Annotated in this window: 59 protein-coding genes, 1 tRNA gene and 1 pseudogene (1 of these 61 cut by a window edge); 43 read left to right on the forward strand and 18 right to left on the reverse strand. The window is 62.1% G+C overall.

Going from position 1 to position 52427, the window contains the following annotated elements; genetic code table 11:
• Window positions 1-30: the final stretch of a hypothetical protein gene (locus tag AC07VI_RS14900; RefSeq protein ID WP_492993159.1), read on the forward strand. 144 nt of this gene lie to the left of the window's left edge; 30 of the gene's 174 nt are visible here — the last part of the coding sequence; its start codon lies off the left edge, out of view; the stop codon is at window positions 28-30.
• Window positions 31-353: 323 nt separating this feature from the next.
• Entirely contained in the window at window positions 354-878 is a 525-nt protein-coding gene (locus AC07VI_RS14905) for an FxDxF family PEP-CTERM protein (RefSeq protein ID WP_492993157.1), read from the forward strand.
• A gap of 677 nt (window positions 879-1555) precedes the next feature.
• Here the strand turns inward: AC07VI_RS14905 and AC07VI_RS14910 are convergent.
• From AC07VI_RS14910 to AC07VI_RS14920, 3 genes are read right to left on the reverse strand one after another with little or no spacing between them, the layout of a single operon-like run.
• Window positions 1556-1771 carry a hypothetical protein gene (locus AC07VI_RS14910; RefSeq protein WP_492993155.1) on the reverse strand — a complete coding sequence of 72 codons (216 nt, stop codon included), beginning with the start codon at window positions 1769-1771 and terminating at the stop codon, window positions 1556-1558.
• Window positions 1768-2832: a phage portal protein gene (locus AC07VI_RS14915; protein WP_492993153.1), complete on the reverse strand. Its 1065-nt coding sequence runs from the start codon at window positions 2830-2832 to the stop codon at window positions 1768-1770. Before AC07VI_RS14915 ends, AC07VI_RS14910 begins: the two co-directional genes overlap by 4 nt.
• Window positions 2829-4628 carry a terminase ATPase subunit family protein gene (locus AC07VI_RS14920; RefSeq protein WP_492993151.1) on the reverse strand — a complete coding sequence of 600 codons (1800 nt, stop codon included), beginning with the start codon at window positions 4626-4628 and terminating at the stop codon, window positions 2829-2831. The genes AC07VI_RS14915 and AC07VI_RS14920 overlap by 4 nt, the downstream gene beginning before the upstream one ends.
• 136 nt (window positions 4629-4764) lie before the next feature.
• Between AC07VI_RS14920 and AC07VI_RS14925 the strand changes: the two genes are divergently transcribed.
• From AC07VI_RS14925 to AC07VI_RS15040, 24 genes are all read left to right on the forward strand, one after another.
• Window positions 4765-5550, forward strand: coding sequence for a GPO family capsid scaffolding protein (locus AC07VI_RS14925; RefSeq protein ID WP_492993149.1), 786 nt, complete (start codon window positions 4765-4767; stop codon window positions 5548-5550).
• A gap of 49 nt (window positions 5551-5599) precedes the next feature.
• Window positions 5600-6619, forward strand: a complete 1020-nt coding sequence (locus AC07VI_RS14930) for a phage major capsid protein, P2 family (protein WP_492993147.1) — start codon at window positions 5600-5602, stop codon at window positions 6617-6619.
• Window positions 6619-7335, forward strand: coding sequence for a phage terminase small subunit (gene gpM, locus AC07VI_RS14935; protein WP_492993145.1), 717 nt, complete (start codon window positions 6619-6621; stop codon window positions 7333-7335). The genes AC07VI_RS14930 and gpM overlap by 1 nt, the downstream gene beginning before the upstream one ends.
• 108 nt (window positions 7336-7443) lie before the next feature.
• Entirely contained in the window at window positions 7444-7947 is a 504-nt protein-coding gene (locus tag AC07VI_RS14940; RefSeq protein WP_492993143.1) for a head completion/stabilization protein, read from the forward strand.
• A complete protein-coding gene (locus tag AC07VI_RS14945) occupies window positions 7947-8156 on the forward strand; it encodes a tail protein X (RefSeq protein ID WP_492993141.1) in 210 nt (69 codons plus the stop codon). The genes AC07VI_RS14940 and AC07VI_RS14945 overlap by 1 nt, the downstream gene beginning before the upstream one ends.
• Window positions 8157-8221: 65 nt before the next feature.
• Window positions 8222-8593 carry a hypothetical protein gene (locus AC07VI_RS14950; RefSeq protein ID WP_492993139.1) on the forward strand — a complete coding sequence of 124 codons (372 nt, stop codon included), beginning with the start codon at window positions 8222-8224 and terminating at the stop codon, window positions 8591-8593.
• Window positions 8593-9153: a glycoside hydrolase family 108 protein gene (locus AC07VI_RS14955; protein WP_492993137.1), complete on the forward strand. Its 561-nt coding sequence runs from the start codon at window positions 8593-8595 to the stop codon at window positions 9151-9153. Before AC07VI_RS14950 ends, AC07VI_RS14955 begins: the two co-directional genes overlap by 1 nt.
• Complete coding sequence (locus tag AC07VI_RS14960) at window positions 9150-9662, forward strand: lysis system i-spanin subunit Rz (RefSeq protein WP_492993135.1); 513 nt, start codon at window positions 9150-9152, stop codon at window positions 9660-9662. Before AC07VI_RS14955 ends, AC07VI_RS14960 begins: the two co-directional genes overlap by 4 nt.
• Window positions 9646-10134, forward strand: coding sequence for a phage tail protein (locus AC07VI_RS14965; RefSeq protein ID WP_492993133.1), 489 nt, complete (start codon window positions 9646-9648; stop codon window positions 10132-10134). Before AC07VI_RS14960 ends, AC07VI_RS14965 begins: the two co-directional genes overlap by 17 nt.
• Window positions 10131-10598 carry a phage virion morphogenesis protein gene (locus tag AC07VI_RS14970; protein ID WP_492993131.1) on the forward strand — a complete coding sequence of 156 codons (468 nt, stop codon included), beginning with the start codon at window positions 10131-10133 and terminating at the stop codon, window positions 10596-10598. Before AC07VI_RS14965 ends, AC07VI_RS14970 begins: the two co-directional genes overlap by 4 nt.
• 127 nt (window positions 10599-10725) lie before the next feature.
• Window positions 10726-11517 (forward strand): hypothetical protein, encoded by a 792-nt coding sequence (locus AC07VI_RS14975; RefSeq protein WP_492993129.1) that lies wholly within the window; start codon window positions 10726-10728, stop codon window positions 11515-11517.
• Window positions 11518-11613: 96 nt separating this feature from the next.
• Window positions 11614-12285 (forward strand): phage baseplate assembly protein V, encoded by a 672-nt coding sequence (locus tag AC07VI_RS14980; RefSeq protein WP_494808805.1) that lies wholly within the window; start codon window positions 11614-11616, stop codon window positions 12283-12285.
• Window positions 12282-12626 (forward strand): GPW/gp25 family protein, encoded by a 345-nt coding sequence (locus AC07VI_RS14985; RefSeq protein WP_492993125.1) that lies wholly within the window; start codon window positions 12282-12284, stop codon window positions 12624-12626. The genes AC07VI_RS14980 and AC07VI_RS14985 overlap by 4 nt, the downstream gene beginning before the upstream one ends.
• Complete coding sequence (locus AC07VI_RS14990; RefSeq protein ID WP_492993123.1) at window positions 12623-13534, forward strand: baseplate assembly protein; 912 nt, start codon at window positions 12623-12625, stop codon at window positions 13532-13534. Before AC07VI_RS14985 ends, AC07VI_RS14990 begins: the two co-directional genes overlap by 4 nt.
• A complete protein-coding gene (locus AC07VI_RS14995) occupies window positions 13527-14147 on the forward strand; it encodes a phage tail protein I (protein WP_492993121.1) in 621 nt (206 codons plus the stop codon). Before AC07VI_RS14990 ends, AC07VI_RS14995 begins: the two co-directional genes overlap by 8 nt.
• Complete coding sequence (locus AC07VI_RS15000) at window positions 14144-15403, forward strand: phage tail protein (protein WP_494808806.1); 1260 nt, start codon at window positions 14144-14146, stop codon at window positions 15401-15403. Before AC07VI_RS14995 ends, AC07VI_RS15000 begins: the two co-directional genes overlap by 4 nt.
• 14 nt (window positions 15404-15417) lie before the next feature.
• Window positions 15418-15963 carry a hypothetical protein gene (locus AC07VI_RS15005; protein WP_492993117.1) on the forward strand — a complete coding sequence of 182 codons (546 nt, stop codon included), beginning with the start codon at window positions 15418-15420 and terminating at the stop codon, window positions 15961-15963.
• A 33-nt stretch (window positions 15964-15996) separates the two neighbouring features.
• Window positions 15997-17172 carry a phage tail sheath protein gene (locus AC07VI_RS15010; protein ID WP_492993115.1) on the forward strand — a complete coding sequence of 392 codons (1176 nt, stop codon included), beginning with the start codon at window positions 15997-15999 and terminating at the stop codon, window positions 17170-17172.
• A 57-nt stretch (window positions 17173-17229) separates the two neighbouring features.
• Window positions 17230-17739, forward strand: coding sequence for a phage major tail tube protein (locus AC07VI_RS15015; RefSeq protein WP_070308512.1), 510 nt, complete (start codon window positions 17230-17232; stop codon window positions 17737-17739).
• Window positions 17740-17776: 37 nt separating this feature from the next.
• Entirely contained in the window at window positions 17777-18085 is a 309-nt protein-coding gene (locus tag AC07VI_RS15020) for a phage tail assembly protein (RefSeq protein ID WP_099375095.1), read from the forward strand.
• A gap of 8 nt (window positions 18086-18093) precedes the next feature.
• Window positions 18094-18207, forward strand: a complete 114-nt coding sequence (locus tag AC07VI_RS15025; RefSeq protein WP_071650284.1) for a GpE family phage tail protein — start codon at window positions 18094-18096, stop codon at window positions 18205-18207.
• Complete coding sequence (locus AC07VI_RS15030) at window positions 18208-21111, forward strand: phage tail tape measure protein (RefSeq protein ID WP_492993112.1); 2904 nt, start codon at window positions 18208-18210, stop codon at window positions 21109-21111.
• A 15-nt stretch (window positions 21112-21126) separates the two neighbouring features.
• Window positions 21127-21735 carry a phage tail protein gene (locus AC07VI_RS15035; protein WP_046682352.1) on the forward strand — a complete coding sequence of 203 codons (609 nt, stop codon included), beginning with the start codon at window positions 21127-21129 and terminating at the stop codon, window positions 21733-21735.
• Complete coding sequence (locus tag AC07VI_RS15040; protein WP_492993110.1) at window positions 21732-23084, forward strand: phage late control D family protein; 1353 nt, start codon at window positions 21732-21734, stop codon at window positions 23082-23084. The genes AC07VI_RS15035 and AC07VI_RS15040 overlap by 4 nt, the downstream gene beginning before the upstream one ends.
• Window positions 23085-23105: 21 nt before the next feature.
• On the opposite strand, the gene AC07VI_RS15045 is transcribed toward AC07VI_RS15040, so the two are convergent.
• The 5 genes from AC07VI_RS15045 to AC07VI_RS15065 form a co-directional block, all read right to left on the reverse strand.
• Complete coding sequence (locus AC07VI_RS15045) at window positions 23106-23519, reverse strand: hypothetical protein (RefSeq protein ID WP_492993108.1); 414 nt, start codon at window positions 23517-23519, stop codon at window positions 23106-23108.
• A 228-nt stretch (window positions 23520-23747) separates the two neighbouring features.
• Entirely contained in the window at window positions 23748-24170 is a 423-nt protein-coding gene (locus AC07VI_RS15050) for a hypothetical protein (protein WP_492993106.1), read from the reverse strand.
• Between the two features lie 546 nt (window positions 24171-24716).
• Window positions 24717-25121: an energy transducer TonB gene (locus AC07VI_RS15055; RefSeq protein WP_492993105.1), complete on the reverse strand. Its 405-nt coding sequence runs from the start codon at window positions 25119-25121 to the stop codon at window positions 24717-24719.
• Between the two features lie 423 nt (window positions 25122-25544).
• Window positions 25545-26021 carry a GNAT family N-acetyltransferase gene (locus tag AC07VI_RS15060; RefSeq protein ID WP_099420233.1) on the reverse strand — a complete coding sequence of 159 codons (477 nt, stop codon included), beginning with the start codon at window positions 26019-26021 and terminating at the stop codon, window positions 25545-25547.
• Window positions 26022-26409: 388 nt separating this feature from the next.
• Complete coding sequence (locus AC07VI_RS15065; protein WP_034745827.1) at window positions 26410-26847, reverse strand: helix-turn-helix domain-containing protein; 438 nt, start codon at window positions 26845-26847, stop codon at window positions 26410-26412.
• Between the two features lie 312 nt (window positions 26848-27159).
• On the opposite strand from AC07VI_RS15065, the gene AC07VI_RS15070 reads away from it, so the two are divergent.
• From AC07VI_RS15070 to AC07VI_RS15130, 13 genes are all read left to right on the forward strand, one after another.
• A complete protein-coding gene (locus AC07VI_RS15070) occupies window positions 27160-27357 on the forward strand; it encodes a hypothetical protein (protein WP_099420234.1) in 198 nt (65 codons plus the stop codon).
• Window positions 27358-27587: 230 nt separating this feature from the next.
• A complete protein-coding gene (locus AC07VI_RS15075) occupies window positions 27588-27851 on the forward strand; it encodes an Ogr/Delta-like zinc finger protein (RefSeq protein ID WP_102292449.1) in 264 nt (87 codons plus the stop codon).
• Between the two features lie 120 nt (window positions 27852-27971).
• The gene (locus AC07VI_RS15080) at window positions 27972-28373 is read left to right on the forward strand and encodes a hypothetical protein (protein ID WP_492993101.1); all 402 of its coding nucleotides are present in this window, start codon (window positions 27972-27974) and stop codon (window positions 28371-28373) included.
• 101 nt (window positions 28374-28474) lie between these two features.
• Window positions 28475-28828, forward strand: a complete 354-nt coding sequence (locus AC07VI_RS15085; protein WP_034745810.1) for a hypothetical protein — start codon at window positions 28475-28477, stop codon at window positions 28826-28828.
• Entirely contained in the window at window positions 28818-30653 is a 1836-nt protein-coding gene (locus tag AC07VI_RS15090) for a replication endonuclease (RefSeq protein ID WP_492993099.1), read from the forward strand. Before AC07VI_RS15085 ends, AC07VI_RS15090 begins: the two co-directional genes overlap by 11 nt.
• On the forward strand, window positions 30650-30802 hold the full coding sequence (locus AC07VI_RS15095; protein WP_492993097.1) for a hypothetical protein: 153 nt from the start codon (window positions 30650-30652) through the stop codon (window positions 30800-30802). The genes AC07VI_RS15090 and AC07VI_RS15095 overlap by 4 nt, the downstream gene beginning before the upstream one ends.
• Window positions 30796-31026, forward strand: coding sequence for a hypothetical protein (locus AC07VI_RS15100; protein ID WP_492993095.1), 231 nt, complete (start codon window positions 30796-30798; stop codon window positions 31024-31026). The genes AC07VI_RS15095 and AC07VI_RS15100 overlap by 7 nt, the downstream gene beginning before the upstream one ends.
• Window positions 31023-31316, forward strand: a complete 294-nt coding sequence (locus AC07VI_RS15105; protein WP_492993093.1) for a hypothetical protein — start codon at window positions 31023-31025, stop codon at window positions 31314-31316. The genes AC07VI_RS15100 and AC07VI_RS15105 overlap by 4 nt, the downstream gene beginning before the upstream one ends.
• Window positions 31317-31319: 3 nt before the next feature.
• Complete coding sequence (locus AC07VI_RS15110; protein WP_492993091.1) at window positions 31320-31529, forward strand: hypothetical protein; 210 nt, start codon at window positions 31320-31322, stop codon at window positions 31527-31529.
• Window positions 31530-31563: 34 nt separating this feature from the next.
• Entirely contained in the window at window positions 31564-31833 is a 270-nt protein-coding gene (locus tag AC07VI_RS15115) for a hypothetical protein (RefSeq protein ID WP_492993089.1), read from the forward strand.
• The gene (locus AC07VI_RS15120) at window positions 31826-32077 is read left to right on the forward strand and encodes a DUF4224 domain-containing protein (RefSeq protein WP_492993087.1); all 252 of its coding nucleotides are present in this window, start codon (window positions 31826-31828) and stop codon (window positions 32075-32077) included. The genes AC07VI_RS15115 and AC07VI_RS15120 overlap by 8 nt, the downstream gene beginning before the upstream one ends.
• Window positions 32078-32129: 52 nt before the next feature.
• Window positions 32130-33149, forward strand: coding sequence for a tyrosine-type recombinase/integrase (locus tag AC07VI_RS15125; protein WP_328571150.1), 1020 nt, complete (start codon window positions 32130-32132; stop codon window positions 33147-33149).
• A 286-nt stretch (window positions 33150-33435) separates the two neighbouring features.
• Window positions 33436-34128, forward strand: coding sequence for a hypothetical protein (locus tag AC07VI_RS15130; RefSeq protein ID WP_492993085.1), 693 nt, complete (start codon window positions 33436-33438; stop codon window positions 34126-34128).
• A gap of 142 nt (window positions 34129-34270) precedes the next feature.
• Here AC07VI_RS15130 and AC07VI_RS15135 read toward each other — a convergent pair.
• The 5 genes from AC07VI_RS15135 to AC07VI_RS15155 all read right to left on the reverse strand — a co-directional run bounded on the left by AC07VI_RS15135 (window position 34271) and on the right by AC07VI_RS15155 (window position 39939).
• A tRNA-Ser gene (locus AC07VI_RS15135) sits at window positions 34271-34360 on the reverse strand.
• A 118-nt stretch (window positions 34361-34478) separates the two neighbouring features.
• On the reverse strand, window positions 34479-36524 hold the full coding sequence (locus AC07VI_RS15140; protein ID WP_086145843.1) for a putative bifunctional diguanylate cyclase/phosphodiesterase: 2046 nt from the start codon (window positions 36522-36524) through the stop codon (window positions 34479-34481).
• A gap of 1 nt (window position 36525) precedes the next feature.
• On the reverse strand, window positions 36526-37710 hold the full coding sequence (locus tag AC07VI_RS15145; RefSeq protein ID WP_086145844.1) for an EAL and HDOD domain-containing protein: 1185 nt from the start codon (window positions 37708-37710) through the stop codon (window positions 36526-36528).
• A gap of 220 nt (window positions 37711-37930) precedes the next feature.
• Window positions 37931-38557: a response regulator transcription factor gene (locus AC07VI_RS15150; RefSeq protein WP_086145845.1), complete on the reverse strand. Its 627-nt coding sequence runs from the start codon at window positions 38555-38557 to the stop codon at window positions 37931-37933.
• Between the two features lie 11 nt (window positions 38558-38568).
• The gene (locus tag AC07VI_RS15155; protein WP_086145846.1) at window positions 38569-39939 is read right to left on the reverse strand and encodes a cache domain-containing protein; all 1371 of its coding nucleotides are present in this window, start codon (window positions 39937-39939) and stop codon (window positions 38569-38571) included.
• 242 nt (window positions 39940-40181) lie between these two features.
• Here AC07VI_RS15155 and AC07VI_RS15160 point away from each other — a divergent pair, with 242 nt between their 5' ends.
• From AC07VI_RS15160 to AC07VI_RS15175, 4 genes are all read left to right on the forward strand, one after another.
• On the forward strand, window positions 40182-42242 hold the full coding sequence (locus AC07VI_RS15160; protein WP_492993081.1) for a carbon starvation CstA family protein: 2061 nt from the start codon (window positions 40182-40184) through the stop codon (window positions 42240-42242).
• Window positions 42242-42442: a YbdD/YjiX family protein gene (locus tag AC07VI_RS15165; protein ID WP_492996274.1), complete on the forward strand. Its 201-nt coding sequence runs from the start codon at window positions 42242-42244 to the stop codon at window positions 42440-42442. Before AC07VI_RS15160 ends, AC07VI_RS15165 begins: the two co-directional genes overlap by 1 nt.
• Before the next feature lie 302 nt (window positions 42443-42744).
• Window positions 42745-45636 (forward strand): hybrid sensor histidine kinase/response regulator, encoded by a 2892-nt coding sequence (locus AC07VI_RS15170; protein ID WP_492993079.1) that lies wholly within the window; start codon window positions 42745-42747, stop codon window positions 45634-45636.
• Window position 45637: 1 nt separating this feature from the next.
• On the forward strand, window positions 45638-47797 hold the full coding sequence (locus AC07VI_RS15175; RefSeq protein WP_086148466.1) for a putative bifunctional diguanylate cyclase/phosphodiesterase: 2160 nt from the start codon (window positions 45638-45640) through the stop codon (window positions 47795-47797).
• On the opposite strand, the gene AC07VI_RS15180 is transcribed toward AC07VI_RS15175, so the two are convergent.
• The 5 genes and pseudogenes from AC07VI_RS15180 to AC07VI_RS15200 all read right to left on the reverse strand — a co-directional run.
• Window positions 47766-48914: an esterase-like activity of phytase family protein gene (locus AC07VI_RS15180; RefSeq protein WP_086148465.1), complete on the reverse strand. Its 1149-nt coding sequence runs from the start codon at window positions 48912-48914 to the stop codon at window positions 47766-47768. The genes AC07VI_RS15175 and AC07VI_RS15180 overlap by 32 nt on opposite strands.
• Before the next feature lie 127 nt (window positions 48915-49041).
• Window positions 49042-50262, reverse strand: a complete 1221-nt coding sequence (locus AC07VI_RS15185) for a CaiB/BaiF CoA transferase family protein (protein WP_099420920.1) — start codon at window positions 50260-50262, stop codon at window positions 49042-49044.
• 7 nt (window positions 50263-50269) lie between these two features.
• Complete coding sequence (gene recR, locus AC07VI_RS15190) at window positions 50270-50860, reverse strand: recombination mediator RecR (RefSeq protein WP_070291397.1); 591 nt, start codon at window positions 50858-50860, stop codon at window positions 50270-50272.
• Window positions 50861-50907: 47 nt separating this feature from the next.
• Window positions 50908-51234, reverse strand: a complete 327-nt coding sequence (locus AC07VI_RS15195) for a YbaB/EbfC family nucleoid-associated protein (RefSeq protein ID WP_034759121.1) — start codon at window positions 51232-51234, stop codon at window positions 50908-50910.
• Between the two features lie 40 nt (window positions 51235-51274).
• Window positions 51275-52427: pseudogene (locus AC07VI_RS15200) on the reverse strand (DNA polymerase III subunit gamma/tau); the annotation flags it as partial.

Raw genomic sequence — 52427 nt, forward strand, 5'->3', positions numbered from 1 at the left:
TCCCCAACCGCCGACTCGGAAAGAGACTGACATACATTAATTAGCGTTTCGCAATCTAGCATGCAATAAACCGAAACGGCATGGCCATTGCATACTTCCTTTCCAAACAGCAATTAGGTGCCTATGCAACAGTATTTCCATCACAAAAAAATATTCTTTTTTTTGTGCAATATCGATAATTCGTGTTTTTATTTTGGCAACCATCCGAAATTTATGCCCGTATAGTAGTAACGGGCTATTTAAGTGAAAGTAACGATATAAAAATACAACATTGATAACTGTTAGTATTGGTGATAATTTGTCATCGCAGTACGCTTTTTCTGAAATTTAATCGTTTTTCAGGGGAGATCAACATGAAACTAAGGTCACTTATCGCAGCGGCAGTACTGAGTGCTGCTTCCATCGGTAGCGCCAGCGCCACCGCCTATACTGTCAACCTCACCAACACCTCGGGCAACCTGTGGACCAGCGGTTTCAACGCCGTGCCCAGCCCGCTCGGCGACTTCACGGATACCTTCACGTTCACCCCAACTGCGACCTTCGGCTCGACCGCACAGGCCTTCCTTGCCAACCTGTCCGTCACGGGCTCGGACAGTTCGTCCATCCACTTCACCAGCGCCAACCTGAACGGCATTGGGCTGACCGGATTTGGCGGCCCAACCGTCTTTGGCTATGCTCAGGGGGAAGTACTCGCACCGACGAGCATCCTGTTCAATGGCCCGCTGGTCCTGACCGTGATGGGCAACACCAAGGGCGGCAGCTATGGCGGCGTCTTCAACCTGAACCTGGCGCCCGTTCCTGAACCGGAAACCTATGGCATGCTGCTGGCAGGCCTGGGCATACTCGGCTTCCTGGCGCGGCGCCGGAACCAATCTTGACTGCAATACCCAAAAGACGCTACGGCGTCTTTTTTGTTCATATCTACCAAATTCGTTGCCAAGTTACTGGATTTACCTCGAGCACCAATACAGAAAATTAAAAAAAGCCCCAAAGTTGGAGGAACTTTGGAGCTTTAACGTAATGTTACTTACGGGCTATTATTACTTTATAGATCACACAATGGATGATGTCAAGAAAGTACATATTATCAGCAATTATCAATTAAAATAGTTGCACAATACACACTTGCAAGAATGGACGGGAGAAACCTCCCTCGCAGCTTTGATCAATACATGGGCCAGAACCGCATCAGCGCGCGGCACAGCGCGAAAACAACGCTGCTCTCACGGCGCAAACACCACCCGCACGAAAAACCGCTCAAAGTGCGTCAAAATGCGTCAAAACGCACGCCCCCTCTTTGCCCCACCGCGCCAGTCCTCATGCGCCTTCGGCCATGGCGCACATTTGAGTCAAAAGAGCCCTATATAGCGGGCAGGTGTGGAGGGGGGACAACTGCGCGCGCCGGGCCGAGACGGGCCTTTTTCTTGCATCCATAGCAACATCAATCATCAGGACGTGAAAAAGCCGCCTCATGGGCGGCTTGTGCGGTGGCTGGGGCGCTTCGGTGCGACTGGGCTGTCACGGCCCCGCCCTGCCGACTATCGCGGCGTGGCAGTCATCCTGGGCGGCCGGCGCGGGCCTTGGCGGCTTGCTCCTTCTCGTAGTCGTCGCGGCAATCGACGTTGCAGAACGGCAGGCCGGGCGCCAGCGCCTCGTCGCAGTAGTGGCAAGCGCCGTGCGCCACCAGGGCGGGCCGGCCGCGCACGGCGGCCAGGCCGCGCGCCACTTCGGCGAAGATGATCTTGTCGGTGTTGTCGATGTGGTCACTCATTGCGCAGTCTCCTTGCCCAGGCCCAGGTCATACGGGGCGAACTTCACCACTTCCACGCCGGCCCACTCGTTGATCGCCATGAACTGCGCCTGCAGCGGCACCAGTTCATTGCGCGCGAACACGCGCGCGGCCGGCTCGACGGCGCCGAAGCCGCCGGCATTGTTCGGCAGGATGCCCATCAGTTGCGGCGGCACGCGGTGCGCGGCCAGCTGGTCGTCGCGCGTGACGCTCTTGATGTTGAAAAACTCGTCCTTGGCGGCCACGTCCGACACCGGCAGAATCTGGATGCCGTCCTTCTTGCCGTTCGGCGCATACATGAACAGGTTGCGGAAGTTGCCCGGTCCCTTGCTGTCGCGCATGGCCTGGCGCAGGTTGTCCACGTCCTGGGTGTTGGCGGCGGCATCCGTCATGTAGAACACGAAACCGGCGTGCGAACCGTTCTTGTAATACTTGCGGCGGAACAAGGTGGCCGCCTCGTTGAGCCAGGCTGATTGCAGCGCGCTCAGGTACTGCGGCACGCCATACAGCTCCTGGTTCACGTCCGGTTCCATCAGGTGGAACACGCGGCCCTTGTCGAACTGATGCACGGCCTGGTAGCCGTTCACGAAATAATAGGTATCCAGATCGACGCCGCGCCGCATGTACTTGGCCAGCGCATGCTGGTACGCCAGCGCCTTGCCGCTGCGGCTGGGCCGGTCTTCCAGGTAGGCATTGCCGAACGTCAGGAAGTCGAGCGCCATGCGCTTGAAGGCGTCGCGCGACAAATATTTGCTGGGAATCAGGGTGGACGCCAGCACGTTGGCCTTGAAGTGGATGGCGCTGCTGTGGTGCACGCCGGCGTTGAAGGACTTGGCCAGGCCGGCCAGGTTGACGGGCGGCTCGTACCAGTGGCCGTTCTTCCAGCATTCGAAACAGTCGAGAATGTCGGCGTGCTCGAGCACGGGCGTCGGGTCGCCGAAGGAAAACGCCTCGATGCCGGCGGCGGCCGGCGCCATGGCCGCTGTTGATGGCGCGCCCTGGGCCTGCTGGCCGCGCGCGCGCAAGTGTCGTGCTTTGCTCAAGAATAAATCTCCATGAAAGAGTGGTGGTTGTCGGTGGTGCCTTCGAAGGGTTCGTGGTCGAGGGCGTGCATGCAGGCCCACGCCAGGTCGGCGTGGCCGGTTTCGTCGCTGCGCCCGGCGACATAGGTCACGTGCCGCCCGCTGGGGGTGAGGGTCTTGTGGATGGCCATGAAGGACTGCGCGATGTCGGTCCAGCCGGCGTCAAACTCCAGCCGGCCCTTGCTGATGATGTTTTTCGCCTTCAAGACCATGCGCGTTTTGACTTCAGGCGAGTAGTTCAGGGCCGTGACGGCCGGGAAGAAGCCGCGCACGATCGGCAGCACGCCGATGCCCATGCCAGTCGTGTCGATGCCGATGTATTCGACGTTGTAGCGCTGGGTCATCTGGCGGATGGCGTCGGCGTGATCCTCGAAGCTCTGCCCGCGCCACTGGTGGCGCTCCAGGATGCGGAACTTGCCGCCTGCCGTCATGGGCGGCGCCAGCACCACGCAGCCGGCGCTGTCGCCGTTCAAGGCCGGGTCGTAGCCGATCCACACGGGCCGGTTGCCGAACGGGCGCAGGCCCAGCAAGGGCTTGTAGTCGTCCCATTCGACCCAGGAATCGACCATGCAGCGCTGCAGCTCGGCCAGCGGGAAGACCGAGGCCGAGTCGTCGATAAAGTTGCACATCAGCAGATTGTCGAACTGGTCGGGGCTGTATTCGAAGTTGCGCAGCTCGTCGATGTCGAACAGGTTGCAGCCGCCGCGCTCGGCGTCCAGGATGGTGACGATCTGGCGCCAGATCTTGTCCTCGCCCGTGTAGCCCGACGACAGGCGGCCATGGCTCACGTCGATGTTCACCTGGTCCGCCTTGGCGCGGCGCTTGTTGAACAGCTCGCCCGTCCAGAACGGGTAGGCCTGGTGCGTGGTCGAGGATGGCGTGGAAAAATACGTCTTGCGCCATTTCTTGTGAATGGCCATGCCCGAGGCCACCTTGTTCAACTCCTGGAAATTCTGCGTCCAGAAAAATTCGTCAAAGTAGAAATTGCCGTGGTAGCCCTGCGCCGTGCGCGCGTTGGTGCCCAGGAAGTACAGGTGCGCGCCGTTCGGCAGCACGATGGGGTCGCCCGTCAGCTCGATGCCGGCCGCCTCGCGCGCGAATTGCACGATGTATTGCTTGAAGACGTGTGCCTGGCTCTTGGAAGCGGACAGGAAGATCTGATTGCGGCCCGTCGCCATGGCGTCGGCCAGCGCCTCGCGCGCGAAATACCAGGTGGCGCCGATCTGCCTGGACTTGAGGATGGCGCGCGTGCGCTGATCGCCGTTGCGATACCAAACTTTCTGGTAATCGAACAACGAATCCTGGAAGGCGTCGAGCAGCTGAATGCGCTGTTCGTCGCTGAAATCGTTACGCGTCGGCTTCTTCTTCGGCCCGGCATTGCGGTTCGCCAGCTTGGGATTGAGATCGACCTCGTTGCCGCCCGGTTGCTCATAGCGGCGCACGCGCGCCATCTGCACGATGGTGCGGGCGAGTAAATCGATTTCCTTGTAGTCGCTGCCGCTCTTGACCTCTTTTTCGATCAGTTTTACGAGGCGCAGCTCGGCCGACGCCTCGACGTGCTCGATGGCCTGCGCCTTGTCCCATTCATCGCGCAGCTTCCAGCTATTGATGGTGCTGCGCTTGATCCCCAGGTGGCGGGCGATGGACGAAATGCGCCAGCCCTTCCAGTACAGGGCGCGCGCGGCGCGGCGCGGCTCGGACTCGGGCACGGCCAGTTCGGCGATTTTTTCTTCAGGGGTTTGATGGATTCCTAACATGCCGCCAGCGTAGGCCGCGCGCGCGCGGAGCGGGGAAAGGCAAAAGTCGCTATGGCCCATAGCAACCCGCAGCGCATTGAATCGCAGCGCCAAGACGTTGACCATGGCGTTATCCGATCAACCGAGAACGCCCACCATGTCCAAATCGAAATTCTTCCGCGTCGCCACCGAAGGCGCCACCACGGACGGCCGCAACATCGACCGCGCCACCATCGAGCAGATCGCCGCCACCTACAACCCGAAAACCTACGGCGCGCGCATCTGGCTCGAGCACATTCGCGGCATCCTGCCCGACAGCCAGTTCAAGGCCTACGGCGACGTGATCGCGGTGAAAGCCGAGGAAGTGGACACCGACAGCGGCAAGAAACTGGCCCTGTTTGCGCAAATCGAACCCACGCCGGAACTGGTGGCCATCAACAAGGCGAAACAGAAGCTGTACACCAGCCTGGAAATCCAGCCCGACTTTGCCGACTCCTCGCAGCCCTACCTGGTCGGCCTGGGGGTCACCGACAGCCCGGCCAGCCTGGGCACCGATGCGCTGAAATTCTCCGCCGTCCGCAAGCAGCAAAGCACCAACCTGTTTACGTCGGCCGTCGAGGTCGAGCTGGAATTCGAAGAGCAGGGCATCAGGCTGGCCGATGCCGTGAAAAACCTGCTGTCGCGCTTTTCGAATAAATCCGGCGCCGACGCGGCGCAGTTCGCCGACATCAGCGAAGCCGTGCAGGCGCTGGCCGGCCACGTCGTCACCGCCAACGACAACTATGCGTGCGCCATGGTCCGTCTGGAAAAAACCGAAACGGCCTTGAAGGCCACGCAGGACGAGCTGGCCGCCTTCAAGGCGCAGATGGATGAAGCGCCCGGCAACGGCCCGCGCCGCCCGGCCGCCACCGGCAACGACGGCGCCGTGCAGACCGAGTTTTAAGCGCCCGCGCCATCCACCAACACCCCATTCAACAACGGAGCACCGAACCATGAAAAAGCAAACGCGCCAGGTCTTTGGCCAATATGAAACCCGCCTGGGCCAGCTGAACGACACGGACAACGTGGCCAAGACCTTCAGCGTCACGCCCAGCGTGCAGCAAAAGCTGGAAAACAAAATGCAGGAATCGAGCGAGTTTCTGTCGAAGGTGAACATCATCGGCGTGGGCGAGCAGGAAGGCGAAAAGCTGGGCTTGGGCGTGTCCGGCCCGATTGCCAGCCGCACCAACACCAAGGACAAGGAACGCGAAACGCGCGACCTGTCCACCATGGACAGCACCAAGTACCGCTGCGAGCAGACCAACTTCGACACGCATTTGAGCTATGCCAAGCTGGACGCCTGGGCCAAGTTCGCCGACTTCCAGTCGCGCGTGGCCAATGCCATCCTGACGCGTCAGGCGTTAGATCGCATCGTCATCGGTTTCAATGGCGTGAAAGTCATGGCCACCACCGACCTGGCCGCCAATCCGCTGCTGCAGGACGTGAACAAGGGCTGGCTGCAGCACCTGCGCGAACAGGCGCCCGAGCGCGTGCTGGGCCTGGTGGCCGCCGGCATGCCGGGCAAGGTCGTCATCGGCGACGTGGACGGCGCCGACTATGCCAACCTGGACGCGGCCGTCACCGATGCCGTCAACCTGCTCGATCCCTGGTATCAGGAAGACACGGGCCTGGTGGCCATCGTCGGCCGCAAGCTGCTGAACGATAAATACTTCCCGCTGGTGAACACCAAGCAGGCGCCCACGGAAACCCTGGCGGCCGACATCATCATCAGCCAGAAACGCATCGGCGGCTTGCCGGCGGCGCGCGTGCCCTACTTCCCGGACAACGCCATCCTGATTACCCGCTTCGACAATCTGTCAATCTACTTCCAGGACGGCGCGCGCCGCCGCCGCGTGGTGGACGAACCCAAGCGCGACCGCATCGAAAATTACGAGTCGTCGAACGACGCCTACGTGATCGAAGACCTGGGCCTGGCCGCGCTGGTGGAAAACATCGAGCTGAAAGACAAGTGATGGCGAACCAGTCCCCCGCCCTGCGCCACCGGGCGCGCATGCTGGCCGAGCGCACGGCCGGCGCCGCCGCGCCGCAGGGCGTCACCACCGGCACGGCCTACGAGCTGATGCTCTACAAGCTGGCCGACGACCGGCGCCGCCTGAAATCCATCCAGTCGGTGGAACGCAAGATCGAGGTCAAGGCCACCTTGCTGCCGGATTATGCGCAATGGATCGACGGCGTGCTGGCCGGCGGCAAGGGCGCCCAGGATGACGTGTTCGCCACCCTGCTGGTGTGGCACATCGACACGGGCGAGTATGACCGCGCGCTGGTCATGGCCGAATACGCTTTGGCGCACAAGTTCACCCTGCCCGACACCTACAGCCGCGACATCGCCACCCTGATGCTGGACGAATTTGCCGAAGGCTACCTGCACGGCAAGCTGGCCGCCGATCCGCAGCACGCCGCGCAGGTGCTGGGCACGGTCGAACGGCTGACGGCCGCCAGCGACGCCCCGGACCAGGCGCGCGCCAAGCTGCACAAGGCCATCGGCCTGGCCTTGATCGCCGTGCTGGATCAGGCCGACGAAACGGACATCGCCCCGGCGCTGGTGGCGCAGGCGGAAAACGCCATGGCTCAGTTGAAGCGCGCCCGCGCGCTGTCGGAATCGTGCGGCGTCAAGAAGGATATGGAAAAGCTGGAACGGCGCCTCAAGCGCGCGGCCGGTTCCACGTAAAGAGCATCCCCCGCAGCACGGCGGCACGGGGGGATTCTGGCTAACGCATTGGCAACAATCTTGGCCTGATGAACCCCGTCCACCGCCCTATTATTGAAAGCGCCCCGTATGTCCTTCATGGCCCTGCCCCCGTCAACCCAGCCCAGCGCCGCCCCCGCGCCGCCGGCGCCTGCCGCCGGCGTCATCGAGAACGACGGCTGGTTTCCCGACATCCTGCTTACCGACATGCGCGACGTCATGCGCCTGGACGGCACCGTCACCGACGCGCGCCTGGTGCAAGCCGTGGTCGATGCCATCCTGCAGGTCAACCGCGAGCTGGCAGAGTGGCAAGGCAAGCAGGCCGCTGCCGGCATGGCCGCCCTGGTGGACGTGCCGGCCACGCGCATCAACCGCGAATCGCGCCTGCTGGCGCAGTATCGGCGCGCCGTCTACAGCACGGCGAAAGCCGATCTGATCGAGCGTTACCGCGACTACGACAGCACGGCCACGTCCGTGAGCGACAAGAAAAGCATGGAATGGCTGGACGACGCCCCAGGCGCCCAGCGGCGCAACGCGCAATGGGCCATCGCCGATATGGTCGGCCGCACGCACCTGACCGTGGAATTGATCTGATGCAGGTGCGCACGCAGCAGCACGACACGGTAGACGCCCTGGTGTGGCGCTACCTGGGCGACGGCGCGGGATACGTCGAGCAGGCCTTGGCCCTGAATCCGGCGCTGGCGCGCCACGGCGCCGTGCTGCCCGCCGGCCTGGTCGTCACCTTGCCCGAGCCGGCGCCCAGCACGGGCCAGGTGGCGGACATCGTGCAGCTATGGGATTAACGCAGCAATCCACCATTTTTACTCTCATGAAAAATCTATCTACCCTCTCACCGGAGAATCAAGCAATGTCCGCAGAATCGTTTGGTGGTTTCGCCACCCTGGTCAAACTGTACGGCTTCAAGGCGGCGCTGGGCATGGTCGGCGCGGCCATGCTGTACATCGTGCTGCCGCCCTTGAACAGCGACGGCACCTTCAACAAGGGCGAATTCGTCGCCCGCCTGGCTTGCGCGGGCGTGTTCTCGTGCCTGCTGGGCGGCACCGTGTATCAGCTGCTGTGCGCCCAACTCCCCGCCATTGGCACCATGGTCAACGCCTCCGCCATCGACTTGATTGTCGGCGCGCCCGGATGGTGGGTATCGCGCGCCGTGGCCCTGTGGTTCCAGCGCCGCAGCGACAAGGACATCGCCGAGCTGGTCAAAGACGCAAAGGAACACTGATGGCCACCACCGACCATCCACTGATCGCGCGCACCATCGACGCCATCCTGCGCGCCGAAGGCGGCTATGTGAATGACCCGCAAGACAAGGGCGGCGAAACCAATTACGGCATCACCGTGGCCGTGGCGCGCGCCAACGGTTACACGGGCCCCATGCGAGAGCTGCCCGTGGCCGTGGCGCGCGCCATCTACACGGCGCGCTACATCACGGAACCGAAGTTCGACCAGGTGCTGGCCATCCATGCCGGCATTGGCGCCGAAGTGATCGACACGGGCGTGAACATGGGGCCGCATCGCGCGGCCGAGTTCCTGCAGCGCTGGCTGAACGGTTTCAACGATACGGGCGTGCGCTATCCAGCCCTGTTCGTCGATGGCCGCCTGGGCGAACAGTCGCTGGGCGCGCTGGCTACCTTCCTCAAATGGCGCGGCCAGGATGGCGTCACCGTGCTGCTGCGCGCCCTGAACGGCCTGCAGGCGGCGCGTTACCTGGAAATCACCGAGGCCAACAAGACCCAGCGCCGTTTTCTGTTCGGCTGGATCAAGGAACGGGTGGCCATGTGAGCGCGACCACCTGGCGCCCGCTGGCCGCCTGCCTGCTATGCGGCGCCCTGGTCGGCTGGACGACGCAGGGCTGGCGCAAGGATGCCAGCATCGCCGTGCTGCAGCGGGAGGCGGCCACCAGCAAAACCAATGCCGCCACCGCGCTGGCCCAGGCCACCGCCCGCGTGCTCACCCTGGAGCGCGCCGCCGGCACCGCCCTGGCGCAGCGTGCCGACCACCTCACCCAGGAGCAAACCCATGCGAAATCCGAGCGTGACCGTTTTAACGATGACGTGCGCAGCGGCGCTGTGCGCCTGTCAATCCCCGTCGCCGGCGCCCAGTGCGCCGCCACTGCAGATTCCGCCATTGCCGCAGGCCATCGGATTGAAGCGCGCGCCGAACTTGACGCAGCGACTGCGGCAGCTCTTGACGCCATTGCCGGCGACGGTGACGACGCCACCCGCCAGCTGAACGCCTGCATTGACGCCTACAACCTAGTACGAGACACCTACCATGTACAAACCGAATAGCCTGCGCCAACACCTGGCCGCCGCCATCCCCGACCTGCAGCGCGATCCCGATCGCCTGCTGGTCTTCGCCGACGAAGGAAACGTGGTGGCGTCGGCCACCGCCTCCCTCTCCTTCGAATACCGCTTCAAGCTCAACCTGATCGTCACCGACTACGCGGGCGACGCCGACGCCATCATGGTGGCCCTGATCGCCTGGCTGAAAGTCCACCAGCTCGACCTGATGGCCAATGAGGAAACGCGCAAGCACGGCATCGCCTTTGAGGTGGATTTTAATAACCACGAAACAGTCGACATTTCCATCAAGCTAGGCTTGACCGAGCGCGTGGCCGTCAAGACCGGCGAGGCGGGCCGCCTCGACATCCAGCACCTGGCCGAGATACAGCACATGCCGGCCTACGCGGACGAGTTCTGGAAGCTGTACGACGGCGAGACCCTGCTGGCCGAGTGGCGCACGCCCGAGGCGACGCCATGAGCGACGACCTGCACGCGCTGGAAGCCTGGGCCGGCGCCCTTCTGGCCAAGCTGCAGCCAGCCCAGCGCCGCGCCATCAATCACAAGGTGGCCATCGACCTGCGCCGCAGCCAGGCGCAACGCATCAAGGCGCAGCAGGGGCCGGATGGCACGGCGTATCCGGCGCGCAAGCGGCGCAAGGAATTCAAAGGGAAGAATGGGCGGATCAAGCGGCAGAAGGCGGCAATGTTCGCCAAGATTCGCACCGCTAAACACCTGAAAGTAAAGGCGACCGGCGACCAGATCGAGGTCGGATTCTTTGGCTGGGTGGCGCGCGTGGCGCATGTGCATCAGTTTGGCCGGCAAGAGCGCGTCACAAAGAAAGGGCCGGCATACAAGTATCCGGAACGGCCGCTGCTGGGGGTAAATGAAGCGGATCGGACGTTGATACGCGACTCATTGCTGAGCCACCTTACACAGCTCTGAGATATGCCAATCAAAATCCCACCTAATCCCAGATCCAAATGAGTTACAGTTACTTATTACTTTCACTATCACCCAGGAATGGACGTGAAAAAATATAACTCAGCGAACTCATTGAAAAGAGGCCCGGATGAAAATTTTCGCAACTTGTATGGAATGTCAAAAAGAGTTAGGCCGTCCCAGCTTTGAAGTTTTCAACGTGCCTTACTATGAGGACCGTTTATCAGTTATCGAATGTGCTTATGGCCACACTAGCGTACATGTGTTACAGAATCAAAAGTTCGAAGTTCTCATGGAATCTGGCGCGAATGCATTGGCGGCGGGTTTTACACTAGAGGCATGCGCGAGTTTTTCGGCGGCGCTTGAACGTCTGTACGAATTTGCAATAAAAGTATTTGTAATAAAAAGGGGGATTGCCGAAACCGATTTTGAGCGTCAGTTCAAGGAAATGGCCCGCCAATCTGAAAGACAGCTTGGAGCGTTCATGGTCCTCTATCTCATTGAGATTGGAACCCCATATATCATAAATAATGACCTTGTAAATTTCCGAAATGCCGTTATCCATAAAGGGAAGATTCCCGACCCGGGCGAAGCACACTCGTTCTGTTCCGACGTATATGACTCTGTGGTAAAAATAACCGACGAATTGAAACAGCGATGCCCGGAAGCAATGCGACGCGCTGTGTTACTAGACATGCAGGAGCGAGACAAAAAGCTGCCACAAAAGTATGCTCGCGCCTTTAGCTCTGGCGGTTTGATGTTTGATTTGTCAGCTGACAATAAAAGAACTTTTGAGGAAGCTCTTAACTTCATGAATGAAAGAATAGAAATTTTGAAGAAATCTCTTCCCCAAATGGAGGCGTTGAGCCGCTTTCACCGTAGCTATCAGCAAACCACCGCTGAAAAAGAAGGCGACTCGTAATATTTTAGAGCTAACTCGACGCATCGAAACTCTGCATAGGCAGTAAGCCTCATATCAACCCGCCCCCGCGTGCATCCGCACGCGGACTTCGGCAACATGCACTGCATGAACGCCGACCAGTCCGACCTCCTCCGCTTGCTGCAAAACCTGATCCGCCTGGGCACCATTGCCGAGGTCAAAGGGGCCAAGGCGCGCGTGCGGCTCGGGCCGACACTCACCACCGAATGGCTGAAATGGGCCACACGGCGCGCCGGCAGCACGCGCACCTGGTCGGCGCCCACCGTCGGCGAACAGGTGATCGTCTTTTCCCCAGGCGGCGACCTGACACGCGGCATCATCCTGCCGGCGCTGTACTCGCAGGAATTTGACGCGCCCGACTCCAGCGACACCATCCACACCACGCACTACCCGGACGGCGCCGTGGTGCAGTATGACCATGCGGCCCACGCCTTAACCGCTGTGCTCCCCGGCGGCACCGCCACCATCACCGCCGACAAGGTCACGTCGAACGCGCCCAGCACCATCTGCACGGGCGACCTGACTGTCATGCAAAACCTGATCGTCATGCAGTCCACCATCGTGAACGGCGCCACCGCCCTGAACGGCGGCGTGAATGCCAAGGCCGGCGCCGCCGGCGGCGTGGCCATGGCCGTGCAAGGAACGATCAAAGCCAGCGAGGACGTGCTGGCCGGCGACATCAGCCTGGCCAAGCACCCGCACGGCGGCGTCAAACAAGGCGAAGACCAATCGGGCGGGCCGCTGCCATGATGGGCATGCACGCCGCCACCGGGCGCAGCCTGACGGGCCTGGGCCACCTGCGCCAGTCCGTTGCCGACATTCTCACCACGCCGATGGGTTCGCGCATCCGGCGCCGCCGCTATGGTTCCGAAGTGCCCGAGCTGATCGACCAGCCCCTGAACAGCGCGACGCAATTGCGCATCTACGCCGCCACCGCCTTTGCCCTGCTCCGCTGGGAGCCGCGTTTGCAGCTCGCCAGCGTGCAGCTCACGCGCGACACGGACGGCGCCATCACCCTGCTGCTCGATGGCACGGCGAATGGCCAGGGCATCACCCTGGCCGTACCCGTCAAGCAAGGGGGCGTCGTATGAGCACGCCCATCGACCTGACCCAGTTGCCGGCGCCCAGCGTGGTCGAGGTGCTGGACTTCGAAGCCATTCTCGCCACGCGCAAAACCCACCTGGTCAGCCTGCTGCCGGAAGCCGAGCGCGCGGCCGTCACGGCCCTGCTGGCCCTCGAATCGGAGCCGGCCACCAAGCTGCTGGAAGAGAATGCCTATCAGGAAACCATCTTGCGCAACCGCGTCAACGAGGCAGGCAAGGCCGTCATGCTGGCGTTCGCCCTCGACGGCGACCTGGACCAGCTGGGCGCCAACGTCAACGTAGCGCGCCTGGTCATCACGCCGGCCAATCCGAGCGCCCTGCCGCCCGTGGCCGCTGTCATGGAAGACAACGACGCCTACCGCCTGCGCATCCAGGAAGCGCCGGATGGCCTGTCCGTGGCCGGCCCGAAAGCGTCGTATGAATTCCACGCCCGCAGCAGCGACGGCCGCGTCAAGGACGCGAGCGCCACCAGCCCCGCGCCGGCGCACGTCACCGTCACGGTGCTGGCGAACAATGACACCGGCATCGCCGACGCCGCGCTCCTGGGCACCGTGGCGCGCGCGCTCAACGCCGAGGACGTGCGCCCCCTGGGCGACCGCCTCACCGTGCAGGCCGCCCAGGTCATCGACTACCAGATCGAGGCGACCTTGTTTATCGGCGTCGGGCCGGAAGTGCCGATTCTGCTGGACGCCGCGCGCGCCAACGCCGTGCGCGTGTCGCAGCCGCGCCGCCCGCTGGGCCACAGCATCTACCGGTCCGCCTGCAGCGCCGCCGTGCACGTCGAAGGTGTGCGCAAGGTCGTCTTGACCAGCCCGGCGGCCGACATCGAACTGGACGCCACCCAGTCCGCGCGCTGCACCGGCATCAACTTGAATGTGGTGGTGCTCGATGAATAAGATCGTGCCGACCCTGCCGCCCAACACCACGGCGCTGGAACGCGCCATTGCCGTGGCCTGCGCCGAGCTGGTCAACGTGCCCGTGCCGCTGCGCGACCTGTGGAACGCCGACCGCTGCCCGGTCGCCCTGCTGCCGTTCCTGGCCTGGGCCTGTTCCGTCGACCGCTGGGACGACGCCTGGCCCGAATCGATCAAGCGCGGCACCATCAAGGCGGCCTATTTCATCCACAAGCACAAGGGCACGATTGCCGCCGTGCGCCGCGTGGTCGAGTCCCTGGGTTATTTAATCCGCATCACCGAATGGTGGCAGACCACGCCGCCCGGTACGCCGGGCACTTTCCGCCTCGACGTGGGCGTGCTCGACACGGGCATCACGGATGCCATGTTTCAGGAAATGGAACGCCTGATCGCCGACGCCAAGCCCGTCAGCCGGCATTTGACGGGCCTGGCGCTGTATCTGGAAACCCGTGGCCAGGTGCAGATCGGCCTGGCCGCCTATCACGGCGATGCGATGACAGTTTATCCGTGGATCGCCGAAGAAATCGAAGTGCGCGGCACGCTGGTACAGGGCGGCGCACCCCATACCATTGACACCATGACCATCTATCCATGAGCACATACTTTGCCATTCTGACGCAGGTGGGCGAGGCCAAGCTGGCGAACGCCATCGCCCTGGGCCACACCCTGAAACTGAAAAAAATGGGTGTGGGCGACGGCAACGGCGCCCTGCCGATTCCCGACCGCGCGCAAAAGGCGCTCGTGCATGAAGTGCGCCGCGCCGACCTGAACCAGCTCGCCATCGACCCGGCCAACGCCAGCCAGATCATCGTCGAGCAAGTCTTGCCCGAAAACGTGGGCGGCTGGTGGCTGCGCGAAATCGGCATCTACGACGAGGCGGGCGACCTGTGCGCCGTGGCCAACTGCCCGCCCAGCTACAAGCCCGTCATGGCCGAGGGCAGCGCGCGCACGCAAGTGGTGCGCGTGGTGCTGATCGTCGCCAGCGCGGCCGCCATTGAGCTGAAAATCGACCCGTCCGTCGTGCTGGCCACGCGCCAGTATGCCGACGAGCAGGACAGCGAAGTGCGCGCCTATGCAGACAAGCAACTGGCCCTGCACCTGGCTGCGCTGGACCCGCACCCCCAGTACAGCAGGAAGGAAGTGGCGACATTGGAAAAATTCGATGCATCGAAAAAGCTGGTCAATGCTGCTTTTGTACAGCAGGAACAGGGCAATATCGTGGCATCCGGCGCAGTATCGGCGTCGCGCAGCTTGACCGGCGAGGACATCGGCAAATGCCTGTATTTTTCTGCCGACAATGTGCTGTTCACGCTTCCCAAGCCGAGCGACCTGGGTATCACGACCAATTCCGGCCGCTGTATTCACTTCTTCGGCCTGGCCGGAAAAGTGGGACGACTTGCCCCCGGCCCCGGCGCCTCGCTCAATGCCGATGTGTCCGGCGTGAATGGCATGGACGTCAAATCCGGCCAGTACATCACCCTTGCCGCCATTGCCGATAGCGTATGGCAGGTCATCGACACGACGGCGGAAATGTGGCGTAACGCCGATTTCCTCACGTCCATTGCCAGCGCGGGCGTGAGTTCCTGCCAGGCATCGCCCGGCGGCATCATGTGCCAGACAGGAACCTTTGTCGCCAGTAAAACCGGCTACAGCATGCTGACATTCCCAACGGCATTCCCTAACGGGTTGCTGTCCATTCAAGGCAACGTCATCCATGGTTCCCTGGGGGCCGGTTCCGTCAACTTCAACATGGATGCAAAAACGCGCAGCGGCGTGCCGGTGGCGGTTGTCAATTCCAGCGCCAGTGATTATCTGGCATACCCCATCACCTATACCGCACGCGGCTATTAACAAGAGGAAGCCCCATGGATATGCTTGCCCCCGACAACCTTGACGCCGTTTTTTATTCCGTGCAAACGGCAGGCTTCTACCCCGAACGCCTGCGCGCGGCCTATGACGCCGCCGGCTCATGGCCCGCTGACGCCGTGCTGATTCCTGCCGAACTGCTCGCCGGCATGCAGGCGGCGGTAGCCGAAGGCGCCACCGTCTCGCTCGATCCCCGTGGCCAGTGGATCGTGACGGCCCGCGCGCCCACGCCGTATGTGCAATTGGCCGCCGTCTACCTCAACGCAGTGCGCGCCGCGCGTGAGGCCGTCTTGAACCGCCTGGCCGGTATCGGCTTCGCGGCGATGATGAACGGCGAAACGGACATCGTGGAAGGCGCCATTGACGCGCGCCAGGCGCTGCTCGACATCACCATCTGCCCATCGGTCGTCGCCGCGCAGGATATGCCAGCGCTGCAAGCGGCCATCAAAGGCGAATACGACCGCATCGCCGCCAGCTTGCCGGGCGAGGCCCGCCGCGCCTTCGACGACGCCGGCATTGCCCTCGTTCCCCCCATTGCCCAGTAACGCCCCATTCACCACTCATCAGGAGAACTAATTTTGGCCACCGACTACCACCATGGCGTGCGCGTCATTGAAATCAACGAGGGTTCGCGCCCGATCCGCACCGTCTCCACGGCCGTGCTGGGCCTGATCGCCACGGCAGACGACGCCGACCCAGCCGCTTTTCCGCTCGACACGCCCGTGCTCGTCACCAACGTGCTGGCCGCCATGGGCAAGGCCGGCAAGATCGGCACCCTGTACCGCGCGCTGGAAGCGATCGCCGCGCAGACCAAGCCCTTGTGCGTCGTCGTGCGCGTGGCCGAAGGCGAAACGGAAGCGGAAACCACCACCAATGTGGTGGGCGGCGTCTCGCCGGACGGCAAGTACCTGGGCGTGAAAGCCTTGCTGGCCGCGCAAAGCAAGCTCGGCGTCAAACCGCGCATCCTGGGCGCTCCGGGCCTGGACACCAAGGCCGTCACCAACGCCCTGGCCAGCGTGGCGCAGCAACTGCGCGCCTTCGTGTACGCCTCCGCGTATAGCTGCAGCAACGTGGTGGCCGCCACCACGTATCGCGGCCAGTTCGGCCAGCGCGAGGTCATGATCATCTGGCCCGATTTTGTGAACTGGGATATCGCCACCGATGAAGAGGCCAGCATGTCGGCCGTGGCGTACGCCATGGGCCTGCGCGCCAAGATCGACGAGGAAACGGGCTGGCACAAGACGCTGTCCAACGTCGTCGTCAACGGCCCCACCGGCTTGACCCGTGACGTATTTTTCGACTTGCAAGACCCGGCCACCGACGCCGGCGTGCTCAACGCCAAGGAAGTCACCACCCTGATTAACATGGGCGGCTACCGCTTCTGGGGTTCGCGCACCTGCGAGGCGCCGGGCGGCTTCTTCTATTTCGAGAGCTACACGCGCACGGCCCAGGTGCTGGCCGACACAATCGCCGAAGCACATTTCACCTTTGTCGACCTGCCCTTGCATCCGTCCCTGGTGCGCGACCTGCTGGAAAGCATCAACGCCAAATTCCGCGACCTGAAATTGCAGGGCTACATCATCGACGGCCACGCCTGGTATGACGAACAATTCAACGACAAGGACACGCTCAAGGCGGGCAAGCTGGCCATCGATTACGACTACACGCCCGTGCCGCCGCTGGAAAACCTGCGTTTCCAGCAGCGCATTACCGACCGCTACCTGGCCGACTTCGCCTCGCGCATCGCCGCGTAATCGCCATCACCACCCAGCCCGCGCCCGCGCGGGCGCAACTGAACAACGGAGAACACTATGGGCCTGCCCCGCAAACTGAAAAATTTCAACCTGTTTCAAAACGGCGTGTCCTTCCTGGGCATGGTGCCGGAAGTCACCTTGCCGAAACTCAGCCGCAAAATGGAAGAGTACCGCGCCGGCGGCATGAGCGGCCCCGTGTCCGTGGACTTCGGCAACGAGGCGCTATCGCTGGAATGGAGCGGCGGCGGCCTGATCGCCGAAGCCCTGAAACAGTACGGTGCGCACACGCACGGCGCCGTGCAACTGCGCTTTGCCGGCGCCTACCAGGAAGACGATGACGGCACGGTCGCCGCCGTGGAAGTGGTCGTACGCGGCCGCTACAAGGAAATCGACATGGGCGCGGCCAAGATGGGCGACGACACCACCCACAAATACACGATGCCCTGCAGCTACTACAAGCTGATGATCGACGGCGCCACCGTCATCGAACTGGACTTCATGAGCGGCACCGAGAACTTCGGCGGCGGCGACACCAATGCGGCCATCCGCAAGGCCATCGGCCTGTAACCCCTTTTATTCACCACCACCCTACAAGGACAACATCATGCACAACGATACCCAAAACCAAGCCGTCATCGAACTGGACGAACCGATCAAGCGCGGCGACACCGTCATCACCTCGCTGACCGTGCGCAAGCCCAAGGCGGGCGCCCTGCGCGGCGTGTCCCTGATCGAGCTGGCCAACCTGAACGTGTCGGCCCTGCAGATCGTGCTGCCGCGTATCACCGAACCGACCTTGACCGCACACGACATCGCCAATATGGACCCAGCCGACCTGCTGGCCGTGGGCGCCGAGGTTGCCGGTTTTTTGGCGAGCAAAGCCGATCGCCTTTCGGTATCCCCGGCGAAGTAGAAGACGCCATGGCCGACATTGCCGGCGTCTTTCACTGGACGCCGGCCGCGATGGACGGCTTTACGATAGATGAACTGATGGCCTGGCGCGAACGCGCCCGGCAACGAAGCGGAGCGGAATAGATGGCTGGTCGGGATCTGAAATTACAGGTGGTATTTGCGGCACTGGACAAGATTACCGGCCCGCTGAAAAAAATCATGGGCGGCTCCGGCGACACGGCCAAGGCGTTGAAGGCTACTAGCGACCGCTTGCGCGAGCTGAACGCCCAGCAAAAGAACATCAGCAAATTCCGCGAGCTGCATGGCGGCCTCGACGCCACCCGCACCAAGCTGGAAGCGGCGCAGCAGAAGGTGGCCAGCCTGGCCGCAAAGATGAAGCAGGCGGAGGCGCCCACGCGCGCCATGACGCGCGAGTTTAACGCCGCCGTCAAGGCGGCCGGCGACTTGAAGACGGCAGGCCAGCAACAGGCCCAGCAACTGCAGGTCATGCGCGAGCGCCTGTCGGGCGCCGGCATCGGCACCAAAGACTTGGCCAATCACGAGCGCACCTTGCGCCGCGAGATCGAGGCCACTAACAAAACCATGACCTTGCAGCAGCAGAAGCTGGCCAATGGGGCCGCCAGGCAGCAGCGCGTCACAAACGCCACCCAGCACGCCGACAAGCTGCGCAACAAGGCGGGCAACCTGGCCATGGCCGGCGCTGGCGCGACTGCGGCCGGCGCGGTCATGGCAATGCCCATAGCCAAGGGGCTGCACGAGGCGAAGCACTACCAGCTGGAAAAGGCCCGCGTGAATGCCCTGGGACTGGGGCCGGAAACCAGCCAGCAGGCAATCAAGTTCGCCAAGAACATGAAGACCTACGGCACCAGCCAGAACGAGAACCTGGAACTGGTGCGCGACGCGATGTCGATCTTTGGCGACCTGCACCACGCGGAAATGGTCGCGCCCACCCTGGCCAAGATGAAATTTGCCAACAAGGCATTCTTCGGCGCCGAGTCGGGCGAAGAAAACGAACGCATCTTCATGGACCTGTTGAAAGTCATCGAGCAGCGCGGCGGCACGGCCAGTTCGGAGAAATTCCACGACCAGGCCAACATGATGCAAAAGGTCATCACCGCGACCGGCGGGCGCGTGGGGCCGACCGAGTGGCTGAACTTCATCAAGACGGGCGGCATTGCCGCCAAGATCATGGATGACAAGCAGTTCTATTACCAGATGGAACCGCTGGTGCAGGAAGTTGGTGGCCATCGCGCCGGTACGGCCCTGATGTCCGGCTATACGAACTTGTATCAGGGGCGCACCACCAAGCGCGCCGTCAGCAACATGGAAAAACTGGGGCTGATTAAAGATCGTGGTCAGATCAAGCACGACAAAGTTGCGCAAAGCGCCACCCTTGGCCCAGGTGCCCTGCTGGGCAGTGACATTTTCCGGCGCAGCCAGTTTGAGTGGCTGGAAACCGTCTTGCTGCCACAACTGGAAAAGAAAGGCATCACGGATGCTAAGCAAATTGAGGACACCATCGGCAGTTTGTTTTCGAACCGCACGGCCGGCAATCAGTTTCTGGACATGTTCAGGCAACGCATCCAGATGCACAAGAATGCCAAGCTGAACGAAGGCGCGTACGACATCGAGCAGATTTATGACCTGGGCAAGCAGCAGGCCGGCGGCGCCGAATTGGAAGCGGCGGCCAGGCTGGCCAACCTGAAACTCACCATGGGCGAAAAAATCCTGCCGCTGTATGCGCAGGGACTGGAAATGGCCATCAGTGCCATCACGCGCCTGAACGGCTTCATGGAGCGCAACCCGACCGTGGCCAAGGTCATGATCGCGGGCTTTGCCATCCTTGCCGGCATCCTGTTGGTGCTCGGCCCGCTGATGCTGGGCATTGCCGCGCTGATCGGCCCGTATGCCATGCTGCACGTCATGTTCGCCAAGATGGGCGTGACGGGCGGCGTGCTCACGCCCATTTTGCGCGGCCTGGGCGGCGCCTTCATGTGGGCGGGCCGCGCCGTGCTGTGGCTGGGCCGCGCTCTTCTGATGAACCCGATTGGCATCGCCATCACGGTCATCGCCGGCGCCGCCTACCTGATCTATAAATACTGGGAGCCGATCAAGGGTTTCTTTACCGGCATCTGGTCGCACGTCAAGACCGCCTTTGCCGGCGGCGTTAATAGCGTCAGCGCCCTGATCGTCAACTGGTCGCCGCTGGGCCTGTTCTATCGCACCTTCGCGGGCGTGCTGGGCTGGTTCGGCATTGCGCTGCCGGCCAGGTTCAGCGACTTCGGCAGCGGCCTGCTGCGCGGCATGGCCAGCGGCATCACTAGCAGCTTGAACGTCATCTATCAATGCTGGGAGCCAGTCAAGACGTTCTTTGCCGGCGTGTGGTCGCAGCTCAAGGCGACGTGTGCCGGCGGCCTGGCGGGTATCAGCGCGCTGATTATCAACTGGTCGCCGGTCGGCGTGTTTTACCAGGCGTTTGCGGGCGTGCTGAGCTGGTTCGGCATCCAGCTGCCGGCCCAGTTCACCGAGTTCGGCGCCAACATCCTGCGCGGCCTGGTCAACGGCATCACGGGTTCCATGGGCGCCGTCAAGGACGCCATCAGCAATGCCGGGTCCAGCACCATTGCCTGGTTCAAGGAAAAGCTGGGCATCCACAGCCCGAGCCGCGTGTTTGCCCAGCTCGGCGACTACACCATGCAGGGCCTGGCCGTGGGCCTCGACCGTAGCGAGGGCGCGCCCATTGCCAAGGTTTCCGGACTGGCGCAGCGCCTCACGCAACTGGGCGCCGGCATCGCCATCGGCACGGCCACGGCGTTACCCGCCAGCGCCTTCGACACGCGCGCCCCGCTGGCCCAGGGCGGGTTCGGCGCCGGAATGACCATCCAGGGCGACAAGATCGAAATCACCTTCCATGTGCAGGCCGGCACCGATCCCCAGGCCATCGCGCGCGCGGTGAGCGTGGCGCTCGATCAGCGCGACCGCGAAAAGGCGGCACGCATCCGCTCGTCCCTGCGCGACCACGATTAAAGAAAGAAGCACACCATGATGATGATTTTAGGAATGTTCGTGTTCAGCCTGCCGACGCTGGCGTATCACGAGCTGCAGCGGCAAACGGAATGGAAGCATGCCAGCACGGCCCGCGTGGGCCTGCGCGACGCGCACCAGTACGTGGGGCCAGGCGACGACACGATTACCCTGTCGGGCTGGGTGGCGCCGGAACTAACCGGCTCCCTGTACTCGCTCGATGCGCTGCGCATGATGGCCGACACGGGCAAATCGTGGATTCTGATCCAGGGCACGGGGCGCATACTCGGCTCCTACCGCATTACGAGCATGACGGAAGGCCGCACCATCCTGGACGGCAGCGGCGGCGCGCGCCGTGTCGAGTTCTCGATTGCGCTCAAGCGCGACGACGACGGCGTGCTGGCCATGGTCGGCCTGGGCGACATCGGCGACCTGAAAAACATGCTCAGCATCGACGGCATGACCAGCAGCATTGCGGGCGCGGCCAAGAATGCCGTGGGCAGCGTGGTCGGCAATGTGGTCGGCGGCATCACCTCGAAATACGGCGGCGTGGTCAGCGAGATGAAAGACAAGATCGGCGGCAGCATCAGCGGCGCCATCGGCAGCGCGGCGGACAAGTTCAAATGAGCGAGCATATCCCCGCCTTCAAGGTCAGCATCGAGGACAAGGATTTGACGGCCATCGTCTCGCCACGGCTGATTAATCTGACCTTGACCCTGTGCCGTGGCGACGAGAGCGACCAGCTCGATATCGCGCTCGACGACAGCGACGGCAAGCTGGCCCTGCCGCCGCGCGGCGCGCAGATCGCCCTGGCGCTGGGCTGGCAATCGTCCGGCCTGGTGGACATGGGCAAGTTCACCGTGGACGAGGTGGAGCACAGCGGCGCGCCCGACACCATCACCTTGCGCGCCAGGTCGGCCAACCTGATCGACACGTTCAAACAGCAGCAGGAACACAGCTTTCACAAGACCACCCTGGGCGCCATCATCGAGGTGATCGCCTTTCGCAACGAGCTGGCGTCGGGCGTGTCGGCGCGCCTGCGCGATACCGCCGTCGAGCACATCGACCAGACCCACGAAAGCGATGCGGCCTTCCTGCGCCGGCTGGGCAGGAAATACGATGCGGTGGCCACCGTCAAGAATGACACCCTGCTCTTCATTCCCATCAACCAGAGCCGCACCGCCAGCGGCAAGGCGCTGCCCGTCATCCCCATCACGCGCGCCCTGGGCGACGGCCACCGCTACCACAGCGCCGAGAGCGACGCCTACACAGGCGTGCGCGCCTTCTGGCATGACGAGCGCTATGCGCGCCGCCGCAGCGTGGTGGCCGGCGTTCCCGGCAACAGCAAGCGCCTGCGCACCACCTTCGCCAACGAGACGGACGCGCGCGCGGCGGCCGTGGCCGAATGGCAGCGCATCCTGCGCGGCCTGGCCACCTTTGAAATGAGCCTGGCCCTGGGGAACCCGGCCGTGTTCCCGCAATCGCCCGTGACCGTGAAGGGCTTCAAGCCCGAGATTGACTCTACCGAATGGCTATCGGTCAAGGTCACGCACAGCCTGGGCGGCAACGGTTTTACCACACGGGTGGAGTTTGAAACGAAAACGGAAGCAGTCGAGGCAGAACGCGAGGAGGAGAAAGACCCGGACGAAGGGATCACGGGCGTAGTAGCCAGATGGAGGGATGTGGCGGCGAAGAACAAAAAAGGTGGGGCAGGAGCAGGCGGGAGCCACGGGCAAGCTCAAGTCGCTGGAGCATCTCTACAAGAGCAAGCAGGCCGCGAAGCGGGCGGTGCTACATGCTTGGAAGCGTATCGAAGAAATTCGGGACATCATCCGCGAAAACAGCGAGGAACCCTGGGAACCTCCGCAAACAGCAGCAGAAGCAAAAGCAGCATAACCGTGCGCCCGACACATCCGCTCAGCGGCTGCTTTCGCCCCATAGCAGCCCCCCGAGGACCGCTGGGCGGTCGACTCTAACGTGGAATTAATCGGCGTGCTTTAGCGCGTCCGGGTTGAATGGTTGGCAAAGCGATGCCAAAGCGTCACGCCAATTCTGCCAATGAAGAAGGCGGCGCCGGCATAAAGCAAAACCAGCAGTAGGATGAACGGGACCATGATAACCGCAGCCGAGAGTGAATTGCCGAAAAGCAGTCCAACTACGCTGCAAACAGCAAGTGCAGAAACAATACCGCCCGAATAGGCGGCAAACGACGGGCGCCTCAAAACACCGAGTGCAACGCCAATCAAACAGACACCGACTAGACCAATCGGAGTAGCCGAAAGTGCCCCTGCCACTAAAAAGAGTAGAAGGGTAAGCACGCCAGCGATGAAGGTAAACCAGGCCCATTCATCAGCGCTGAGTTCAGCCATCCCCTTACCTAACGCTATACGAAACTTGTCTGCTACTGACACGTAGGCTCCTTTATCAATTGCTAGGTCCGCTCTTGGCCGCCAGCGGCCCATGAGCATAGCGAATTAGCAAGCGAGAAAAGTCACGCATTGTCACGAAAACGCGAATGGCTGCTCCTGGCCGGCTCCTGTCGGTTGTACTCGACCGTAAACTGGCATCTGCCGGCTCGGCCGTTGCCGCCCCGAAGCAGACATAGATCTGACGCATTCGACATATGCCACCGCAGCCGATTAAGCGTCGTAATAAACAACGCCGTATGTGTCGAACATAGCTCCAGCTAGCTCGACCATGCTTAAGCCGCTGCGCTCCCAAAAAAACAGAAAGTATTCCAACTTGTCGTAAGGTGCTTCAGCGTCCATGCCGTGCAGCGCACAAATCGTGGTTCTGATACGCAACACCTCAGGGTCATCCGACATATCGCGTCCTCGGATGGCCTCCCAAAGCCTCACCCGGACAGCTAAGGCCTCGCTATCCGTTGCCGCGCCCTCAAGATATCGTTTAGCAGCCAAAACAGAAGACTGCGCGGTAACGGGTAGACATTCGATCACCCGAGCCAGGGCGTTAACCATAAAGCGTTGAGCATCACCGTGCTCTACCGGATCATCCAGATCAACGGTGGATGAAATAACATCAAAAGGATCACGGTGAGACATGCTGACTTTCTGAGTAAAGCTTAATTGGTCAATTGCCGACTGTCCGCTTCTGGCCGGTTGCAATCGTCGGTAGGTTCCGCCCCGAAGCGGACAATTTCGATCTGGCCGATGCGGACCTTAGAGGCACGCAGGTGCCCACATACAGCCAGGTACAAATGAAACAATAAGGTACGCTAAGCAAGACCAAACGCTAACGGCCACAACCCAAAGCAGTTTCTTCACCAAAGAATAGGAAAAATAGCTTACGGTGAGAACTGCAGCACCCAGTGCCAGAAAGAGGGAAATTGGCTCAATAAATTCAGGGAAGGGCCACGGCAGCCGGTACTGCCAGTACATCAGCGCGATTTTGGAGACGGGGACACATCCTGCTGCGAAAGCAAGCGCCGGGACGCTCGCATATCGAGGGCGTACTTTAGAATTCATGCTATCCCTAAATGTCCGCTGTTGGCCGGTTGCTTCCTATCACTACTCAGGCATATCTACCGGAACTATGGGCAATTGTCCACATTCGTGGCTAACAACACTCTGGCTTTTAAAAATGGCGTATCAGTCTAGAGTCCAAACGTATTGCAACAGCAACCATCCCTCGGCGGGACCACCGTCCATCGTGCCAGGGGTGAAGGAGCATTTGGAGATGCCCACACGCGCCGCCTCATCCAGTTCCACGTGACCGCTAGATTTGACAACTTTAGATTGCATTACGGCTCCATCGCGCCCAATTAGCAAGGCAAGCCTAACCGTTCCGGTTTTTTTAGCATCAAGTGCCTCCTTCGGCCACACCGGCTTAGCGCAGCTACTGTAATCGAGTGTGCCGCCCTTCGCAGGACTGTCTGCGGTCGCTGCTGAGCAAAGAATCGATAGGCTGGCTAGGACTACTCCGGCCGCTACGCTAAGCGTTTTTTTTGCGTGTAAGGACAAGCGGTTGTGGAACTTAATTGATGGGCAATGCATCAGCTGATAGTCCTTTTGAAAGATTTATTCTATGCGTAACTCAAAATACTCGACACGGTGTTGTAGGCTAAATGTCTGCTTCTGGCCGGAATCGGCCATACGCAACTATGCCTTTCTTTTGGCCTTTTCGTGTTGCAAAATCGACCTGCACTCGTCTTCGGTTGGCACGTTTTTCTCAGTCAGTATGGTATGCCAGCCGCCGCAGTCAGTATCCGAGCAACCGCACACACTTGTTCGCACCGGGTGCTGGGTTAATCTATCACGCTTCTGAATAGCATTAGTTCGTTCCTGACTCTTGATAAGGTGGACTAGCGCGCCTCTACTCAAAAATTTTCCTGCCATGACTCTCCTATAGTTGCCTTGTACCGCACAAGGCGTTAACGTTTTCAATGTCTGCTGTTGGCCGATTTCGGTCGACTCAAATTACAATAATTTTCGATAGACGAGAAAACCTGACTTCTGGGCAATCGTGTCATACAGTCGCATGGCCGTAGTATTAGTCTCGTGTGTTTGCCAGTACACTCGAGGACATCCTGCTGTTGTCGCTTCCATGTAAACCCGCTCTATAAGACCCCGGGCGACACCCTGTCCCCTGGCTGATGCGTCGGTGAATACATCTTGTAGATAGCAGTTGGGCCCGACCTGGATTGTGCTTCGATGATAGAGAAAATGAGCTAGCCCTACGACTTTGTCATCTTTCACGGCGACCAACGCGTGCATCGGCTCGTAGGCGTCGAAAAACCGTGACCAGGTGATTAGGGTGGTATTTTCGGGTAGCGCTGTTTCGCCATGGCGTCCGTAGAACTGATTGTAACCAAGCCACAATTCTCGCCATTCCTGAAAATCACTTTCTTTGAGAGCTCGAACCAAAATGCTAGAAGCACAGTCCATAAATTCCATCAATCCTTCTAATTTAACAATATAAAATTGCGACTGCTACTGTCGGCTTGTTGCCGATGGCAGCCACTGTCATCGGCCGCAATGCCATGAGCCTGGCTAATATTGCTAACTCCAGTTACCACTCACCCAAGTTGGCGACGCATCAGAGGCAGTGGAAGAGCACTCGCATTTGATACCCGGCGCCGTCTCAATGACAATGCCGATAGTGAAAGCCTTCCCATCGTAATAACATGAATTTCTAATGAATCTGTTCGCCGCCGTGGCCATCACTTCACACTTATACAGGGGCCAGCAGCAGGCAAAAGCCAGTGTGGAAAGTGTGGCGATTTTCCATCGACTCACCCGCTTTAGTAGCGAGAACTTTCGTTTCCGCCACGAGTTCCTTTGGCTATTTTTTTTTGCCGCCGACGTTGATCGTTTGGGGAGCAGTAATGTCTCCATGAATCTGCTGGCCTACTTTGCCATGAAATACCATCTGGGTATTGCGTTCTACTGACTTTGCTGGCGACACGGTCGTCGGTTCTGTAATCCCCTCAACAACGCCGAGTACGCGCGCTTTCCCACGCAAATCCAACTTACGATAGCCGACTAGCAACTCATTCTCGTCATCCGTCAATGCGCTACTTGCCGCCGTGCCATGCAGCACATATTGCGTATCGACACCCACTGATGCGATAGCAATTAGATAATCCGCACTTGGAAATCTCTTGTCTTGCTCGTAATTTATTTGCGTACCCTTCTCGACCTTCCCAACCAGTGCGAATTCCGGTTGAGTCATGCCAAGTCGTTTCCGTTCGCTTTTTAAGCGCTGCCCAAATGTATCCATATGTCGATCTTTTAGTTGCAAAGTACAATTTTTTGTACTAAAGTGACGTCATTACCATGTGACGTATACAAATCATATCCTATGACATCTACCGCTCCAGTCACGCGCCAGCCGAAGAACACACTTTCGCAGCCAATCCCGATTCGCTTGCTCCCCCCTGAGATCGAACGCGTCGAAAAATTTGCACAGCAAGACTCCCGTTCGCGAGCATCGTTTATGCGCCTGATGCTGCTACGTGGCCTTCAATCTTACGAGGCCGAACTCGAACAATTCTCCCTTATCCATCACGCTTAACTGCACAGGAGCAGGCCCATGTATCCCGATCCAAAACGCGTCCGTAACAACCGTGTCATGGTACGCCTTGACGAATATGAGTATGACGTCCTGGCCGCCATCGCCAATTATCAGGGCGAGGAACTGGCTCCGTTTCTGCGGCAGCTCGCGCTTCGCCAGGCGGCAATAGTGCTTGGCGACGACAACAGTGCCACATTACCCAGCATTGCTGCCTAAATGAAGTCACCAATCAGCAACTTTTGAGCAGCCGAAAATATGCCCGACCGTTCCGTACCTGTAGAAACATGCGATGAAGACCAAGACACGTTTGAACGTGTCCGAATACAGCAGGGCTTGGACACCATCGACCAGGCTATCGAGTGGTTGATTAAGGATAACGTACGAATCGGGATTCGCAAGATGAGCGGCCGAGGCCGTGCCCTGTATCAAGTGAAAAGAAAGAACAAATGAGAGTCATCGGCCTGCCCTGCCCGCATTGCGAATACACCGTCCGCGCCGTCAAAAGCCGCATGATGTCCGCCATGTTCAAGGAAATCACCTACATGTGCCAGAACCCCGACTGCGGGCACTCCTTCGTGGCAGGCCTGGAAGTGCTGCGCACCCTCTCGCTGTCCGCCATGCCCAAGCCGGATATCCGCATCCCGATGTCCCAGCATGCGCGCACGGCAGCCACCAGCCAGCTGGCCCTGGACCTGACTGCGGGCTGCTGATGACTATCCCGATCCTCGCGCCGCCGTAGCCCGACCGCAGTAACTCCCCTCTTTTGCTGTGCCCTGCAGCGCTCCCTTTTGAGCGTACGGGATTCGTTCAACCTGAAATAAGGAAAACCGATGGAAACCACGCTGCACGCCACCCGTCACGCCGACAAATCCATGGCATCAAGCACGATCCGCCCGACCTTGCAAAATTGTATTGTCCCCGTGGCACCAACGTGTTTCCTCTTGCAAGCCAGCGCGGGCATCGGCATCGCGGCGCTGACCGCCCGCATCCATGAGATTGCCAAGACCTATCACGCCTACGGCGCTGCCAATCTGACCTTCATCGTCAGCGATGCGCAGGCACTGGAGCGTGACGGCTTTTTCGCGCCAGCCAAGCAGCGCGCCCTGGTCGGCAAGCTGCCCATCGAGGTGAACTACATTTTCGCCACTGAAGCGGGTTCCCGGCACTGCTGCGGCGCATCGCACACACTCCCGTACTGGGCAGAGCATTTTCTCAAGGCAGGGGAACGCTGATGCTGCGCCTGGCCAAAACCTGCGGCATCTGGCTGCTGTCGCTCCTGATCGTCATTACCCCTGACGTGCTGCGGGCCATCGGCGCCATCAAGGACTGAACCATGCCGGCGTCCCTTATCGACAATCACCTGTCCTTCCAGCCTGCCGCCGAGATTTTGGCAGCACGCGACAAGGACATGCCGACGCCACCAGGCGCCGGGCATGCGCTGGCCGCCATCGCCGAAGCGAAGGCCCAGCTACGCAGCATCAAGCCGCGCAATCTGGCGCCCTTCATGGCCCAGGCCTGGGGATTGTCGCCGCGTGGCGCGCGCCGTTCCGTGTTGATCGCCGCCGGCATGGACGCCGACCGCTGGGAATCGCCCATCCACTCATTTACCGAGGAAGAGCGCATCGAGCTGCGCGCCGCCACCTCTGCCGCTATCCGTGTGTACGAAAGACTGTTGAATGCCATCTAAAGAAATTCTCAAGCCCGCCCAGCGTCACGAGGCGTTTTTGCGATCCCCATACTTCGCGCCCGAGCTGGCCCGCATCCCGTTCAAGTGGCGCAACCGCGTCATCACGGCCGCCATGGCGAAAATGGCCTGGTCGTCCTGGTACAGAGTCTATGAATCCATCGCCACCAGCTTTGTGCGCGAGTTCGCCGAACAGTACGTGCCGGCTGGCGTTGACCTGTCGCAAAGCGATGCGGACATCGTGGCCACCGCCGAACGTGCGGCCGATGGCGTCACCAAAATGCTGTGGATGGCCGTGTCCGACACGCACGCCTTGCAGATCATGGAAGACGAGTGCGCCTCATATGGCATTGAGCTGCCTGAGTTCGATGTGCTGGCCGACACCATCGCCCGCCTGGTGGACGCCCGCTGGTGGCGCCGCCAACTGCGCAAGCGCGTCAAGCGCGCCTTCGAGGCAGGCAATATCCGCCTGGGCTACGTGAACTATCGAGGCGAGCCCTACGCCAGCAACGACGCCGTGCTGTCGCGCCTGGCGCAAAACCGCCGCAACGCGGCAGCGCTGGCCGCCACCCTGGTGCAAAACGAAAACGGCCAGCAATTCAGCATCGCCGAGCTGGCCGAGAAAACGACGGCCAATAAGGCCATCCGGCGCGGCGAGCTGATGTTGCGAATCAACGGCTTTGAGCAGATCGCCCGCGAGTGCAGCGACCAGGGCATTTTCATCACCTGGACGTGCCCATCGCGCTTTCACGCCATGCAGCACAGCGGCAAGCCAAACGACAAGTTCGACGGCTCCACGCCGCGCGAGGCAAACGCCTACCTGGGCAAGATGACATCGCTGTGCCGCTCCGCGCTGGCGCGCCGGGGCATCGGCCTGTACGGCTTTCGCATCGCCGAGCCGCACCACGACGGCTGCCCGCATTGGCATCTGCTGCTGTTCGTGCGCCCCACCGCGAAATACAAGACGGTCCACCTGCAGGACGTGGCCGGCCGCGCCATCCGCATCATGAAGCGCTACGCCTGGCGCGTGGACCGTGGCGAACCGGGCGCCTTCGCGCGCCGCCTGGACGTCAAGCGCATCGACTGGGCCAAGGGCAGCGCCGCCGGCTACATCGCCAAGTACGTGGCCAAGAACATCGACGGCGTGGCCGAGCACAAGACCAAAGAGGGCTATGTCGTCACGGCCGACACCGAAGGCGATGTCGAACTGACGCCATCGGCGCGCGTCGAGTCCTGGGCTGCATGCTGGGGCATCCGCCAATTCCAGCAATGGGGCGGCGCGCCCGTCACCGTGTGGCGCGAACTGCGCCGCATCGAGGAGAGCATGCTCAACGAAGCCCCGGCCGCCATGCGCCGCGCCTGGGACGCTGTGCAAAAAATCGACGGCGAAAAGCGCGCCTGCTGGGCCGAATACCTGCGCGCCCAGGGCGGCGCCCTGGTGCCGCGCAAAGAGCTGGTCGTCACCCTGGCCAAGGACGAAAAGACCGTCATCGGCCGCTACGGCGAAACGCTGCGCACCACGCCCTACGGCGTGCGCTGCAGCGACCTCATTGGCGTGGTCTTCAAGTCCGTGCGCCATACGTGGACGCCGGTACAGGCCACAGGCGGGCGCGGGGGGGCTGTTGGGGTTGCCGTTCCTCGGACTCGTGTAAATAACTGTACGCACCCCGACCGCCCTACCCCGACTACGCCGCCGGCGGCGCCCGCGCCGAACCTGTCGGACGAGGCAAAAACAGCCCTGATTGCAGCCTGGGCGGCCGTCAACGCCTGCCCGTATCCCCGATTGATCGTTCCCGACAACCCACCCCAAGAAGGAAATGGCACATGAGCACCTATGCCGTGATCGTTCGCACGCAAACCGAACGCTTTGAATATGCCGCGATTGCCGCCTCCAGCGGTGACGCGATCCAGGCCGCCCTCGACTACTTCGGCGTGTGCGGCGTTACCGCCAAACTGAAAGGAGCACAGCAATGCTGAACACCCTGACCAATTCGCCGCGGCAAATCGCCCTGGGCGACCGCGTGACATTCGATACCGACGAAGGCTACCAGGCCGGCACCGTCAACGACCTGCGCCGCGACGTGGGCAATGGCGAGCTGCATGCGTGGGTGGAACTGGACCACCAGTGGCCGGGCATGTTCCGGGCGGTGCCGCTAGCGGCCATTGTTTCCAGCCACGCTGCCCTGTTGGTGGCCGCATGAACGATACCGCAACGCTCGACATGTTCCCGCCAGAGGTCCGCGCACCGCGCAAACCAATCACCAGCGCAGATCGTGAGGCGGCACGCGCGCTGCGCGCACAGAAGCTGGCTGAGAAACACGAAGCGAAACGCTGGGTGGTGGTAGAGGCCCCTGGAACAGTGGATGAATACGTTTGGGACCATTGCAGGTGCAGCACGTACCGCGAGGCTTTGCGAATGGGCAGTGACTGCGGAGTGAGATTCGATGTGATGTTCAGGCTGCCAGACGGCAGTTTGACCACGGAGTTTTAAGCCATGAACAAAACATCCTACAAAAAATCCTTCCAAGCGAAGCTGACTAGCGAGGAAATGCGCCTTGACGCGCTGGTTATGGCCGGGAGTCAGTCAGGCGACATTGCACGAGTCTGGAAGTACCGTGGCGGCGTCACCGTAGAGCGCGGCGGCATGGTCGTGCTGAGTGTAAGTCGTGCGCAGATCGGACTGAACATGGCATTGCCAGGGTGAAGTGCAGCCCGCAAAAAAAGACGAAAGTCCCCCCATGATGAGCTACCTGAATGAGCAATATTTCCACGAGTTGGTTTGCATGAGTGACAAGCAACGAAGAAAGCTGTTTTTCGGCCAATTTAATCAATCAACTGAAGCACAAACAAACCATATGGACGAATACAAAGAATTCTGCCGGCTGCGCGACTACCGCAAGCCTGGCGCGGAAGTTCCCCAATATACAGAGGCCGAAGCGCTCGCCTTGGCCACAAGCAATAGCAAGGAATGCCACCGCGCCACAACGAAAGCGCAGTCCAATGAATAATCTTTTTGACAATTCGATCCAGTCCGAAACCCTGACTGCGGAAGAGCTGGAAACCATTTCAGGCTGCTGCCGGAAAGTGGATCAGATCAAATGGCTGCAGCAAAACGGCTGGACCTTCATCAAAAACCGGGCCGGCGCGCCCATCATCGGGCGCCTGTACGCCAGGCTGCGCTTGAGCGGCATCAATCCCGCCAGCCTGGTAAGCACGCCGAACTGGGCGCCGGACCTGTCCAAAGTACGTTAATAGAAAGAAAACAATGCGACCTAAGAGCACTGGCTACAAACTTCCACCGCGCATGCTGCGCCGCGTGCGCAAGCTGAAATCGGGCGAAACATGGACCGGCTATTACTACAATGGCCGGGACGACGCCGGGAACCGGAAGGAATACCCACTGGGTACGGATCTGGTCGAGGCCAAGCGCCTGTGGGCAGAATACGAGTGCAAGCCAGTTCCAACCGACGCCACGCTCATGGAATACGTGTTTGCGCAGTACGTGCGCGACATCCTCCCGGGCAAGGCACCAAGCACGCAACGCGAGAACTCCAGCTCATTGAGCCAGCTGCGCCCGGTCTTCGACAGCGCGCCTATCGACGCCATCACGCCGCAAGATATTGCCCGCTACCGCGACGCGCGCAGCGCCAAGGTGCGCGCCAACCGCGAAATCGCGTTGCTGTCGCATGTGTTCAATATGGCAAGGGAATGGGGCTACACGAAGCGCGAGAACCCATGCAGGGGCGTGCGCAAGAACAAAGAAGTGCCGCGCGATTTCTATGCCGACAAGGCCGTGTGGGATGCAGTACGGAACGCAGGCTGTGAAGAACTGCAGGACGCCATGGACCTGAATTACCTGACCGGCCAGCGGCCTGCGGACGTGCTCAAGATGCGCGACGGCGATTTGAAGGATGGGGCGCTGCAGGTGCGCCAGGGCAAGAGCAACAAGCTGCTGCGCATTGTGCTCGAGCACGACGGCATCAAGTCCGAACTGGCGAAGGTCATCGAGCGCATCCACGCGCGCCCGCACCGGCCGCGCACCACCTTCATCGTCGCGCTGCCGAATGGTTGCCAGGTCAAGAAGTGGCATTTGCGCCTGCGCTTCGATGGCGCCCGGAAAGCTGCAGCGGAACTGGCGCTAAAAGCTGGCGACGAGGAACTGGCCAGCCGCATCAAGGCCTTCCAGTTCCGCGATATCCGGGCGCGCTCTGCCAGTGACATTGCAGACCTGGGCGCCGCCAGTTCGTTGCTGGGGCATAGTGAAAAAGTCATTACAGAGAAAGTGTATCGGCGCATTGGTCAAGCAGTACGACCAACTAGATAGCAATCAAAATAACAATAACCTCCTTGCCAAGTTTTACAGACAAATAGATCTTTCTGCAATAGAATGCTTTAAGGAAAATTAAATTTACTTTGTGAAAATACTCTCAAGGAGTCCAAGATGACCGGAAACAAAAAAGTAGTTGTTACCAACAGTCCGACCATAACAGTAGTTACGACGCCGACTAGAACTAGTACGAAAGCGGGAATTCCATCTAGTTCAATGACCCCTGCCCCTAAAAAAAGTCAACCCGCCCCGAAACCGAAGAGCAAATAAGCGGTGAAAAACTATGGGGGCTGAAACCGAAATAGCTGACCGGGAAGAAGAACAACCGGAAACAGATGAAAAAAGGCAGGAAGAACTAAATAAATTATTCAAAGACTTCAAGACGGAGATTGAAAAACGGCAGGTCTTAAGCTCTGACAATCTTGATAAATCTATTCTGACCTACTCAAGCTGGGGACTTGGTATTTCAATAGCATTTTTGAAAGATTTTGTACCAATAACGGTAGCAAACAATGCATCCTTCCTCTATTGGTCTTGGTATCTTTTTAGTGCAGCTATAGCATTAACCACACTGTCGTTCCTGATCAGCTACAAAGGTTTGGATTTATCGCTACGTCACGCTCAGGAATACTATCTAAAGGACAATGAAAATTTCATTGACAAGAAGAATTATTACAACATAATTGTTCTAATCTCAAATGTTGTATGCGTAATACTTTTCCTCTTGGCACTGGTTTTTACAATTGTATTTGTTTCCAGTAATCTTGAGAAATCAGCAATAATTAAGGAGAATGAAAAGATGTCAAAAATCGACAAAGTGACAAAGACTACGCACGGCACCGCGATGGACGGGCTCCCTGTAAGCTTAATGCAAGCAAAACCGCCAAAATCAACACCGAAAACTCAAGCTAATCCCGGAGCGACAGGCACACCACCAGCCCCAAAAACATCACAAAACAACAAGCCTCAACAATAAAACTGGTGCGTTTCTTATCGTTGTTGCGGAAATCACTTCCGCAACGTGTGCGTGATTTTTGTAGTGCTCCACCATCACCCACCCACACATGCCGCATAGACGAAAAAAAAGCCCTTTAAAATCAAGGGCTTTTTTATCATTCTGGCGGAAGCGGTGAGATTCGAACTCACGAACAGTTTAACCCGTCGCTAGTTTTCAAGACTAGTGCCTTCAACCACTCGGCCACGCTTCCAGATGGCAGCATTATACATAAAGGTCACCGGCTTACCAATGGCTAGTACTGTCGTGCTCTTATTTCCGCCAGCGGCAAGGGCCGGGGCGATGCATGCGCAGCACGCCGGGCAGATGCCCTACAGGCCCCAGTTTTCCCGCAGCGCTCTTTCAAACTCCCCCGCCGGCAAGGGGCGCGAGAAGAGGTAGCCCTGCACTTCGTCGCAGCCAGAACTCTTCAGGAAAGCCAGCTGCTCGGCCGTTTCCACGCCTTCCGCGATGACTTTGTGGTGCAGCTGCTGGGCGATGCTGATGATGGTGCTGGCGATGGCGCAGTCGCTGGCGTCGGTCGGGATGCCGGTGGTAAAAGACCTGTCGATTTTCAGGGTGTCGATGGGGAAGCGCTTGAGGTAGGACAAGCTGGAGTAACCGGTGCCGAAGTCGTCCAGCGACAGGGCCACGCCCAGCGCCGTGATGCGGTCCATGATGCCGATGACCCTCTCGATGTTGTGCATCAGGGTGCTTTCCGTGATTTCCAGCTCCAGCCAGGCCGCTTCCAGGCCGTAGCGGGCCAGGGTTGCCGCCACCCTGGCGGGCAAGGCCGCCGTGAATTCGCGCGCGGAGACGTTGACGGCCAGGCGGATGGGCGGCAAGCCGGCCAGTTTCCATGCTTGCGCCTGGGCGCAGGCCGCTTCCAGCACCCATTCGCCCACCTGCACCACCAGGCCCGTCGATTCGGCCAAAGGGATGAACTCGGCAGGCGGGATCATGCCGTGCTGCGGGTGGTGCCAGCGCACGAGGGCTTCAGCGCCGATGATGCGCCCGCTCGCCAAGGCATATTTCGGCTGGTAGTGCAGCAACAGTTGCTGTTCAGACAAGGCCTGCCGCAAGCCCGTTTCCAGGCGCATGCGCGCCTGCATGCCCTGGTTCATGTCCTGACTGTAAAAGGCCACGCTTTCCGCTTCGCCGCCGCTGTCCTGCTTGGCGCGGTACATGGCGATGTCGGCCAGGCGCAGCAGGGTTTCCGCGTCCTGCCCGTCCTGCGGATACACGCTGATGCCGATGCTGGCGCCCACACGCAGGTCGTGGCCTTCGATCAGGAAAGGTTGCACGAGGGAAGAGAGAAGTTTTTGCGACACCATGCTGGCCTCGAAATGCTGGCCGATGTCGAACAGGCCGACGGCGAACTCGTCGCCGCCCAGGCGCGCCACCAGATCCTGGTCGCGCAATGCCTGGCGGAACCGCAGCGAGACCTGGCGCAGCAGCTCGTCGCCGATGCGCCGGCCCAGGGTGTCGTTGATCAGCTTAAAACGGTTCAGGTCGATGAACAGCACGCAGCCGAGCATCTTGCTGCGCTGCGCCACGCTCAAGGCCTGGTCGACCAGCTTGGCCAGCAGGGTGCGGTTGGGCAGGCTGGTCAGCGGGTCGTAATACGCGAGGTGGTGCAGGCGCTCTTCGGCCAGCTTGCGTTCCGTGATATCGGTGAGGTAGGCGATGAGTCCGATGGGCTTGTCGTCCATGTCCTGCAGCGGCGACAAGGACAGGCTGGCCCAGAAGATCTCGCCCGACTTCTTTCGGCGGCGCACCTCCATCAGGCGCCCTCCCTGCTCCAGGAAGGCGTCATGGAAACCCGTGTCCTCGTCGTCGTACAGGAACAGGATGTTGCGCCCCACGGCTTCCACCGAGCTGTAGCCGAACAGGCGCTCGGCGCCCTTGTTCCAGCTGGTGATGTAGCCCGTCAAGTCCATCGTCAGCACGGATTCGTGCAGCTGGTCGAGGATTTGCGTCTGCTGCGCCAGCAAGGCTTCGACTTGCGCGTACGCATGCGTGGAGCGCTGCGCCAGCGAGTGCACCTGCAGCACGCCGGCCGTCAGCGACGCCAGGCTGGCCAGGTGGCGGCGGTCGGCGTCGTTGTAGACGCTGCGGCCGGCCACGGCGTAATGGCCAAAGCAATGGCCGTCGAAGCTGACTTCCTGCAGCAGGGCGGGCGTATCGCGCGCAAACGGCATGCGCGGCGCGGCGCCCTGGGCGCTGGCCGACGGCAGGAATTGTGCATGCGGGCTGGCCGTCACGGCGCCGGCGATGCGCCCCAGTTCGGCCATCAGTGCCGGGCCACGCAAGCGCACGACGGCGTCGCACAGGGCGGCGCTGTCACCAAGGTAATCCGACACCGGCAGCAAGGTCATGCTACAGGTTCCGGCTGACCTGGATGGCCCACTGGTAGGCCTGTAGCAGGCTGCGCCAATAGGTTTCTCCATCGATGCCGGCGCGGCGCAAGCCGTCGGGCGGGGGCGCGCCGCTTTCCACCAGCGCCAGCAAGGCACCCAGCTCGCCGTTGCGTTCAAGCAAGGCAGCGCTGACTTCGGGCGCCAGGTTCAGCGTGGCGATGATGTCTTCCATGGGCATGCCCAGCAGGACGTCGAGCAGGGAAAACACGCCCGCCATGAAGGCCAGGTCCTGCGCGTCGCGGTCGCCGCCGCGCAGCTGGCACAGCGCTTCCATCTGCGCCGCGCGCACGGCCGCCAGCGGCAGCAGCGCGTGGATCTTGCCATCGTCCTGCTGGCGCGCATACAGCAGCAGTTGCAGCCAGCGCTGCAGCTGGCGCCGGCCCAGCAGGGTGATGGCCTGGCTGAAGCTGGTAATCGGCGCCGTGAAGCCGAAGGCGGCCGAATTGACCAGTTTCAATAAATGATAGCTGAGCGAGGGGTCTTGCTTGAGCGGCACTTCCAGCTCGTGCGCGTCGGCATCGCGGGCCAGCAAGCCCAGCAGTGCGAGCACGCGGCGGCGCGAGGTGGCGTCTTCCGGCTCGCTTTGCTGGCGTGCATGGTGCAGGGCGTAGTCGCCGGCAAACCAGCTGGCGCCAAGTTCTTGCACGGCAGCAAGCTGTTCGGCATCGACGATGTTGTAGGCCAGGTGCGGTCCCGGCAAGGGCAGCAGCTGATGCAAGCCCGGCAGTTTTCCGGCCGCGTCGACGGCGAGCGCGCGCGCCTCGACCAGCGCCGCCGTCACGGGACCGGCGCCGGGGCCGTCCACGATGATGCGGTAGCCCGCGTCGCGCCACTGCTGGCATTTCTTCTGGATCTGCTTGTCGCCGGCAAAGGTGGCCGGCAAACGGAAAATGGTGCGCTGCGGCGCCAGTTGCGCCAGCACGGCCTCGTCCACGCCATGCGGGTCGGCCAGGGGAACGATGCAGTCGAGCGGCGCCAGGAAGGCATACGCATCGGCAGCGGCCAGCGCCGCGACCAGCGCCGTCATCAGCGGCACCGTCGATGACTGCGGCACGTGCAAGGTGACAGCGACCCACTCGTTATGAGCATTGGCAACTGCTTGTAATCCCACCAAAGGAAACAGGTTTGATTCAGACGCTGACATCGGTATCTCAGTGTGGGTAGGGCGCCATAGTAAATAAACTGACCAGCATTGGCAACCCTGGCCCGACAGGGATGCCATTTCGACAGCAAGAATCATTCTATCCGAATCTCACCGGTGAAACAGTTTAATATTAGCAATAAATGTTCAAAAAAAACATTTCCCCGGGAAAGCCGCCTGTCATGCGGGTTTGAAAAAAACACACTGCTTTGCGCGCACCCGTTCAGGCGCCGCCGTGCGCGTGCTCGACCGCGTATTTGATCAGTTCGGCCTGTCCTTCGATACCGAGCTTGCGCTTGATGTTCAGCCGGTGCGTCTCCACCGTGCGCACGCTCAGGTCCAGTTCGCGCGCGATCTGCTTGTTCGACTGGCCCGCCGCGATGTGCTGCAGCACCTGCTGCTCGCGCGTGGTGAGGAAGGAATCGTGGACTTGCGGGCGAGATAACTGCCGCGCCAGGGCCGCGCTGTAGTAAATGCCGCCGGACATCACCGTCTCGATGGCAAAGACAATATCTTTCCCCGGAGCATCTTTGAGCACATAGCCGCGCGCGCCCGCCTGCAGGGCTTGCGACACGTATTCGAGCTTGTCGTGCATGGACAGGATCAGCACGGCGATCTGCGGAAACGCCTGCTTGAACAGCGCCGTCGCCTCAATGCCATTCGTGCCGCGCATATTGATATCCATCAACACCAGGTCCACCTGGTGGAGGCGCGCCTGGGCCAGTGCCTCGTCGGCGCCGCCCGCCTCGGCCACCACGTCGAAATGCGCCACCGCTTCCAGGCGCGCGCGCAGGCCGTCGCGCACGAGGGGGTGGTCGTCCACCAGCAGAATTCGGATCGTGTCGCTCATGGTTCTCATCATTAGTGGGTGGAGGAAAGGGCGAGCCGCGCCAGCACCACGGTGCCGGCCGCCGAGGACGCGATGTGCAGGCTGCCGCCGATGGCTTCCATGCGCTCCGTCATGTTGCGCAGGCCGATGCCGCGCTGCGGGTGCAGGGCGATGCCGTCGAAGTCGAAGCCGCCGCCATTGTCGCCGATGCGCAGCTCCACCGTCTTGCCCGTCTCGCGCAGGCTGACCTCGATGGCGCTGGCGTGGGCATGGCGCTCGCTGTTCGTCAGCGCTTCCTGGGCGATGCGGAACAGGACGGTATTGACCATGTCGGGCAAGCCCTCGCCCGCCGCCGCCGGACTGGCCGTGAAACTGGCTTGCGCGCTGCTGCTGTCGTTAAATTCATGCACGAGGTGGTCGAGCGCGGCGGCCAGGCCCAGGTCGTCGAGGATGGCGGGGCGCAGGTTGTGCGAAATGCGCCGCACCTCGCCCAGCACCTTGTTGAGCTGCTCGGCGGCCCGCTCGAACGTGGCCGGCGCCTTGTCTTTCTGTTCGGTATTGCCGGCCAGCCGCGCGATGCCCGCCTCGATCTGCAGCTTGATGGAAACGAGCCACTGGCTGATGCCGTCGTGCAAGTCACGCGACAGCCGCGCCCGCTCCTCTTCCTGCGATTCGACCACGCGCTGCGCCAGCACTTTCAGCTTGGCGTCGGCCACGCGCAGCTCGCGCAGGTTCAGCGCCAGGCCGCAGGCGGCCACCAGCAGGGCGCCGAAGATGGCGATGGCGGCGATCAATTCCATGGTCGAGCGGATATTGCGCGACTGCTGGGCGTCCACCTTGGCCAGCGCCTGGTCCACGTCATCCATGTAGATGCCGGTGCCCATCATCCAGCCCCATTCCGGCATCAATATCACATAGCCGAGCTTGGGCGCGGACTTGTTCGTCGACGGCTTGATCCAGTTGTAGCGCTCGAAGCCGCCGCCGCTCTCGGCCCGCCGCATCAGGCGCTGGATGGTCAGATTGCCCTCGGCGTCGCGCAGCTCCCACAGGTTCTGCCCCACCAGCTCGGGCTGGCGCGGGTGCATCAGCGACCTGCCCTGCAAATCGTAGATGAAGAAATAGCCGTCGTCGCCATAGCTGAGCGAGGCGAGGATGCGCTTGGCCTCCTCTTGCGTGGCGGCATCCTTGCGCCCCGAGCCGTACAGGGAGGCGATGGAATGGCTGGCCAGGGTCACGTAATGCTTGAGTTCGGCTTCCTTGCTGGCCAGGTACGCTTGCTGGATCGTGGCGCGCTGCTGTTCTGCCAGCGTGACAGCCTGGTGCCGCACGGCAAACGCGATGGCGCACAGGGCGAGGATCAGCGGCGTGATGGCCAGGAAGATGACTTTCTGTCTGAGTTTCATGGCCTGGCGTGCTCCGGCGGCGTCGATACGGTGGAAATCAATGATTTTACGTTGCGGCGCCGTGATCGCCCTGCGTAGTAATACTGAGCGTTACTGCGTAGTCTTGCGCTTGCGGCAATTATACGATTCCTGAATACTCGCCATAAGCTGCAGATACACCAAAAGTAACATCAAACTGGCGACGACCAGGCGCAGCAACCATCATCGCACGGCACAGCGCCCGTCACATCTCTGGAGGAAGCATGAACCGCATTTTCAAACAGCTCGGCTGGGCAGCGCTTGCGCTGGCCGGCGCCGGGTCCCTGGGCGTTGTCGCCCTGCAACGTGGCGAACCGATCAGCGCGATCTGGATCGTCATCGCCGCCGTCTGCGTCTACCTGATCGCCTACCGTTTCTACAGCCTGTTCATCGCCGACAAGGTGCTGGGCCTGGACGCCCGCCGCATGACGCCGGCCTTCAAGCACAACGACGGCCTCGATCACGTGCCGACCAACAAATACGTACTGTTCGGCCACCATTTCGCGGCCATTGCCGGCGCCGGCCCCCTGGTCGGCCCCGTGCTGGCCGCGCAGATGGGCTATCTGCCCGGCATGCTGTGGATACTGGCCGGCGTCGTGTTCGCGGGCGCCGTGCAGGATTTCATCGTGCTGTTCATTTCCATGCGCCGCGACGGCCGCTCGCTGGGCGACCTGATCAAGGCTGAGCTGGGCGAGATTCCCGGCATGATCGCTCTGCTCGGCTGCTTCATGATCATGGTCATCATTTTGGCCGTGCTGGCCTTGATCGTCGTCAAGGCATTGACAGGTTCTCCATGGGGCAGCTTCACCGTGATGGCGACGATCCCCATCGCCCTGTTCATGGGCGTGTATTCGCGCTTCATCCGCGTGGGCCGCATCGGCGAAATCTCCATCATCGGCTTCGTGCTGCTGATGCTGGCCATCATCGGCGGCCAGTACGTGCAGGAACACGCGGTGCTGGGCCCGATGTTCACCTTCACGGGCACGGAACTGACGTGGATGCTGATCGGCTACGGCTTCATCGCCTCGGTCCTGCCCGTGTGGCTGCTGCTGGCGCCGCGCGACTACCTGTCGACCTTCCTGAAGATCGGCACGATTTTGGGCCTGGCCATCGGCATCATCGTCGTCGCGCCTTACCTGAAAATGCCGGCCATGACCAAGTTCATCGACGGCTCCGGCCCCGTCTGGTCGGGCAATCTGTTCCCCTTCCTGTTCATCACGATTGCCTGCGGCGCCGTGTCCGGCTTCCACGCGCTGATTTCCTCGGGCACCACGCCGAAGATGATAGAAAACGAAAGCCATGCCCGCTTCATCGGCTATGGCGCCATGCTGATGGAATCGTTCGTTGCCATCATGGCCCTGGTGGCCGCCTCGACCATCGAGCCGGGCATCTATTTCGCCATGAACAGCCCGGCCGCCCTGATCGGCACCACGGCGGAATCGGCCGCGCAGGCCATCTCGCAGTGGGGCTTCTATGTGACGCCGGACATGCTGACGCAGACGGCCAAGGACGTTGGCGAGCACAGCATCATCTCGCGCGCGGGCGGCGCACCGACCCTGGCCGTCGGCATGGCGCAGATCCTCTCCGGCGCCATCGGCGGCAAGGCCATGATGGCCTTCTGGTATCACTTCGCCATCCTGTTCGAGGCACTGTTCATCCTGACGGCCGTCGATGCGGGCACGCGTGCCGGCCGCTTCATGCTGCAGGATTTGCTGGGCAGCTTCGTGCCAGCGCTGAAACAGACGGAAAACGTCATCGCCAACCTGCTGGCCACGGGCCTGTGCGTGGCGGCCTGGGGCTACTTCCTGTACCAGGGCGTGGTCGATCCGCTGGGCGGCATCAACACCCTGTGGCCGCTGTTCGGCATCGCCAACCAGATGCTGGCGGCCATCGCGCTGATCCTCGGCACTTGCGTGCTGTTCAAGATGAAACGGGGCCAGTATGCATGGGTCACCATCACGCCGACCATCTGGCTGCTGCTGTGCACCTTGACGGCGGGCTGGCAAAAGATTCTCGACGCCAATCCGCGCGTGGGTTTCCTCGCGCATGCGAAGAAATACTCGGCAGCCCTCGATGAAGGCACGCTGCTGGCGCCGGCCAAGTCGGTGGCGCAGATGCGCCAGATCATCTTCAACGATTACCTGGACGCCGGCCTGGCCGCCTTCTTCGTGGTGGTCGTCGTCAGCGTGCTGTTCTTCGGCATCCGCACGATTGTGAAGGCGCGCGCCGACAGCAAGCCTAGCACCAGGGAAACGCCGTTCCAGGCCATGCCCACGGTGCAATGATGCTCGACGAAATCATCAAGGCGGGCCGGTATCTGGGGCAAAGCATGCGCCTCATGTGCGGCCTGCCCGATTACGACACCTACGTGGCGCACCGGGAAGTGACCCATCCCGGCGAGCCGATGATGACGTATGAAGAGTTTTTCCGCGAACGGCAGGAAGCGCGCTACGGCGGCGCAGGCAAACGCGGCGGCTGCTGTTAGGCTGACACCTGACCCAGCCTGCTGCGCGTCGGTATAGGCGGCCTGCGATGCTCACGGTACTTCAGTACGGTTGCGCTTCTCGGCCGCCTCTCCCTTCCGCTCGCTACGGCTGGGTCAGGTGTTGTTGCTCAGCAATAACTTGAGGGCGTTTCTTCGGGACCGCCCCTCGTTTCATCTCGTACAAGTTCCCCTCCCCTCTCTTCCCTTAGACCCACATCAATATCTAGGTGTGTCTTCACGTCTATATTTTTCCAATAGGAATTAAATAACAGTCAACGGGCGACCGGGGAAGCAGCGAATTCATGTTCAATTTCCAACGTTCCAGCATCAGCCAGAAACTGACCATGATTTCGGTGCTGTCGTCGGGCTGCGCGCTGCTGCTGGTGTTCGTGGCGTTCGCGCTGACGTCCGTGCTCAGCCACAAGAACGATGAAGGCAAGCAACTGCTGTCGCTGGCGGGGGTGATCGGCGCGGCGGGGGCGACGCCGTTGCTGATAGGCAAGCCGGCGCAGGCCCAGGCGGAACAGATGCTGGCGGCGCTGGCCGCGCGCGATGAAGTGGCCCAGGCGGCCCTGTTCGACAAGGGCGGGCGCCTGTTCGCCCTGTACCGCGCGCCGCAGCACGACAAGGAGCTGGCGGCGCCGGAAGACATGGACCCGGCCCTGCTGGCCGACATGGCCGTGCAGCCCGTCACGCAAGGCTCGGGCACGACCCTGGCGCCGGCCATGCGCTTGTACCGTCCCGTCTACCGGCCGGCCGCGGACGGGCAGGAGGTCATCGGCGCCGTGCTGATCGAGGCCGACCTGAACCACATGTGGCGCGACATCGGCCGCCACGTGGGCGCCATCGGCGGCGCCACCGTGCTGTCCTTCCTGATCGCCGTGTTCCTGGCGCGGCGCTTCAAGAGCGTGATTGCCGAACCGATCACCAAGCTCATTGATACAGCGCAAAAGGTCTCCAGCAGCCAGACCTACAGCCACCGCATCGCCCACCAGCGCAGCGACGAACTGGGCGTGCTGATCGACAGTTTCAACGACATGCTGGCGCAGATCGACAGCCGCGACAGCACCCTGGCCAATTACCGCGACCAGCTCGAACGCCAGGTGGGCGTGCGCACGGCGCAGCTGGAAAAGGCCAAGGATGCGGCCGAGGCGGCCAGCCAGGCGAAAAGCGCGTTTCTCGCCACCATGAGCCATGAAATCCGCACGCCGATGAACGGCGTGCTGGGCATGACGGAATTGCTGCTGGCCAGCCCTTTGAGCCCGCAGCAGCGCCACTACACGAGCATGGTGCAGCGCTCGGGGCAGAATCTGCTGGTGATCATCAACGACATCCTCGACTTTTCCAAGATCGAGGCGGGCAAGCTCAGCGTGGAATACATCCGCTTCAATTTCCGCGAATTGCTCGACGATATAGAGCACGTGTTCGCGCCGCAGGCGGAAGCGAAGAATATCTGCCTGGAATTCGATATCGCCAACGACATCCCGATCGCCATCTGCGGCGACCCGAACCGCTTGCGCCAGATCATCGTCAACCTGCTGGGCAACGCCATCAAGTTCACGGAAACGGGCAAGGTCACCGTCAAAGTGGAAGTGTGCAGCGAAGACGCGCCCAGCGTGGGCTTGCGCTTCGAGGTGCATGACACGGGCATCGGCGTGTCGGACGAGGCGCGCAGCCGCATCTTCGAATCGTTTTCGCAGGCCGACGGCTCGACCACGCGCAAGCATGGCGGCACGGGCCTGGGGCTGACCATCTCGAAACAGCTGGTCGAGCTGATGGGCGGAAAAATCGGCGTCGACAATGCTTTAACGCAAGGCTCAATCTTCTGGTTCGAAGTAAATTTCGATAAACGGCGGGTCGACAGCGACGATCCGTCCTTCAACCTGAAAACCACGCGAGGGTTACGCGCCTTGATCGTCGACCACACTCCCGCCACGCGCGCCGTGCTGGAACGGCAGCTGGCCAGCTGGCACATCGTCAGCGACAGCGCCGGCACGGCGGGCGAGTGCCTGGGCAAGCTGCACGCGGCCGCGCAGGCGGGCACGCCGTATGGCGTGGCCCTGCTCGACATGGAATTGCCGCGCACCAGCGGCCTGGCCCTGGCCGCCACCATCAAGAGCGATCCGCGGCTGGCCGACCTCAAATTACTGCTGCTGAGCACGGAACAGGCCGCGGCCGACCCCGTGCAGCGGCGCGAGGCGGGCGTGGCCTTCCAGCTGATCAAGCCGGCCCGCGAATGCGATCTGTTCGACTGCATCGTCACGCCGCCGCGCGCCGGCGAAAGCCTGCGCGCCGCGCCGCCGCACGCCCTGCGCCCCGCCGTGCGCCCGCCCGGCCGGCGCCAGCGCCGCCGCGTGCTGCTGGCCGAGGACAATCCCGTCAACGTGGAGGTGGCGCTGGCCATGCTCGACAGCCTGGGCCTGGACGTGGCCTGCGCGCGCAACGGCGAAGAAGCGCTGCAGGCGGCACGGGCCGAGGATTTCGACCTGATTTTGATGGATTGCCAGATGCCCGTGATGGACGGCTTTGCCGCCACGGCGGAAATCCGCCGCCACGAACAGCAGTGCGGCCACGCGCGCGTGCTGCCCATCGTCGCCATCACGGCCAACGCGCTGCAGGGCGACCGCGAAGCGTGCCTGGCGGCCGGCATGGACGACTACCTGAGCAAGCCCTTCACGCAGCAGGACCTGGGGCACACGATCGCGCGCTGGATCACCCTGCCGCGCGCGGCCACCGTGCACCACAGCGAGCAGGCGGAAGCGCCGCAGGAGACGCCGCAAGCGCCGCGCCAGGAAGCGCCGCCCGAGGTAACGCCGCCAGCCGCCGCCCCGCCCTCCGGCCAGCCGCTGAACCGGCAGGCGCTGGAAAACATCCGCGCCCTGTCGCGCACCGATGGCGACGCCTTGCTCGAACGGGTCATCCAGGCCTTTGTCGGCGAAACGCCGCGCCAGTTGACGGCCATGCGCGAGGCGATCGCCGGCGCGGATGCGGAAGCGCTGCGCAAGGCGGCCCACAGCCTCAAGTCGGGCAGCGCCAACGTGGGCGCCGACGGCCTGGCGCAGCTGTGCAAGGACATGGAAAAACTCGGCCGCGCCGGCAGCACCGACGGCGCGGCGCCCCTGCTGCAGCAGATGCAGCAGGCATTCCTGGCCGTGCGCGAATCGCTGAGCGCCATCCTCGTGAAGGAACACTGACATGACAGCGCCCCTCTCCCCTCCCCGCGGCCTGGTGCTGGTGGCCGACGACGATCCCGTCATGCGCTTGCTGATGCGGCAGATGCTCACGCAGGTGGGCCTGGACGTGATCGAGGCCGAGGATGGCGTGCAGGCGCTGGCCAGCTACAAGCACAGCGGGCCGGACCTGGTCATGCTCGACGTCGACATGCCGGCCATGGACGGGTTTGCCGTCTGCCGCGCAATCCGTCACCAGGAAGCGGGCGGCACCGTGCCCATCATCATGGTCACGGGCGGCGACGAACTGGAAGCCGTCACGCACGCCTACGAGGTGGGCGCCACCGACTTCATTTCCAAGCCCATCAACTGGCCCATCCTGGGACACCGCGTGCTGTACGTGCTGCGCGCCAGCGACGCCATCGCCCGCCTGCGCATCGCCGACGCGCACAACCGCGCCGTGCTGGCCGCCATCCCCGACACCTTCTTCCGCCTCAACCGCGAGGGCTTTTATCTCGACTATGAACAGGGCCACGACGCCAGCGCCGGCTTTTCCATCAGCAACTGCGTGGGCAGCCATATCCGCGACGTGCTGCCGCCCGAAATCGCCGCGCGCCTGCTGGACAAGGCGCACGCGGTGCTCGCGTCCCAGCACATCGGCTCGGTCGACTACACGCTCACGCACGAGGACAGCACGCGCCATTTCGAGGCGCGCCTGGTGGCGACGGGCGCCGACGAAGTGCTGGGCCTGGTGCGCGACATCAGCGAGCGCAAGCGAACCGAGGAGCAGATCCGCCGCCTCGCCTATTGCGACAGCCTGACAGGCATTCCCAATCGGCAAGCCTTCCTGGAAACCTTGGAACGCGAACTGCTGCGCTCGAAGGAGCACGACAAGAAATTCGCCGTGCTGTTCATGGACCTCGACGCCTTCAAGCGCATCAACGACACCCTGGGCCACGACGTGGGCGACCACTTGCTCAAGGTGGTGTCCGAACGCCTGCGCGAAACCATCCGCCCCAGCGACCTGGTGCTGCGCGCCGAGCACGAGTTCGAGGCCGCACCCGGCGGCAGCAACCTGGCGCGCCTGGGCGGCGACGAATTCACGATACTGATCCCCGACCTGGAGCGGGTGGAAGACGCGCTGAACGTGGCGCACCGGGTCAAGGAAGCCATGCGCCGGCCCTTCATGATCGAGGGGCACGAGATTTTCGTCACGGCCAGCATCGGCATCTCGCTGTATCCGGAAGATGGCGAGGATTGCAACTCGCTGCTCAAATACGCGGACACGGCCATGTACCACGCGAAAAACTGCGGCAAGAACAACGCCAAGCTGTACAGTTCTTCGCTGACGATGGAAATCATGAGCCACGTCAAGATGGAAGTGGGTCTGCGCAAGGCCTTGCAGAACAACGAGCTGTACCTGCTGTACCAGCCGCAGATCGACGTGCCCAGCACGCAGATCGTCGGCGTGGAAGCGCTGGTCCGCTGGCGCCACCCGGAGCGGGGCATCATTTCCCCCACGGAATTCATCCCGCTGGCCGAAGAGACGGGGCTGATCGTGCCCATCGGCGAATGGGTGCTGCGCACGGCCTGCAACCAGGCCAAGGCGTGGCAAAGCGATGGCGGACGGGCCATCCGCATGGCCGTCAACCTGTCGGCCAAGCAATTCAAGGATGAAAACCTGATGCAGATCGTGCTCTCGGTCCTGGCCGACACGGGCCTCGATGCGCGGCTGCTGGAACTGGAATTGACGGAAGGCACCTTGATGGACGACGCGCGCGCCACCATGGTGACCCTGGAGCAGCTGCGCGGCATCGGCGTCTACCTGTCCATCGACGACTTCGGCACGGGATATTCGTCGATGAATTATTTAAAGCGCTTCGACGTGCGGGCCTTAAAGATCGACAAGAGTTTTATCGCCGGCTTGCCGCAGGACACGGAAAACGCGGCCATCACGCGCGCCATCATCGCCATGGCGCACGGCTTGAAAATGGTGGTGGTGGCCGAGGGCGTGGAGACGGACGAGCAGCTGCTGATGCTGGAAGAATACGGCTGCGACATGGCCCAGGGATACTTTTTAGGCCACCCGTCGCCGCACGACACGATCACGGCCATGCTGGCCAGGCAGGCCGGCCAGGTGGCCAGCCTGGAAGCTAGAGCACTTCGAAGGCAAGGATTTGCGTGACTTGCTGCGGATTGAAATTGTCGTCGGAAATCATCACCAGGCTGCGGCGGCCGTTGGCCAGGCGCGGTCCCCAGCTGATGCCCTCGATATTGTCGACCCTGGCCAGGCCGGCCTTGCCCAGGTCCAGCAGCAGGCGCTTGCGCGCCGGCACATAAGTCGCGCCCGCCAGGGCGGGGATATCCCGGATATCGGTGGCGCCATCCGTTTCCATTTCGTAGAGGCGCACGTGGTTCGTGTAGAGGCCGTCCGCGTCGGCCACGCCGGCCCGCTCCAGCACCAGCACCCGATGGTCGTTCACGGCGAGAATTTCCGACACGCCATTATCCGCCTCGCGCCCCGGCGCGGGCCGCGACGCCACCGGCTCGATCGGGTAAGCGTACTGGCCCAGCACGGTGCCGGCGCGGTCCAGGCGCGTGATGCGCACGACGGAGCCGTTGTCGGGCGTGGCCAGCGGGCCATCCTGGTACAGGGCCGCTTCCATGCCCAGCCACAGGCTCTTGCCATCCGACGAGAAAGACAGCGCCTCGAAGCTCATGTTGTTGCGCGAGCCGATGTCTTCCATCGAGACATGGAACATGGCCGGCGTAGGCAAGGTGGACAGATAACGCCCGTCGCGGTCCGCATGGCGCACGAACGGGTGCAAGCCCACCTTGCGGTTGCCTTCGCTGCCATACCACAGGCTGCCGTCCTGCGGATCGACGCGGATGGTTTCGATGTCGGCGACCTGCTCGCCACGGTCCAGTTTTGCATGGGCCAGGTTCGGGTAGCGGCTGCCGTCCGGTTGCGTGAAGAAATGCACGCTGTTGAAGGTCACGGCGGAGAATGCCGCGCTGTCGTAGCTGAGCGTGGCGCGGTAAAAGCGGGCCGGGTTGATTTCCGAGCGGTCATCGCTTTCCATCACCCAAGTATTGCTCGCCGCATCGTAATCGATGCCGGACAGGCCGCCCACCGTGGTGCCCTGGAAAGCCTGCTTCAGGGCGATGCGCTGCTCGCCGATCAGGCGCAGGCCGGCGATCGGCGCGTCGTCGGGGAAGCTGGCGCAGGCGGAGAGGAGGATGGACACCGCCAGCGCGGAGATCAGGCGCGCGCGCAGGGCACGGAGGGATGACTGCTTCACGATATTCCTTAATGAAACCCCAAGCGCAGAATCCGGGGTCGGTCCTTTCAGGATTGGAATACATCGCATTGGACGTATTCCCCCGCCGGGTCTGCCCCCAGCTTTAATTCTGTCGGCTAAGCATGAATCACACCACGCCACCGGCCTTGAGCCGCGCGACGGCCGCCGCATCATAGCCGAGCGATGCCAGCACCTCGTCGTTGTGCTGGCCCAGGGCCGGGCCCAGCCACTGCGTCTTGCCCGGTGTGGCGGACAGTTTCGGGCTGATGGCGGGCAATTTGACGGGCGTGCCGTCGGCGAAATGGTGTTGTTCGAACATGTCGCGGGCGAGAAATTGCGGATCGCTCAGCATGTCGCGCACGGAGTAGATTTTGCCGGCCGGCACGTCGGCTGCCTTCAGCACGGCCAGCGCGCTGTCGATGGTATGCGTGGCGCACCAGGCGCCGATGGCGTCGTCGATTTCCTGCGTGCGCGCCACCCGGCCGTCGTTGCGCGCCAGCTGCGGGTCGCCCGCCATGTCGATGCGGCCCATGGCCAGCATCAGGCGCTTGAAGATGGCGTCGCCATTGCCGGCGATGACGATGTTTTCGCCGTCGCCCGTCGTGTAGGTATTCGAGGGCACGATGCCGGGCAGGGAGCCGCCCGTGCGCTCGCGCACCACGCCCGCCTGGTCGTATTCGGGCACCAAGGACTCCATCAGGTTGAACACGGATTCGTACAGGGCCACGTCGACCATCTGCCCTTCCCCGCCGTCGCGGCCGCCCGTCACGTCGCGGTGGCGCAGCGCCAGCATGGCGCCGATCACGCCGTGCAGGGCCGCCACGGAGTCGCCGATGGACACGCCGACGCGCACGGGCGGACGGTCGGCAAAGCCGGATACATAGCGCAAGCCGCCCATCGATTCGCCGATGGCGCCGAAACCGGGCAAGTCCTTCATCGGGCCCGTCTGGCCAAAGCCGGACAGGCGCACCATGATGATGGACGGTTTTTCTTTCTTGAGCTGTTCGTAGCCGAGGTCCCACTTTTCCAGCACGCCGGGGCGGTAGTTCTCGATGATGATGTCCGCTTCCAGCGCCAGCTGGCGGGCAATCGCCCGGCCTTCCGGCGTCTTCAGGTTCAAGGTCAGACTTTTCTTGTTGCGCGCCTGCACCGACCACCACAGCGAGGTGCCGTCCTTCAGCACGCGCCAGGTTCGGATCGGGTCGCCGCCGTCGGGCGACTCGATCTTGATCACGTCGGCGCCGAATTCGGCCAGCATGCGGGCGCAGAACGGCCCCGCGATCAGGGTGCCCAGTTCCAGGACTTTGATGCCCGTCAAAGGACCAGTGTGCGCGGAGGATGCTGTCATAGTGTGCTCAGGTTGCCCTGCGGTCGAGCATCGCGCGGGCAATCGTGCCCGCGTCGACGTATTCCAGTTCGCCGCCCACGGGCACGCCGCGGGCCAGGCGGCTCACGCGCAAGCCCCGCGCCTTCAGCATTTCGCTGATGTAGTGGGCCGTCGCTTCGCCTTCATTCGTGAAGTTGGTGGCCAGCACCACTTCACTCACCACGCCATCGTTGGCGCGGTTCAGCAATTTTTCGAGGTGGATATCTTTCGGGCCGATGCCGTCCAGCGGAGACAATCTGCCCATGAGGACGAAATACAGGCCCTTGTAGGTGAGCGTCTGCTCGATCATCAGCTGGTCGGCGGGCGTTTCCACCACGCACAGCAAGCGCTTGTCGCGCTCTTCGTCGAGACAGGTCTCGCACACTTCGTGTTCGGTAAAGGTATTGCACAGGCCGCAGTGATGCACGGCATCGACGGCCTGGAACAGGGCGCGCGACAGCATGGCCGCGCCTTCCCTATCGTGCTGCAACAAATGAAACGCCATCCGCTGCGCCGACTTGGGGCCGACGCCGGGCAGGCGCCGCAGCGCCTCGGTCAGAAATTCAAGCGACTTTGACATGGATCAACCCTGCCCAGTGCCACAGATCGAGCGCATGCGGTATGGCATCAGAATGGCATTTTGAAGCCGGCTGGCAAGTTCATGCCGCCGGTCAAGCCTGCCATTTTTTCCGCGGACGTCGCTTCCGCCTTGCGCACGGCGTCGTTGAAGGCGGCGGCCACCAGGTCTTCCAGCATGTCCTTGTCGTCGGCCAGCAGCGACGGGTCGATGGACACGCGCTTGACGTCGTTCTTGCACGTCATGACGATTTTCACGAGGCCGGCGCCGGACTGGCCTTCCACTTCCACCAGCGCCAGTTGTTCCTGGGCCTTTTTCATGTTGTCTTGCATTGCTTGCGCCTGCTTCATCAGGCCAGCCAGTTGATTTTTCATCATGAGAATGCTCCGTTAATTCAGTTTGTGAGTGTGTTAATCATCAATGCAGGGTCGGCGCGGCGGAGCCGGCCGGTGCAGGGGTAATCGTTCCCGGCACAACAATAGCGTCGAATGCACGCTTCATGTCGAGCACGAAAGGGTCGGTTGCTATGGTTTCTTCCGCTTGCCGCTGGCACGCCTCGCGGTGGGCCTGCGCTTCCGCGCTGGCCGTGTACCAGACGGCGCCCAGTTCCGTGTCGACATTGACCTTGCGGCCGAAGCGCTCGGTCAGCGCGGCCGCCAGTTTTTCCACGTTGGCCGGGCTGCGCCACGTGTCGATGGGCACGCGCAGGCGGAACGTGGTGCTGTGGCCGTCGTGCAGGCATTCGATCAGCTCGGCCTGCACGGCCAGCTGCTGGGCCACGCCGCGCAGGGGCAGCACGGCGGCCACGGCCGGCCAGTTGCCGTCCCAGTCCAGGCCCGGCACGGGCGTGATCACATACGGCCCGCTGGGCGCGGCTTGCTTGGCGGCACGCTGCGGCATGACGACGGCGGGCTGCTCGCTGCTTGGCGCGGCGGGCGCGGACACGGCAGCCGAGGCGCTGTCGTCGGAAAATTCGGTGACCCACGGCGGCAAGTCGTCGTCGGCTGCGGCCGGCTGCGGCGGCGCGGCGGGACGCGCCTGCTGCACGGGCGCCGGCGCCGCCGGTACGGATACCGGCGCGAACGCGGGAGTCTCCATCACGGCCACGGGCGGCGCATCGTCCCACGGCGCCGGCGCTTGCGCGGCGGCCGGCGGTGGCGGCGCAGCCTGGACGGGCGCCGCCGGAGCGGGCGCGGCGACTACAGCGGCCGGTGCGGGAGCGGCCGGCTTGGGCGCCGACGATGGCGCCGACGGCGCGCTGCCCGGACGGCCTTTCGAGGCGGCGCGGGCCGCTTCCAGCGCCGCATTGATGGCGGCGCGGGCCGAACTGATGGGGGCGCCCGATGCTGGCGGGGCAGCCGCAGGAACAGGCGCGGCGGCCGGCGGCGCCGCTGGTGCTGGCGCCGGAGCGGCTACGGCTGCTGGTGCCGGTGCGGGCGCCGCTGCGCGTGGCGGCGGCGCTTCGCTGCGGGCCATGCTGACGGCAGCGGCGGCCACCACGGCGGGCTGGGTCACGGCGGCATGGCTGGCCACGCTGTTCGTGGCGGCGCGGGCGGCCGGTGCGGACGCG

The sequence above is a fragment of the Janthinobacterium sp. GW821-FHT03A03 genome (assembly GCF_059421435.1).

Bases quoted from the DNA above. Each gene is read 5' to 3' on its own strand.
- AC07VI_RS14905 (WP_492993157.1), top strand. From the start codon at position 354: ATGAAACTAAGGTCACTTATCGCAGCGGCAGTACTGAGTGCTGCTTCC.
- AC07VI_RS14910 (WP_492993155.1), bottom strand. From the start codon at position 1,771: ATGAGTGACCACATCGACAACACCGACAAGATCATCTTCGCCGAAGTG.
- AC07VI_RS14920 (WP_492993151.1), bottom strand. From the start codon at position 4,628: ATGTTAGGAATCCATCAAACCCCTGAAGAAAAAATCGCCGAACTGGCC.
- AC07VI_RS14925 (WP_492993149.1), top strand. From the start codon at position 4,765: ATGTCCAAATCGAAATTCTTCCGCGTCGCCACCGAAGGCGCCACCACG.
- AC07VI_RS14930 (WP_492993147.1), top strand. From the start codon at position 5,600: ATGAAAAAGCAAACGCGCCAGGTCTTTGGCCAATATGAAACCCGCCTG.
- gpM (WP_492993145.1), top strand. From the start codon at position 6,619: ATGGCGAACCAGTCCCCCGCCCTGCGCCACCGGGCGCGCATGCTGGCC.
- AC07VI_RS14940 (WP_492993143.1), top strand. From the start codon at position 7,444: ATGTCCTTCATGGCCCTGCCCCCGTCAACCCAGCCCAGCGCCGCCCCC.
- AC07VI_RS14945 (WP_492993141.1), top strand. From the start codon at position 7,947: ATGCAGGTGCGCACGCAGCAGCACGACACGGTAGACGCCCTGGTGTGG.
- AC07VI_RS14950 (WP_492993139.1), top strand. From the start codon at position 8,222: ATGTCCGCAGAATCGTTTGGTGGTTTCGCCACCCTGGTCAAACTGTAC.
- AC07VI_RS14955 (WP_492993137.1), top strand. From the start codon at position 8,593: ATGGCCACCACCGACCATCCACTGATCGCGCGCACCATCGACGCCATC.
- AC07VI_RS14965 (WP_492993133.1), top strand. From the start codon at position 9,646: ATGTACAAACCGAATAGCCTGCGCCAACACCTGGCCGCCGCCATCCCC.
- AC07VI_RS14970 (WP_492993131.1), top strand. From the start codon at position 10,131: ATGAGCGACGACCTGCACGCGCTGGAAGCCTGGGCCGGCGCCCTTCTG.
- AC07VI_RS14975 (WP_492993129.1), top strand. From the start codon at position 10,726: ATGAAAATTTTCGCAACTTGTATGGAATGTCAAAAAGAGTTAGGCCGT.
- AC07VI_RS14980 (WP_494808805.1), top strand. From the start codon at position 11,614: ATGCACTGCATGAACGCCGACCAGTCCGACCTCCTCCGCTTGCTGCAA.
- AC07VI_RS14985 (WP_492993125.1), top strand. From the start codon at position 12,282: ATGATGGGCATGCACGCCGCCACCGGGCGCAGCCTGACGGGCCTGGGC.
- AC07VI_RS14990 (WP_492993123.1), top strand. From the start codon at position 12,623: ATGAGCACGCCCATCGACCTGACCCAGTTGCCGGCGCCCAGCGTGGTC.
- AC07VI_RS14995 (WP_492993121.1), top strand. From the start codon at position 13,527: ATGAATAAGATCGTGCCGACCCTGCCGCCCAACACCACGGCGCTGGAA.
- AC07VI_RS15000 (WP_494808806.1), top strand. From the start codon at position 14,144: ATGAGCACATACTTTGCCATTCTGACGCAGGTGGGCGAGGCCAAGCTG.
- AC07VI_RS15005 (WP_492993117.1), top strand. From the start codon at position 15,418: ATGGATATGCTTGCCCCCGACAACCTTGACGCCGTTTTTTATTCCGTG.
- AC07VI_RS15015 (WP_070308512.1), top strand. From the start codon at position 17,230: ATGGGCCTGCCCCGCAAACTGAAAAATTTCAACCTGTTTCAAAACGGC.
- AC07VI_RS15020 (WP_099375095.1), top strand. From the start codon at position 17,777: ATGCACAACGATACCCAAAACCAAGCCGTCATCGAACTGGACGAACCG.
- AC07VI_RS15025 (WP_071650284.1), top strand. From the start codon at position 18,094: ATGGCCGACATTGCCGGCGTCTTTCACTGGACGCCGGCCGCGATGGAC.
- AC07VI_RS15030 (WP_492993112.1), top strand. From the start codon at position 18,208: ATGGCTGGTCGGGATCTGAAATTACAGGTGGTATTTGCGGCACTGGAC.
- AC07VI_RS15035 (WP_046682352.1), top strand. From the start codon at position 21,127: ATGATGATGATTTTAGGAATGTTCGTGTTCAGCCTGCCGACGCTGGCG.
- AC07VI_RS15040 (WP_492993110.1), top strand. From the start codon at position 21,732: ATGAGCGAGCATATCCCCGCCTTCAAGGTCAGCATCGAGGACAAGGAT.
- AC07VI_RS15050 (WP_492993106.1), bottom strand. From the start codon at position 24,170: ATGTCTCACCGTGATCCTTTTGATGTTATTTCATCCACCGTTGATCTG.
- AC07VI_RS15055 (WP_492993105.1), bottom strand. From the start codon at position 25,121: ATGCATTGCCCATCAATTAAGTTCCACAACCGCTTGTCCTTACACGCA.
- AC07VI_RS15060 (WP_099420233.1), bottom strand. From the start codon at position 26,021: ATGGAATTTATGGACTGTGCTTCTAGCATTTTGGTTCGAGCTCTCAAA.
- AC07VI_RS15065 (WP_034745827.1), bottom strand. From the start codon at position 26,847: ATGGATACATTTGGGCAGCGCTTAAAAAGCGAACGGAAACGACTTGGC.
- AC07VI_RS15070 (WP_099420234.1), top strand. From the start codon at position 27,160: ATGTATCCCGATCCAAAACGCGTCCGTAACAACCGTGTCATGGTACGC.
- AC07VI_RS15075 (WP_102292449.1), top strand. From the start codon at position 27,588: ATGAGAGTCATCGGCCTGCCCTGCCCGCATTGCGAATACACCGTCCGC.
- AC07VI_RS15080 (WP_492993101.1), top strand. From the start codon at position 27,972: ATGGAAACCACGCTGCACGCCACCCGTCACGCCGACAAATCCATGGCA.
- AC07VI_RS15085 (WP_034745810.1), top strand. From the start codon at position 28,475: ATGCCGGCGTCCCTTATCGACAATCACCTGTCCTTCCAGCCTGCCGCC.
- AC07VI_RS15090 (WP_492993099.1), top strand. From the start codon at position 28,818: ATGCCATCTAAAGAAATTCTCAAGCCCGCCCAGCGTCACGAGGCGTTT.
- AC07VI_RS15095 (WP_492993097.1), top strand. From the start codon at position 30,650: ATGAGCACCTATGCCGTGATCGTTCGCACGCAAACCGAACGCTTTGAA.
- AC07VI_RS15100 (WP_492993095.1), top strand. From the start codon at position 30,796: ATGCTGAACACCCTGACCAATTCGCCGCGGCAAATCGCCCTGGGCGAC.
- AC07VI_RS15105 (WP_492993093.1), top strand. From the start codon at position 31,023: ATGAACGATACCGCAACGCTCGACATGTTCCCGCCAGAGGTCCGCGCA.
- AC07VI_RS15110 (WP_492993091.1), top strand. From the start codon at position 31,320: ATGAACAAAACATCCTACAAAAAATCCTTCCAAGCGAAGCTGACTAGC.
- AC07VI_RS15115 (WP_492993089.1), top strand. From the start codon at position 31,564: ATGATGAGCTACCTGAATGAGCAATATTTCCACGAGTTGGTTTGCATG.
- AC07VI_RS15120 (WP_492993087.1), top strand. From the start codon at position 31,826: ATGAATAATCTTTTTGACAATTCGATCCAGTCCGAAACCCTGACTGCG.
- AC07VI_RS15125 (WP_328571150.1), top strand. From the start codon at position 32,130: ATGCTGCGCCGCGTGCGCAAGCTGAAATCGGGCGAAACATGGACCGGC.
- AC07VI_RS15130 (WP_492993085.1), top strand. From the start codon at position 33,436: ATGGGGGCTGAAACCGAAATAGCTGACCGGGAAGAAGAACAACCGGAA.
- AC07VI_RS15140 (WP_086145843.1), bottom strand. From the start codon at position 36,524: ATGACCTTGCTGCCGGTGTCGGATTACCTTGGTGACAGCGCCGCCCTG.
- AC07VI_RS15145 (WP_086145844.1), bottom strand. From the start codon at position 37,710: ATGTCAGCGTCTGAATCAAACCTGTTTCCTTTGGTGGGATTACAAGCA.
- AC07VI_RS15150 (WP_086145845.1), bottom strand. From the start codon at position 38,557: ATGAGCGACACGATCCGAATTCTGCTGGTGGACGACCACCCCCTCGTG.
- AC07VI_RS15155 (WP_086145846.1), bottom strand. From the start codon at position 39,939: ATGAAACTCAGACAGAAAGTCATCTTCCTGGCCATCACGCCGCTGATC.
- AC07VI_RS15160 (WP_492993081.1), top strand. From the start codon at position 40,182: ATGAACCGCATTTTCAAACAGCTCGGCTGGGCAGCGCTTGCGCTGGCC.
- AC07VI_RS15165 (WP_492996274.1), top strand. From the start codon at position 42,242: ATGCTCGACGAAATCATCAAGGCGGGCCGGTATCTGGGGCAAAGCATG.
- AC07VI_RS15170 (WP_492993079.1), top strand. From the start codon at position 42,745: ATGTTCAATTTCCAACGTTCCAGCATCAGCCAGAAACTGACCATGATT.
- AC07VI_RS15175 (WP_086148466.1), top strand. From the start codon at position 45,638: ATGACAGCGCCCCTCTCCCCTCCCCGCGGCCTGGTGCTGGTGGCCGAC.
- AC07VI_RS15185 (WP_099420920.1), bottom strand. From the start codon at position 50,262: ATGACAGCATCCTCCGCGCACACTGGTCCTTTGACGGGCATCAAAGTC.
- recR (WP_070291397.1), bottom strand. From the start codon at position 50,860: ATGTCAAAGTCGCTTGAATTTCTGACCGAGGCGCTGCGGCGCCTGCCC.
- AC07VI_RS15195 (WP_034759121.1), bottom strand. From the start codon at position 51,234: ATGATGAAAAATCAACTGGCTGGCCTGATGAAGCAGGCGCAAGCAATG.